Source organism: Cellulomonas chitinilytica (genome assembly GCF_016862675.1).
In the GTDB taxonomy this organism is placed as follows: domain Bacteria; phylum Actinomycetota; class Actinomycetes; order Actinomycetales; family Cellulomonadaceae; genus Cellulomonas; species Cellulomonas chitinilytica.
Genome location: NZ_BONK01000005.1, coordinates 227826 through 284129 on the forward strand (window position 1 = coordinate 227826; position 56304 = coordinate 284129).

Here is a 56304-nt window from a genome sequence, read left to right on the forward strand (position 1 = left end):
CAGATGGCCGGAGACCCGGAGCCGGTAGCGCGCGGGCGCCCGCCGGGCGGCGGAGCGGGTCATGACGACCGGACCTCCGCGGCGGCGCTGGTTGCCCGGCGGCTGTCAGTGTCGAGGAGAGGGCTCCTCGCCTCCGCCGGGGGCAGCGCGGCCGGGGTGCGCTGGTCGCGCCACAGGGAGCAGCCGAGGCCGACCAGGGCGACGCCGGTGGGGATGGCGAACAGCCGGAAGTTGACCTGCGGCAGCGCAGGGATGGCGAGCGTGGCGACGGCGCCGAGGGCGAGGAGCGCGGCGGCCCACCGGGCGAGGACGTGGGCGCGGAACAGGGCGATGCCGAAGAGGAGCCCGCCGGCCAGGTAGAGCACGCCGTCGAGGTTGATGAGCGCTCCCATCAGGCCGATGTCGCCGGCGGCGTGCCCGCCGGGAACCGCCACGGCGAGGACGTCGCTGACGAAGCCGGGTGAGCTGTGGGCAATGGCGGGCATGACGACCGCACCGGTGACCTCGACGCTCACCATGAAGATGAAGCCCAGCGCGAGCACGACGTACCCGATCAGGCCGAGCACCCCGGTGCGCCTCACCTGACGCAGGTACATGCCCGTGATGCCGGCGAGCGAGAGGGTGGCGAAGCCCACCTTCATCGACTGGCGCACCTTCCACTCGGTCGTGGAGACGAGGTCGAGGTCAAGGTGCGGGTGGTTGATCTGCACCCCGATGTACAGCAGCCCTCCGACGACGGCGGCGGCGCCCGCGGCGCGGCTGAGGGTGGTCGTGGTGATGGTCATGTCCGGCTCCTGGTTCGCTGTCCCGGGCGGGGCGCGGCGGGATGTCTCGAACGCTAGGGACGGGTGAGGTGGCCGGGCATCACCACCTCATGTGAACGACGATGTGAGACCCGCGGCCGACCCGGCTACGTCAGACCACGTTCGCGCGCGCGGCGCACCGCCGCCCGGCGAGTGGTGACGTCGAGCTTGGTGAAGATCCGCTTCGTGTGGCTGCGCAGGGTGTTGAGCGTGACGAACAGCTCGCGGGCGATCTGCGGACCGGTCAGGTCGCTGTCGAGCAGCCTCAGGACCTGGAGCTCCCGATCGCTCAGCTGCTCAGCCGGCGGAGGGCCGAGCGTCGCCCGCGTCCGGCCGGACCCGGGGTCGGCTGCGGTGTCGAGACCGAGCAGGCGACGTGCGTGCTCACGGGCGGGTCCGTCCGTGCCGGCTGCACGCAGCAGCTCACGCATGGGCTCGCCCTCGTCCAGGTAGAGCCGCGCGTAGGCCGCGGGCTCGGGCGCCCCGGCCCAGGAGTGCCGCAGGGCCTCGAGCGCCTGCACCCGATCCCCGCGCGCGTGGTGCGCGAGGGCGGACAGCATCCGGATCTCGACGAGGCTCCCCGCTCGTCCCGAGGCGTCGGCGGCCTCGTGCAGCCGGGACACCAGGTCCAGCACCTCGTCGAGCGCGTCGGAGTCCGGCTGCCCGCGGTGACGGGCGATGAGGAGTCTCGCCAGGGTGAGGAGGTCGAACTCATGCAGGTAGGTCGCCTCGTCCGTGGCGGACACGCCTCGTTCGCGGGCCCAGGCGGCGGCCTCCGCGAGCATGCCGTGGGCGATCCAGATCCGGGCTCGCGCCGCGGCGACAGGGCGCAGGTCCGGGACGAACCCGGGTCGGTACAGGCGCTCCGCGGTGTCCAGGAGCCTGAGGGCCTCGTGCGGGTCGCCCTCGGCGTCGGCGACGCGCGCCATCGCGGCGAACCACCGGTACCGGCCCTCGGTCATCGCCGCACCCTCGCCGAGTGCGGCGGCGCGCTCGAGGTGCGCTCTCGCGGCCGCGAGGTCGCCGACCTCGTGCTCGAGCTCGCTGAGACCGACGTGCACGTCGGGCGTCGCCCGCACGACCGACCCGCCGTGCGCCTCGCTGACCTGCAGCGCACGCAGGCAGAGCCGCCGAGCCGTGCTGGGGCGACCTGCCGCGCGCCACATGTCGGCCAGCACCACCGTGCTGCTCAGCTCGTCGACGAGGTTGCTGCTCGCGTGCAGGCTGGACACCGCCTGCGCGAACGTCGTCAGGGCGCTCGAGACGTCACCCTGCGCCCACGCCACGAGGCCGAGGAACCCGGCCGCGCCGCCTCGTGCGAGATGGTCGTCGGGGCCGGCGAGCGCGAGTGCCCGACGAGCGTGCTCCGCCGTCCCGGCCAGATCGCCGCGCGCCTGCGCGATCGACGCCCGGTAGACGGCGACGGTCGCCGGCAGCGTGCGGAGCTCCTCAGTCTGCGCCCATCGCGGATCCGACCCGGCCGGGGCGGCGGCAAGGGTGCGTTCCGCGTCGTCGAGCCGCAGCTCGAACCCGTCGAGGTCGCCGGAGACCATGAGCATGTAGCCGTAGAAGACGCCGAGGACCGGGCTGCGCCGGACGACGTCGTCGGGCAGCTCCTCCAGCCAGGAGAGCAACGTCGCCTCGCGGCGGTCGCGCCGGATCGCCGGCACGGCGAGCTCCATGAGGAACGCGGCGCGGACGACGTCACGCGCGGCCAGTGCGTGCCGGACCGCCTCGTCGGCCAGGTCGTGCGCCTCGTACCAGCGGCTGGCGCGCTGGTGCAGAAGGGGGACGAGGTCCGGCTGCTCGGCGAGCAGACGTGCTCGCAGCACGTCGGCGAACAGGTGGTGGTAGCGGAACCACTCCCGCTGGTCGTCGAGGGCGACGAGGAAGAGGTTGGCGCGCTCCAGCGTCGTGAGCATGTCGCGGCCGTCGTCACCGCCGACGACGGCGTCACACAGCGTCCCGGTGAGCCGGTCGAGGACGGCGGTGCGCAGCAGGAACTCGCGCACCGCTTGCTCCTGCTGCGCGAGGACCTCCTCGACGAGGTAGTCGACGAGGTAACGGTCGGTACCGGCGAACTGGGCGATGAACCCACCGACGTCCGCCCGCCCCCGGATCGAGAGCGCTGCGAGCTGCAGTGCCGCGATCCACCCCTCTGTGCGTTCCTCCAGGACCTCGACGTCGCGGGCCGTGAGGTGCAGCCCGGTGACCGTGTTGAGGTACTCGGCCGCCTCGTCCAGCGTGAACCGCAGGTCGGCGGCACGGATCTCGACCAGCTCGCCGTGCGCCCGCCACCGAGCCAGCGGCAGGTCGGGATCGGCACGGGTGCTGAGCACGACGTGCACGTGGGGCGGCAGGTGCGTGAGCAGTGAGGTCATCGCGTGGCTGATCTCCGGGCTGTCCACCAGGTGGAAGTCGTCGAGGACCAGCCACACGTCGCCCGGTGCCGCCGCGAGCTCGTTGAGGAGCGTGGTGAGCACGAGGTCGGTCGGCAGGGGAGACGAGCCGATCAGCTCCAGCGCACCGGAGCCCGCACCGCCCAGCGCACCCTGGAACGCCGTGACGACGTACCGCCAGAACGTCGCGGCGTCGTTGTCGGCGGCGTCGAGGGAGAGCCACGCGAGGGAGCGCCCGTCGGCGGGATCGCCGGCGAGCCACTCGGTCACGAGCGTCGACTTGCCGAACCCCGCCGGGGCGGACACCAGGGTCACCCTCGAGTCCGCGCCCCGGCGGACTCGCTCGAGGAGCCGAGGGCGTGCGACCAGGTCACGTCGCAACCTCGGGACGCGTAGTTTCGTCGAGATCAGCGGGCCCGCCACGCCATCCCCACTCCCGGGAGCACAGCGGGGGAGGTGCGCTCCGTCGCCCACGGTACCGGCCGCCACGCCGCCCGCTCGCGGAGCCGCAGGAGGCGTCGTCGATCGCTGGGTCGAGCGTTCCATCGACTCGAAGCACGAGGCGCGCACGCAGGCGAACGGCCCCGCCCCGCGATGGAGCCGGTCACCGTGCAACGGCGAGCTTCGGCCACCGGCGTGATCGTCGAGGCCGGGCAGAAGGTGGCCCTCGGGCGGATCAACGCCGGCACGACGGTGACCGTCCGCGCCTCCCAGACGACGCTCGCGATCGATCTGCCCGACCGAGACACCACGATCGTGAGACGGACCAACGACCACGCCGTGCGCAGCCTCAAGGGGCAACGCCCGCGTAGGGCGTAGGCAGGGTTCGGTCTGCGCTCATGGCGCGAGACACTCAGGCCATGCGGATCGCGTCCGGGCCGTCCTGGAGTCTTGAGCTTGGCGACGACCCATTTCTCAGCGCCGCCCTGTGGATCCGTGACGCCACCGGCATCGTGGTCGAGGCCGACGACGTTCCTCCTCCCCTGAACGTGCCGCCGCCGTCCTCACATGTGCTCGATGGCGAGGACCTCGACGGGGTCGGGGGCGACTGGCTGGACTGGTGGCGGGCACTCCTGGCCGCCCGGCTCGCCCAACGCCACAACCCGCCGCCCGGCGGTGACTTCGGCGAGGAATGGAAGCAATGGGCGGTGACGAATCAGGCCCGCTGGGCGGCCGTTGGTTCGATCGGCGACGAGTTCGCGGGGCTCGCTCACGCTCCCGCGCTCCAACGCGCATGCCGAGAGTTGGGGCGAGCGGCCCATGGCGCGCGGACCACGTCCAAGATCCAGCACGACCGGGCGATGGGCTACGGGCTCCTGGTCGACGAGGTCGCCGCAACCCACCACGTCGACCGGAATACGCTTTGCGGCACCGTCATCGTCACCCCGACGGGCGGCGGATGGTGGCGCCTGATCGAGCCCGGGTTCGTCCTGGCCTCGAACGACGCACCACACCAGGAGATCGTTCGAGCCGCGCTCACCCCCGCCCCATAGCATCGAGCAACGGCGGCCGCGCACCGCCGAAACCTCCGTCTTCCAGGCGATGTGTCAAGCAGGTCGTGAGACGGAAGCGTCAAGAGGGTCCTGAGTCAGGACACCACACCGGCCCGTACACCCCGCTCGACGAAGCCGCGTTCGCGCGATCGGGGTACACGGATCGCAACAGCCTGGGCACCCTCTACGCGATGTGCACCAGGGTGGACCCCGACCAGCCCTCCATCACCATGGCAACCTGAGCGACACGCAGGTCGGCGCGCTCGAGGCGATGCTCATGCTGTGCCGCAACCATCCGAACGCTGACCAGTTGCGGACCCATCGACAACGACTTCGTCGTCGCGGCCGACCAGGTCGTAGTAACCATCGCTCCGACCGACCACGCGCTCTACAGCGACGGTTGCGGGCAGTGGCTGCCCCAGTGAGCTGGACATGGCTAGGGCCGAAAACGATCGCTACCGGCCTGTCCCTCTGTGCCGATCCGAGCGGAGGCTACCGGAGCGGTACGCCCAGGCGGCGGTTGGTCGGACGGTCATCTCGTTGCCGTCCACACCGTCAGGGAGCCCACGGCGTCGTGGAGGAAGTCGCCGACGTCCTCTGCGGCGACGGTGAACGCCGACGAGAGTGAACCCCCGACGGGGAATGACGCGCCGGCGCTCGACTTGGCGCTCCAGCTGCCGTCCTCGTTCATTCCGGCCTTGAACTTCGCTTCCGCGCCGGCGCCCAGCCAGCCCTCGGCGCCCACGTTCGCGCCGAGGCCACCCATCTGGACCCCGCCGCCGACGTGGCCCTTCGCACCGAGGAAGGCCCCGGCTTCGGCGTCGACCCCTTCCTTGCCGATCCCAACGCCCGCCTCTGCCGCCCCGCCGACCATCGCGCTCGCGTTCGCGTTCACGGTGGCGTACTGGTTGCCGATGCTGGCCGAGGCGTCGCCGAACAGCCCACCGGTGGCGGACACCTTGGCGCGCAGCTGCCCGTCTTCGGCGCTGACCTCACCCTCGCTCTTGAAGCCGGCCTGTGCGGAGGCCTGTGCGGTGGCGAACTGATGGCCGTCCACCGCCGTCACGGAGGCCGTGGCCGACCCCGCGAGCGTCTCTCCCTCGAACTTGCCCGCCTTGAACGTAACCTTCCCGGTCTTGGGGTCGATCGAGACGATCGGCGCCATGGAGACCTGACCGGAGTCGGTGCGCCCTTGGGTCTCGGTGTGCGTGCGGACCACTGGTGTGTCGCTGACCTCGATGCCCGCGAGCGTGTCGGCGGCATCGTCACCGGCACGCTTCACCGAGGAGCGTGCATGGTCGAGCACGTCGAGCGCTTCTTGCCGTGCGTGCGCTCCGGTGTCGACGAATGCGGGAGGTCGTGTGGCGATGAAGCCCCTGGTGAGGGTGCGGTTGTAGGCGTCGACGGCGAGGGAGTGTCCGTGCTTGGCTGCGGCGGTCAGGTGCTCACCCTTGGTCCACAGCTCGATGGCGTGTGCGGCGTCGCCTTGAGCGGCGGTGAGGACGTCGGCGTACCTCGTCAGGGCCGTCGCGGCCTCGTCCAGCGCGTCGGCGGTCTTGCGCCATCCCTTGGGCCGGGTGGCGAGCGCATCGCAGAATCGGTCGGCCTGGGCGCCCTCCCAGCCGGGGGTACGCACGCGGGCCAGGTCGTCGGCGGCGTCCTCGAGCTGTCTGGCGCGGCGGCGCAGGTTGTCGGCGTCGGCGTACACGGCCGCCGGTCGGCCGGGGATCAGTTCGAGCGCGTCGGTGGTGCTGCCCAGCGCAGCCGCCATCAGCGGGACCCCGACCGAAACGGGAAGACGGGGGCCGTCGCCGGTGCCCTGGTCGGGACCAGCACGGAGGCCGTCCCGGCGACCCCGGGGGAAAGGCGGCCGGCCAGGCTCTGGAGCCGTGCGTCGGTCGCGGCGTCGGCGCTCTGGTAGTCCTCAAGCTGGTCGTCGAGGTCGGTAGCCAGCGTCGTGGTGCGTGCCGCGTGCGAGTCGACGGCCAGGTCGACGTCCGAGACGAACAGTTCGATCGCCTGCGACAGGCTCGCGTGCCCGTAGCCGTCGCCCCAGGCGAAGCACTGGGTCTGCGCCGTGCCGTTCTCGACGACACGCCGGATCGACGTGGCGGCCGAGCTCAGCACGTCATATTCGACGTCGAACCCCGCGGCCATTCCCGATCCCCTCGCTCGACGAACAGCTCGTCGCGCCGAACTCTAGGGGAACCGGCCGCCCGTTTTGGGCCAGTTCCACGGATGGCCTAGCCGACTGGCTCGTGGTCAGGCGACTGGGGCCCATCCGCGTGATCGAGACGGGGCTCGCGCTGGACATCTCGGTCCCGGCTGGGCCCGGCACATGTCACCATGTGCCGGTGCGCCCCGTCCTCACACCCGTCGTTCTCGCCGTGACCGCGCTCCTTGCCGGCTGCTCGGTGCACGCAAACATCGACACGAAGTTCGTGCCGAGCGACGAGGTCGAGAAGAAGACCGAGGAGGTGCTCGTCCAGGAAGTCGGACAAGCTCCCGACGCCACCGACTGCCCCGACGACCTGCCTGTCCGCGTGGGTGCCGACGTGCGCTGCACGATCACCGTCAACGACCAGCGGATCGGGGTCACGGTGAGCGTCGCGAAGGTTGGAAAGGGCACCGACTACACGCTGTCTGTCGAGGTCGACGACGAGCCACTTCCGGCCGGGTCGTGAACGACGCGGTCGAGGAGCTGCGCGCCGCGGTCGCCGCCGCTGCCGAGGACACCCCGTACCGCGTCCTGCCGACCGACGAAGGATTCGACCTGCGCATCGACGTCAGCGACGCACGCTGGCACGGGCCGCTCGAGCGCGCCGGGCAAAGGACCGTGGTGCAGAACCACGTTGTCCTGGACCCGGACACACTCACCATGCAGATCATCGACGACCACCTCACCGTGCAGTGGGCCGCCGGTGCCTCCGGCCGCACACCGCAGCTGGCCGCCGCGGTGCAGGTCACGCGCACGCTGGGACGCACCTGGTCGACGTCCCGCGAGTGGACCTGGGGTGCCAACGGGGAGCGGGTCGTCGAGCGACGCTTCACCAGCGCCGACGCCCACGAACTGATCCGGGGTGCTGCAACGGAACTTGGGTGGCAGGAGACGGCCGGGGTCTACCCGTGGATCGGCGTTGTCGCCGCCGTGGTCGGTGGACTCGTCGTGCTGACTACCGGGCTGCTCATCCTGCTCGAGGGACGGGTCTAGCTGAACCACGGACGCTCGAATGCTCTCCTCCCTCGAGGACGTCCTGGGATGGGTGCCTTACCTGCAGAGCGCAGTCCTCCCGCTGGGGATCACGCACATGCGCGCGTCCAGCCCGACCATGCGCCCTGGGTCGGCCAGGGCGGCGGCGATCGCGTCGGGCGGACCCTCGACGCGCACGGGACGTGCCCCGCTGCCCAGGAGCTCAGGGTTTCCGCCGGTTCCGGGTTACCCGCCGGTCCGGGCGGGTGCTCGCTCTCGCAGGCGGCAGGACTCTCTGTGACACGGATATGACACGCGACAGTCCATGGCCAGGTCAGACAGGTGCCCCGAGTGGGATTCGAACCCACATGCGCCGGGGTGAACGGATGGGAACCAAGATGAACCGAAGGTTGGGAAGTGCCGCTTGACCTGGGGGTAGATCCGGCATGGACGCGAACCGAGGTGCAAGGCGAGTACTCTACGCTATGACACGCCTATGACACGCGGACGGTCCACAACCCCATGGTGAGCAAGCGGAAAGGCTTCGGCTCGATCACGAAACTGCCGTCAGGCAGGTATCGAGCACGACACACCGTCCCAGGAACCATGCCGCAGGTCTGGGTCAACGCACCCAGCACCTTCTCGCGGAAGGCCGACGCCGAGATCTGGCTCGCCCGTCAGCGGACCAAGCTTGAGGACGGCGTGATCAGACCCAAAGTGCTCGTCTCGAGGATCACGATTCGCGAGTATGCCGAGCGGTGGATGCAGGAGCGGCGCAACTCGTCGGGGGAGCCGCTGCGGCCATCGACACGGCGCGTGTACGAGCACTACCTGAAGCAGCACGTGTACCCGGCCCTGGGCGGGACGTTGCTCTCCGAGCTGACGGCCGAGTCGATCACCTGCTGGTACCGCGATCTGCTGCCGCAACGGCCGACGCTCAGAGCGCGAACCTATGCCCTGCTCCGCGGGATCATGGCGACCGCCCTCGAAGACGACCTCGTCTCCGAGAATCCTTGTCGTGTTCGAGGGGCCAGTCGCTCGAAGCCCGCGACCAAGCAGTTCGTCGCCTCGCCGGCGCAGGTTGTCGAGCTTGCGGCGGCGATGCCACCGGAGCTCGCACTTTCGGTGCTGCTGGGTGCATGGTGCCAGCTGCGCAACGGGGAGGCCCTCGAGCTCCGGCGAGGCGACATCGACACCGAAGCCGTCCGCGTGAGCCGAGGCGTCACCTGGGTCGAAGGAGCGCCCGTCGTCGGGCCACCCAAGACCGAAGCGGGAGTGCGAGCCATCAGCGTGCCGCCCCACATCGCGCCTGCAGTCGAGGCTCACCTCGATTCGTATGCCGCGCCTGGTCCCGACGGGTTGCTGTTCCCGCGCGCGCACCAGCCCACGCTGCAGATCCATCCCTCGACGTACGCCTACCACTTCAAGCAGGCCGTGAAGAAGACGTCCCTTCCTGGGGGGTTCCGGTTCCACTGGCTCAGGCACACGGGCCTCACGCTGGCGGCGCAGTCCGGCGCGACCTTGGCTGAGCTCCAGGCGCGTGCCGGCCACTCCACGCCATCGACGGTGATGCTCTACCAGCACGCCACCACGGTGCGCGACCGGGCGCTGGCGGCCGCACTGTCCGACTTGGCGAAGCAGTAGCAGAGCGCCCAGTGCCATGGGGGCGGCACGCAGGGTGACTCACCGACCGCCGTGAACGGCTCGTAACTGTCATCCGGGGGTGGTGCCGGCCTCCCCGGCAGGTGTGGCCGTGCCTTCTCCTTCGGGCGCGAGCCGTGGGACAGGATGGGATCTCGTGCGAACGATGGAGAGCAGCAGACGATCCGAAGTCGGCTTGCCGAGGCGGATGTGGCGTGTCGGTGCGCTTCCTGCCACGGACGGACCGCAGTTGCCGGTACCAGGTGAGCGGCGCACTGTGCCGCTCTATCTGGTTGCGCCGGAGGCGCAGCGAGGCCTCCGGGCTCGAGTGCGCTTCTTCCGTTGGTTGCTCGCCTCGCTGGTGACGTTGACGACCGCCATCTGGGGGCCGGCGTTCTGGGGTGACTCGGTTTCGACTCTGCTGGCCAACCTCACGTCAGTCACCCTCCTCATCGCGATGGCGACTTGGGCCGTGGCCGACTCCATGCGCCCGAGCACGCGGCCGTATTCGTCCGACGTCGATCGGTGGTGAATCGATGTCTGTGAGACTGCTGGCCATCGCGCTGGCGAACCTCGGCGTACTGCTGGTGGCCGTCAGAGCGCTCTTGAACGCGACCAGGCAGCGACGCGATGCGCGTCGCTGCCTCGACGCCCGCCGCGCTCGCCACCCTGATGTCGGTGTCAACGAACTCGCGCTTCTCGAGCCAGAGGAGATCGATGTCCTGACCGTGGCGCCGAGCCGGGCAACAGTCCGGGGCACGCGCATTCTTGATCCCTGGTCAGCCGAGCTCCCGATCGCGGATCATCAACTTCCTGTGTACGCGAACAAGCTTCGGAACCGTGCGCGGACGGGCGATGTGGCGGCCGAAGTCGCCATCGTCGTGGCCAGCGCGTTCGCGGGCGTCGCGGCGTCCGACATCGTCAGAGACCTCGCCGACGGTGGGCAGGTGCACCAGGCGCCCCTGATCCTGCTCACGCTCGCTGTCGCCGGTGCGATTGCTGCAGTCCACGTCAGGACGGCCATCGTAGGGGACTGGAAGTCTGCCGCGAGCCGGTACCGGGAGTTAACCATTGCCACGAGAGCAGCGAAGCTGGAAGCGCTCCGCTCTGCTGCGGCTTCACAGGGGAGCGCCGCTCAACCGCAGTCCCAACGTGGCTCGACGAGGCGTTCCCGAGGTCTGCTCGCGCGACTCACCGGGAAGCGAACGCGCACGGACGCCGGTGGAGCCCCGTAGACGGACGGTCGACACGGAGCCGGACTTGGAGTCCAACGCTGCGGGTACGGACACCTAGAAGCTTGCGGGTGGCACCTTCTCGCCTCCGCACGCCCAGGGAAGCATCGACCGCAGGAGGTTGACCGAGTCGGTCTCGGCATCACGACCCTCGACGTCCACGTCTTGCAGGCGCACGCGCAGCGCGAACTCGTCGCAGATCCATAGCGCGCCGGCGACAGTGTCGATCTCGTTCGAGTCGTACGAGCTGAAACCGCGTCCTGGAGCGTCGGCGGTGATCGTGGAGGTGACGTCTGCGCCACCCATGTAGGCCAGGATCGCCTCGTCGCTCTCGCCGACGTTCTGTGCTGGCAGTCCGATCACTCTGATCTGCCCGCCGCTGCCGTCGGAGCGCGTGATGTCGCATTCGAAGTACGGGAACGACGGGTTGCTCGTCGCGGGGCCGACGGCCTTCACCTCGCCACCGAGGATCAGGTTGGCGGAGTCGGCAGACACACCGGCGCAGATGAACGGCGAGGGTGCGACGGTCGGCACCGGGGTGAGGTCCGGGGGCGTCGTGCACCCCGAGACGACACACAGCAGAAGGGCGGCCACGACAGCCGCGCGGCGACGTCGGTTCCTCACTTGTCGCCCTCCTGAGACCAGCCGGACTGGTCGTGCTCGTCGCGTCCTGAGCCGAACGCGTCGTCGATCAGCTGCACATACTCCACCATCGGATCGCCGTCCGGACCGCGCATCCACACGATCATCCGGTCCCGCGCCGCGGAGTCGGTCAGCACCGACGGGTCGAGCCGGCCGCCCCGCATCCACGGGAACGCCGCCTGGTCGGACATCGAGCCATCCGCTCTGAGGCTGGAGTCGTCGGTGAGCATGTGTCCGTGCTGCATCAGCGCGACTGCGGTCGTGATCTGCAGGTCGGTCGATGCGCTGTCCAGGGCGCTGGTCTGTTCGTCCTGTACGCGTGCCACAGCGCTGGCCCACTTGCTCTCGGCGCTCGCCTGCATGGCGTCCAGGGCCTTGCCGAAGCCGTAGCTGGTGAGCTTGCCGGCGATCGGGATCATGCCCGCGGCATCTCGTCCGAACCCGATCAAGGCACGGGTGCTCTCACCCTGCTCCGCCAGTGCAGTGTCTTGGCTCAACTGCGTCGCGTTGAGGATGAACCCGGTCAGCCCCGCGTTGTTGAGCAGGGCCGAGCTCAGGTCGCTGCTGTCTTCGCGTGTCCAGTGCGCGGCGCCGTAGTTGATGTCCTCGGCGGTCAGCGCGTTCATCGCTGCTGCGATCGAGGCGAGCGCAACGCGGTCGTCCAGGACTCCGTGCAGCAGTGTGAGAAGTCTGCCCTGCGGGAACCCGGCGATCGGTGGTGAGACGACCTCACCGTGTCGCGTCTCCGCAGGGAGTGTCCCGAGTCCGGCTGGCGTCCCGGCGGCCACCTGTCGGACGCCGCGCAGGTGCACGGCGAGAAGGTGCCCCAGTGCCGGCGCTGCCTGTTAGCCAACGCGTTCTTGACGGAGTCGTCGCTCAGGGCACGGGTTCCCTTCGCGTGAACGCACCCGGGCCGGTTGCAGAGCGGGTGAGGTTCCGCGCGCAGCGGGCGGGCTGACGCGCCAACTCGAAAGAGAGATCGAACATATGTTCGGTACGATCAGCGCTGTGAGTGGTGGGCGTGATCCTCGGTCCGTGGCGAATCGGGAGGTTCCCGAGAAGGTGCCGTTGCGGCCGCAGGGGAACGAGCCGGTGATCGTCCGGGTCGTGTGGTCAGACGGCTCCGAGGAGTGGCGGCCGGCTCGGGCGGTGCGTTGGACGACGACCCACGTGATGGTCGCGTGGCGTGACTCGCACTCCGACCCTTACTCGGAGCGGCACGAGTGGATGCGCGCCGGCGATGTCGCGCGGTCCGTGAGTTGGCTCGTAGCGCCACCGGCTCGGCCGCGACCAGGGAGTTCGCTGGCCGACCCCAGGTAGCGCAGCGCGCGTCACTCCACGGGCAGTTCGTGGTGAACATGAGGCACAAGTCATGGCCTTTTGGAGGGCAGTGGCGCGGGTGCCCGCGCCACACGTCGAACGGGGTCTGCGATGAGTGCTGGCAACGACGAACTTGGAAGCGTGCGCCGCCATCTCGGTCAGGCACAGGCCGAGATCGTCTCGGTGAAGAGGGTGCGCGAGGTCGCGCGCCTCCTTGAGGGAGTGGGGAACGCCGGGCTCCCGGAGCAGGTTGCGCTCGAGCACGCGGCGGCCGTGAGTCAGGCAGTGTCTGCTCGTACGGTCGTGGAGCACGTCGCCGTGTGGGCGTCTGCAGCTGATCGTGCAGTGGACGATGTCGTCGCGGACACGTCCGCGACGCGGTCGGTGCTCCGTTCGCCGGTCCGAGTCGACGACGACCTCGGGCTTCTGGAGCGCCTGTGCGCACTGGGTAGCGAGGTCGCTGCCGAGGGTGAGCGTCGTCTCGTGGCTGCCGGCACCATGGTGAGTGCGGCGCGGGCTGAGCTCGACTCGTACGCGCGGCGCGAGCTGGGGCCAGCGGAGGTACAGGCTGCCTCATCGGCGCGCAGCCAGGTCGACGCGGTCGGGGCGGCGATCGATCTGATGTGGGCGTCGGCCAGTGCGATGCGCACGCACATGCACGATGCGGCCCAGGTGGCCGCCGGGATCGCCCAGCGTCGCGCCGCGCCGCAGCGGGACGGTCCGGCCGCGGACGTCGGGCTTGAGGTCACGTCCTACGAGTCGGCCGCGAAGGTGGCGGCTTGCCCGGAGGCGTCTACCCGTCTGCAAACGGCGCAACGGTCGGCGTGGCTGCAAGGAGTCGGCTCACGTCCGGGGCTGCGGCGATGAGCACGGAGGATCGCGATCGGATCGACGCGCTCACTCGCGGCCTGATCGGCGATGGAGCCGCGAGCCGGCACGTTCGGCTGGAACTTGCCCGTTCCGCCCTGAGCGCGCACCGCGAGCGAGCATGGGCGCTTGACGACGCGACGGACACGGCTTTCGAGCCGTTTGCGGCCCAGCTTCTCGTCGACCACCGTGGTGACGTGCGCGCAGTCCTCGAGGATCCGGCGTTCGTCGACGAGCTGGCCCAGCACATCGCCGGCGGCGACCGCCAGCTGCAGTTGCGACTCGCTCAGGCCGTCCCCACTGGTCCGGTCGCAGACGAGTACCGCCGGCTCGTGGAAGCCACGACCGGACGCAAAGACTGGCGCAGGTGGGGTGGGTCGGCGAACCGGCTTGACGCGCCAGCGCCCGGCACATGGCCTGACCAACCACGCGAACTCTCTCCACAGTCGCGACGGTAACTGCGGCGCGCCATCGGAGCTGCGGCATCACTGGATCGCGCTCCCTCGTGTCTTCGGCCCCGCGACTCGACGACAGATCTCTGGTGTGGAGGCCATTGCGCTGCGCTCAGGCGACCAGGCCGAGTGGTCGGCGCGGACCGGAGCTGTCGTGTCGGCGTAGGCGGCGCCGCCGGGTTCGAGTCTCATGGCTCGGAGGGCAGCGGCGCAGAAGCGCCAGCATCGGACCGGCGAGGCCCGCCGACGCGACACCGTCGTCGCCCGCGACGAGCAGAGTGGTTCGCCATCGAGACGTCCAGACGGGCATCGCATAGCTCACAAAGCCCAGTGCGGCGAGCGCGCCCGCAACGAGGAGGTGGCCGACCGCTGCGGCTTGATAGATCGCTACAGCGACAAGCAGCGCGCGAAGCTGCCAGGCGCGCCTTGCGCCGGGTACGTGCCGCGCGGCGGCGGCAACGCGCTGCACAAGCGCCCCGAGGATCAGCCAGGGCGCGGAGGACAACGTCAGCAGCGGATCGAAACGAACGAGGCCGGTCCGGACGAGCGTGCTCGCATGGACGATCACGGCGGCGGCTTCGTCGGCTGTCATGTCGCCGTCCTCGAGCGCGTCGATCAGTCCCGAGGTGACAACCACCGTTCTGCGACCAAACGCGCATGCAGCGGGGCCCGCCGAACGTCGAATGCGCACCTCGACGAGTGGGGGTCCAAGTCCGGCGCGGCAGACGAGGGTCAGCGTGCTCGCCAACGTCTCTTGCTGTTCGGGCGCCAGGGAGTGAGCACGCAGGACCAAGGCTGCGGTGGCCCGTTCGCCCGCGCCTGTGATGGACAGCGATCCGACGACGACGCCGCCGTAGAACAAGGCCGCGGCCACGACGTCCGGGAGGGCGGGCAATACGACAGATGCCACGGCGACGCTGAAGAGCACGCCAGGGCTGACGGCGAGGACCTTCCTGAGCGGACGACGCATCTGACCTCCGTGGCATTCGCACTAGCGCGTATAGCTCAATCTTCCTCACGCAGATCGATCCCGACCGCGTCGTGGGCATTCGGTACGCGACGAGTCTCCCGCGAGCCGCCCACACGACCATTCGGCGTTGTCCACAGAAGCCGGTGAGGTGCTCCGGCGGACCGACGGTCTGTGGCTCGATTGACGGAGGGCATCGAGCAATCGAAAAGGGATGGCGATGAACGCAATCGAGCTGGTCGATGACGAAGCCATCGCGCCTCTTCTCCACGTCGTTGCGCTGGTCACCGAAGCGGCCGATCAAGGGATGTACCCGTCGCGACCAGACCCGAACGCCTACTCCGTGGCCGTCGGGGCACAGGTCGTCGCTGCGCGAGTCCTTGCATTGGTGCCCGAGCATGCGCGAGGGCGCCTGGACGACGTCGAGCTTCCCGCCGCGACGGCGGTAGTCGGCGTCTGTGCGTTGCTGCGCGCCGCGGCAGACGAACTATGCGACCAGCCGGGCGGGTCGTCGTCGATTGACCTGTCGTGGGTCGTGCGGGAACTTGGCAGCCTGCTGCGTGAAGCCGAGGCGTCGTCGTGACCGACGAACGAACGGTGGGGGAGCTGCTCCTGGACGTCGGAGCCACGGCCCGCGATCTGATGTGGGATCCGAACCCGGACCGTGCGCCGGCCCAGGCGCGCTCCTGGGGTGAGGTGGTCGAGGCGGCGGCGGAGCTCTGGGCGGCGATCCCTGGGGATGGCGACGACCCGAGCATCGGGCACGTCGTCGCGGTGACGGAGTGGCTCCACCGGCGCCAGCAGCGCACTGGATGGCCTGGCGTCGGGGAGGGAGACGCGCAGCTGGAGGGCATGGCCCGCAACCTCGAGCGAGCGGCCGCGCTCCTGACCGCCGTCGATCCCGCGCGGGACCTGAGCGAGGCCGAGGAGCACGATGCGCAGCTCGCGCGTATGCGGACCATGCACGCCGTGTACGTGACCGCGCACGCGGTCGGCGTTTCGGTGAACCAGCACGAACGGACGCTTCGCCGCGTCCAGGCGACGCGCGAATCCACCCGGATCGGTCAGTCGGTGGAGCCGGTCCGTGAGCTATCTCGGCGTCTGTGCTCTATCGAGAACACTGCGCGGGAGTATCTGCGGATGCGTGGGCCAGCGAATACGCACGGCGAACGTTCGGGCGTGCGCGAACGGCTCGAGCGAGCTATTGCGAGGTGGGACGTCCAGGCGCACCGGAGCCTGGCGACTCGGGCCCCTGAGGTCACATCTGCGATGTTCGTGGCCATGTTCGAACGGGAGATGACGCTCGTCTCCGAGGTGGTCTCGGCCGCGGCTGCTCGCCATGGGCTGATCGATCCCGTCGACTTTGCGCGACGGCAGCGGCCGGCGATGTCGGCAGCGCAGGAGGCGTGGGGGCATCTGCGCAATGACCTGGCGCGCCTCGCCGGGCGAGTGCGCGTGTGCGATGACGATCTCCTCGTCGCCGGCACCGAACTGAGGTCCGCTCTGAGGGGCATCAGCGCACAACTGATCGTCGGCCATGGGGGCGACCTCGCTGACCTGCGGGCAGTCAGCCAGGTGCTGATGAGCGGGCTGGAGGGCGCCGCGCATCGTGCCAGCGTCGTCCAGGACGTCGTGACGGATCCGAGCTTGCAGGTCTCTGCTCGAGCTGCGAACTCACTCGTGCGTGAGAGCGCTGTGTCCCCGGAGGCTCCGGTCCACCCGAACGACGTGGCTCGGGACACGCGGGTCCCGCTTCCGCCTGAGGCGGCGGCCGCCGTCGCCGTTCTGGTGCGCCGGGTCGTGTCCGCGACGGCGCTCGTCGAGTCGGCGACCTCGACGCTCTCCCATGGGAACTGGGCCACCGCCGATCCGCCGATCACGGGTCGGTCGGCTTGGTCACTCAGTGTCGAGGTACGAGGTGAAGACCGGCGATCGGGGTTCCACCGCTAGGAGGAGCGGAGTAGAGGAGGACGATCGACGCCGCCCGACACCCTCGCCGGATTCTGCGCGGCAGCGGGCAGCGCAGCGGAGGCCGTGACCAGAACGGGGACTCGAGTCCGCCTCACCGGCTCGTCACTCGGCGGCTCGTGCTGCTGCGACACGGCACCGGGTCAGCACTCCGCGGCGCGTCGCGCAGCGCGGCGAAGTGGACAGGGAGTCGAACGACGGGCGCACTCAGGTCGCCTCAGCCATAGGGTGATCTCGCCATGGAGACTGCACCAGCGATCGCCGGAGACGTGCTGCGAGCTGCGAGGGAAGCGGCCGGCTTGACCCAGCACGAACTCGCGCACCGAATCGGTGTCGTCGGGGGTGAGCGGGTCTCGATGTGGGAGCGTGGTGTGGCCCGGCCGCGGTCGCCGCAGATCTTGCGTGCCGTCGCCGACGCCGTGGACCTCCCGCCTGTAGCGCTCCTGATGCCGCCAGCGCAGGGCCCGACGATCCGTTGGTACCGGTTCGCCGCGGGGCTGAGTGTTGACCAGCTCGCGCGAATCGCCCACGTGTCTGCTCCAACTCTTCGGCGGTGGGAGTCGCAAGGGCCGCGTCGGTCGATGTCCGAGGCGACTGCCCGTCTGATCGGTGATGCGCTCGGGGTCTCAGCCGCAGAGGTCGTCGCGGCCTTTCAGCGCTGAGCTTCGCCCGTTCCGGTGAGGACGCACAACCGCCGCCGTACGATCCGTGGCATGGCGGAGCTGATTCTGGGCGAGTGCCCATACTGCGAGAGCTACGGGACGTTCAGCCTCGCGGCGGACGGCTCGTGTGGATGCCCCATCTGCAACATAACGATCGCCAAGGGACAGCTACGCCCCTAGCGCCCCCTGTCGTGCGGAGCCGTCGCTGTCCTCGTCGTCGCGCCGGACGTGCGACCGGCGGGTCGGGGAGCTGCTTACGGACCGATGGCCATGTTCATGAAGTCGACGCCGACGAGGTCGAGCGCGAGCAGGGCGTCGGCGACGGTTGCCGAGATGACGGTGGTCAGGGACCTGTTGGGTAGTGCGGTGACTGCGTGCCCGTCCAGCTTGGCGTGGGAGAACACCGTGAGGATGGGCAGGCCGCTGGGCCCGAAGGTGGAGAACTCATGGTTGAGCAGGTCATGGTGCACCGGGAAGTGCGGGACCCAGTACCGCAGCGCGGTTCCGTCGGTCCTCGTGATGGTGCCGGGTAGCCATTGGATCTGGTCGTCGGGTCCGAGGTGGGCGTCGAATACGTCCCGTACACGAGGGCTGACGAGCCGGATGCCGTCAGCGGTCGGCACCAGGTCGTCGACCGGTTCAGCGCTGGCCCAGGTCCAACCCAGCTGTGGGGCGTCGTCCAGGTGCCCTTCGTCATCGAGCCGGTATGAGGTCCTGCGGGGGTGCACACCTATCGCGACACGATCGGCGTCGGCCCAGTCCTTCGCGGTGATCTCAACGTAGTCGGGGCGCTCGATGGCCACGGTGCTTACCTCCACTTGTAGTCCGGCTGACACTTCCAGTAACCGGCCTTGACGATGGTGGGGTCCTTCTCCACGACCTTCGTCACCCACTTCTCGAACAGATCTAGGAACAGAGCCGTACGTTGCGGCTCGTCGACTTCAGCAGGGAACTGCGCCGTGGCGACGCGGTCCGCTTCTCGCATGTTCTGCCAGGCATCGCACCGTCGGCGGGCCGTCGAACGGTGCGTGGCTCCGTCGGGTCGTGCGGGCTCGTACCAGGCGAGGGCGATGTGCCTCGCGGGCGGCGAGAGCGAGGGCAGTCGGCGCCAGATTCGATGACGGCCGACGCATCAGGCGAAAACGGCTGCGGCCAGGGCGCCTATTGCGATTCCCCCGAGCCCACCCCAGAGGGCCTGTGGCGCCGTGTGCTGGCGTAGCGCCACTCGGGCCGCGGCGAGTGCCATGAGGAGTGCCAGCGCGCACATCCCTGCGATGGGGATCCATCCGAGCAACAGACCCGTGAGGGTGCCGAAGAAGAGGCAATGAGCAGAGATGTTGGCGCGTGCGCCGACGCGCGTCACGAGGCCGACGACGAAGAACGCGATGAACGCCCGGATCACCTCGGAGGGGAGGCCCATCAACCAGCCGGCAACAAGGGCGAGCACCTCCGCTGCGAGCACGACGGGTACCGCGCGGTGGCGGGTAAGTGAGCCAGGGCCCCCGAGCCACCGCAGGATGCCGATCGCGGCGAGGAGCGTCCCTCCGAAGAGACCGACGACCATCGCAAGCGTGGCCCATGGGGGCGACGCTGCGACGAGCGACGCGAGCACGGTCGCAGCGAGCGTGGCGGGTACAGGCCCCAGGATCTTCGAGATCACAAGAGCCCACCGCGGGCCCTTGTGCGGCGCGGATGTGTCTGCCACCGTTAACTGTGGTTGATGAGGTTCCACTCGCAGACCAACTGTCGTTCAGGAGACTGGGCGGATGACGGAGATCAGCGGCCTATCTTCAGGGCTTCCAGCGAAGCTCAATCGCCTCTTCGAGACTATGCGACCACCGGGCGCGCCGGACCGCGAGTACACCCATGAGGAAGTCGCCCGCGGCGTCGCGGAGGCGGGTGGCCCGACCATCTCTGCCACGTACGTCTGGATGCTCCGCACCGGGAAGCGTGACAACCCGACGAAGCGTCACCTCGAAGCGCTCGCCAGGTTCTTCGGCGTCAGCCCGGCCTACTTCTTCGACGAGGACCAAGGCCCACACATCGACGAGCAGCTCGCCGCAGCGGCCGCTCTTCGCGACGCAGGCGTCCGTGCAGTCGCTCTCCGTGCATCTGGGCTCTCCCCGGCGAGCCTCGAAGCGCTCATGTTGATGCTCGAGCGCGTCCGCGAGCTCGAGCATCAACACGGCACCAACAAGGGGGCAGTGAACGGTGGCAGCGAACCTGCGGCGACGGGCTGAGGCCGCGCTCAGTGCGCTCGGGCTGACCGGCCCGATCACGAACGAGCAGATCAAGGGCATCCTCGAGCATGATCGAGGGCGACCCATCGTGGTCCGGACGGCGCCGGCCAAGGTCTTCACGAACGCGGCCTGCGGCGCGTGGCTCGAGGCCGAGACGATCGATGTGATCCTCGTCCCGGACGATGCCGACCCGATGCTGCAGGCGCACACCGTCCGTCACGAGTACGGCCACATGATCCTGAGGCATCAGGGAGGCGCCAGCTCGATCGTCGGCGCGGAGACGCTCCGCGAGCTGGTGCGACTGACGATGCCCGATCTGGATCCTGAACGGGTCGTGGCGATGCTGGGTCGCGCGAGCTTCACTGGTCCCTCGGAGCGGGACGCAGAGATGATCGCGTCTCTGCTCACGCTCCGGTCGGTCCGCGCAGCCGATGTTCTGGAGAACGCTGAGACTGAGTCCCTGCGGCGCGCGCTCGGTGGCAGCGGTGTCTGACGGGCTGGTGGTGGCGCTCGCGCTCTGGGTGGTCGCTGGCATCCAGGTGGTGCGCACTCTTCGCGGTGCGGGGTCGTGGTCGCTGACGGTTGCGGTGGTGGCGCTGGCCACCGGCCTGACGATCGACGCGGATGTCGTCAGTGCCGCGCTCGGCCGGTCGGTCGTTCTTGCCGTCGTCGAGCACACCTCCATCCTTGTAGCCGCAGTCGCCACTCTCGCCTTCATTCGCTGCGCAGCCGACGAGAACGGCCATCTCGCGAACCCGGTACGGCGTGCGGCGTGGATCGTCGCTGCGGTCGCACTCACGGCCCCGCTGCTGCGCGCGACCCAGGAACTTCCCGCGGCGGCCGAGGCGCGCGCTGACGTGTACGCCGATTCGCCGTTCTGGGGGATCCACTGGGCGACGTTCCTAGGACTTCTCATGGTCGTCATGTGCCGCTGCGCGGTGCTGGGCTTCAGTAACGCCCCGCGCGCGCGAGGGCTGCTCCGGGTGCGGCTCGTCGGTATCGGCGTCGCATGCGTGGTGGGTGCTGGCTACGCGGTGCTGAAGTCCGTCCTTCTCGTCACGCTCGCACTTTCGCTCGGCTCCGCTGAACTGGCGGATGTGCTGAGTGCGGCAGAGCAGGCGGCGCTGATGCTGTCGATCACGATCACCGCAGCCGCACTTCTCGCTGGGGCGGTCGAGTCGATCCGGCAGGAGATCGTGGTGCGCTCTCGCGTGTGGGCGCTGTGGCCGCTGTGGGTCGGGCTCTGGGAGCACGCCCCGCACATGCCCTCCGCGACGCCGCCTCGCCGGCTGGCCGCGACGTTGGCGCGCGAGAGCCGAATGATCCTGGTCCGCCAGGTCGTCGAGCTCGGTGATGCGACAAGGACGCTCGGGCCGTTCCTGAGAGAGCGCGACGCGTCCAGTCCCGCCGACGAGGCCCGTGCGCTCGCGGACGCCGCTGCACGCCGTTCGGCCGGCGCCATTCCAGAGGGGCCAGGGCAGCCGGCTCCGGGAAGCACTGTGGACGAGCGGGTGGCGTACCTTCGGCCCATCGCTCGGGGATGGGGCCGGACGGGCGCGGCCGCCTCGAAGACCGGAGCGCCTCGCGGCGCGCCGGTCCGAACTGTGTACGACAGCGACCGCGAGGCGTAACCTGCACGATAAGCGCTAGTGCATATTGATCAGAATCGCGAGGGCCCGACTGCCGGAGGCTGGCCCGGCGCTTGCGGAAGGTGCCAGTCGCAGGGCGCGGTGAGCAGGGGGAGAGCGATGGTCGTGAAGTGCCGTCTCGCGGGGGCGCTAGGCGCGCCGCTCGTGCTCCTGCTCGCCGCATGCACGAGCAGCGGCAACGCACCTGAGGCGTCGACGAGCGCGCCGACGCAGGCCGCCCCGACGACCGCGGCGCCCTCGCTCTCGGCGGAGGACGAGGCCGCAAGTGCCGCGGCACAGGTCGTGAGTGCCTACTTCCGAACGGTGGTCAGCTGCCTCGCCGACCCGCCGAACTCTCCGTCGACGTGCTTCGACGGCGTGACGATCGCGACCGAGCGCACCAACATGAACAACGCGCTGATCAGCGCACAGCAGGCGAAGACGAAGGCCGTCGGCTCGATCGAGGTGGTCTCAACGGAACGTCGGAGCGTTGACCTGAGCGGCGATCCCTCCGCTACGCCGCCAGTCGCGCCGACGGTCGTGCTGCGGGTGTGCAGCGATGGAGCGACGTTCGATGTGCTGAACTCCGCCGGCCAGTCGGTCATCCCCGCGACCCAGCCCGATCGCGAAGTCGCCGACGTCACGGTCGTCGACTACGGGTACCCGGATGCCACGCAGTGGCGCGTGGGGCTGGTGACGCCGGTCCAGGGGGCGACATGCTGAGCCGGCGGCTCGCACTGGTGGGGGCCGCTTTTGCTCTTGCCGTCCCCGTGACGTCGGCGGTCGCGTGGGCGGAGGACCCGGTGACGTGCGCGTCGTACGGGCCGCACGGCGTGTGCCTGATCTGGTCGGAGAGCCCCGGGGGAGAAGGAACCGGAGGCGGTGGTGGTGCCGGAGGCGGGGCGGGGGACGGTGGGCTCAACATCATCGTCGTCGACGGTCGCCAGTGCGTTCCGGCAGGGCTGACGCAGCCTCAGCCGCCTATGACCTTCCCGATCTGGGGCGGGCACACCGACGGCGCGATCTACGACTGCGTCGCTGGGACCGTCGCCGGCCGAGCGGGGTTCGTGACGACAGGGGTGACGTTGCAGTACTGGTCGGCAACGGCGCCGGTTCCGCCGCCAGACCCTGCCGTTCTCGCTCGTGAGGCGGTCTCGGAGATGGCGCTCCAAGCGATCCGGGTGGGCATCGCGCCGAGCGCCGAGGACGGGGCAGTGGGACTCGTCGGGATGCCGAACTGGATGTGGATCGACCGGCCAGATCAGCAGACGTTCGGGCCGATCACACGAACCGCCTCGACGGGTGGCTGGAGCGTCACGGCGACGGCCCGGGTCGCGTCAGTGTCGTGGGACATGGGTGACGGACAGATCGTCACCTGCCGGGGTGCCGGGACGCCGTACTCGCCGGACGCCGGGCGATCGTCGTCGCCGGACTGCGGGCACACCTACACGGCCCAGGGCCAGTACGCCGTACAGGCCACGTCGCACTGGGTCGTGACCTGGGCGGGGATCGGTCGCACCGGCACGATCCGCCTGGATCTGCGGGAGTCGGTGCCGGTGACCATCGGCGAAGTCCAGGTCCTGAGGCAGTAGATCCCGTTCGGTGAGGGGGAACCGGTGAATGGGCGAACGATGACGGTGGCGGACGCGACCGGCGGGCCTCGCACGACGAGCGACCGGGGCGTCCCCGGCTCGCTCGTCAGTGAAGTGGAGGCGACGCCACTGGTTCCTAGCCCACCGAAGGGCCGCAGGCGGTGGGGCCTGTTCAGCGCCATGGTGCTCGTGGTCTGCCTGGGTGCCTTGGGGAACGTCTGGCTGCACGCGTCGACATCGACCGCCCAGCCCGTCGTCGCCGCGCGCTCGACGATCGAGCGGGGGACACTCATCGGCCGCGATCAGCTCATGACGGTCCGGATCGACAAGGACCTCGCGCTGCGTACTGTGCCTGGTGCCGGCCTCGACAGCCTCGTCGGTCAGCGAGCCTCGCTGGACGTCGCGGCAGGATCGCTGATCACGGCGGAGTCAGTCACGGCCGAGAACATCCCGTCCGAGGGCCACTCGCTCGTCGGCGTTGCGGTCTCCACCGGGATGCTGCCTGGCGTCGAGCTCGTGAGCGGAGACGAGGTCCAGGTCGTGACGACCCAGGACCCGCTCACCGCGACGGACGGGGCAGCGGCGACACCGGTGACGACGCGCGCCGTCGTGGTGTCCGAGCAGACCGGGGTACAGGGAAGCAACGGCACCCAGACGGTGGTGACGGTGCAGGTGCCGACCGTGGACGCGCCGCAGCTGGCAGCGGCCTCCGCCACGGGCACGGTCGCGATCGTCCTGGACTCACGGGACAGGTGAAGTCATGAGCCTCATCGTGCTGACCTCTGCCTCGGGATCCCCCGGGGTGACCACGACCGCTCTCGGACTGGCCCTGACGTGGCCGCGGCCGGCGATCCTCGTGGACGCGGATCCGACAGGTGCCTCGGCGGTGGCAGCGGGCTACCTCCGGGGCGAGGTGCTGCTGCCGGAAGCGATGATCGAGCTCGCGCTGGCGCAACGCGAGGGTCAGCTGCTGGAGGCCGTGGCACGGCTGGCTCTGCCACTTCCGGGGTGCGGGGTGCGGTTCGTCCCCGGCATCCGCTCGCACGAGCAGGCGCCATCGCTGGTCGGGCTCTGGGAGCCGTTGTCCGACGTGCTGCGATCGTTCGACACGACCGGGCAGGATGTGATCGTCGACGCCGGGCGTCTCGGCCTCGTCGGCAGCCCGGATCCGGTCCTGGACGCCGCGGACATGGCCATCGTCGTGGTGCGCTCCGACATGGTCGCCCTCTCCGGGGCCAGGTCGTGGATCGAGACCCTCTGTACGCGGTTCGAGCGAGGAGGAGCGGCACGGGCGCTGGCCGTGCTGCTCGTGGGGGAGCGCGCACCGTTCGGGGCGCGGGACATCGCACGAGCCCTCGCGCTGCCGGTGGTGGCCACCGTGGCCTGGGATCCGGCCAACGCGGCGGTCCTCTCACGCGGTGAGCTCCCGCCGCGGGCTGGGATCTGGCAGCGCCTCGCGGGTCGCAGCGGATGGGAAGACAGCGTCCTGCTCGGAACCCTGCGGGCGGCGGGCAGCGCGATCCGGGGGACCGTCCTGGCGGACATCGAGATGCTGCAAGGCGCGGAAGGGCGGAGCCCGGCGTGAGCGACCCGGCGGCGTGGGAGACGACAACACTGGAGCTCGAGGCGCTGCCGCTCTGGGCGGGGATATCTCGGCACGGTCGTGTACGCGGCGACTTCTCGATGAGTGGAGTGCCGGATGCCGTGCGGCACTCGGGAGCGGGGGATACGTCCTCAGTGACGGCGACATCGCCCACCGCAGGTCGGGAGAGCGGCATCGACTGGGGCCTGGTCACCGCCTTCCGAACGCAGGTCGCCACAGAGCTGACGAAGACGCAGGAGTGGTCGGGCGAGGACGGCGAGGGCGGTGGTGGCGGTGTCGACCGCCCGACGCGGGAGCGCCTCGGCCGACGGATCATCGATGACCTGCTGCGGGCGCACCGGGGGAGCGAGCTCGCCGCAGGTGCCGGTGAAGCGTGGTCCCGCGAGCGAGAGGCCGCGATCGGTCAGGCCGTGTTCGACGCAGCGTTCCGGCTCGGCAGGCTGCAACCACTCGTCGACCGCGACGACGTGGAGAACATCTTCATCCTGGGGCGACGGGTCCTGCTGCAGCTGGTGGACGGGTCGCGGGTCGAGGGACCGGCCGTTGCGGACACCGCCGAGGAGCTGATCGACTTCCTCAAGTTCGTGGCCAACCGTTCGGAGTCGAACCCGCGTCCGTTCTCGGAGGGCACGCCGAAGCTGCACATGAAGCTTGACGGCGGCGCTCGCCTGGCGGCGACCGCCTGGGTCGTGAGCGAGCCGACCGTCGTCATCCGTCGGCACCGGTTCGCGCTCGACTCCCTGTCCGCGTGGGTCGAGCGGGACGGCCTGAGTCCGTCAGCCGCGAACTTCCTGGGCGCGATGGTCGCCGCCGGATGGAGCGCGGTTGTGGCTGGTCCGCAGTCCGCCGGCAAGACGACGCTCACGCGGGCCATGTGCGCGCACGTCCCCGAGTGGGAGGTGATCGGCACGTTCGAGACCGAGTACGAGCTGTTCCTCAAGGCGGCGGGCCGGCACGACGTCGTTGTGGAGTGGGAGGCGCGTCCAGGGATCGGCGAGCTTGGTGCGAGCGGTCGGGCCGCGGGGGCGTACGGGCTCGACGAGGCCCTGGACGACAGCTTCCGCTTCGCGCTGGACCGCCAGATCGTCGGTGAGGTCCGTGGCCGCGAGGTCTGGACGATGATCAAGGCGATGGAGAGCGGGACGGGGTCGCTGTCCACGACGCACGCCGCCAGCGCTGAGGCGTGCATCCGCAAGCTGGTCACCTGCGCGATGGAGGCGGGCCCGCACGTGACCCGGGACCTGGCGTTGGAGAAGCTCGTCGGTGCCCTGCAGGTCGTCGTACAGCTCCGGCGTCGGGTGCTCACCCTGCCTGACGGCAGCCGTGAGTTGCGCAGGTGGGTCAGCGAGATCGTGCTGGTGGAGCCTGGGGAGCGTGAGACCGGGTTCGCGCTCACCCACCTGTACGGTCCCAGCGGATCCGGCCCGGCGCGCGCGACCGGGATGCTGCCGAATCGATGCCACGAGCTCGTCGACTTCGGGCTCGACATCGACCTGTTCCAGCGTGAGGCTCGCGCAGCTGGGTGGTCCTCATGACCGTGTCGGTGACCTCGGGCGTGTTCGGAGCACTGGTCGTCGGTGGTGCGGCCGGGATGGTCGTCGCGCTGCGACGGCAGCCGCCGAGGGCATCGGCCGCCCGGGCGCGATCCGGTCTCGCCCGGCGATGGTCGCGGACACCCCGACGGACGAAGAACCTCCTCGCGGTCGCGACCCTGACCGGTGTGCTGCTCGCTCTGCTCACCGGCTGGCTCGTGTCGCTGATGATCGTGCCGCTCGCCGCGCTGATGTTGCCGTACCTTCTGGCAGACCCGCCGTCGGCGCGACAGATTCGGCGGGTCGAGGCGATGGAGGAGTGGACGCGCGGTCTCGCGGGTGTGCTCGCCGCGGGCGTCGGCCTGGAGCAGGCAGTCACCGCCACCCTGCGCTCCACGCCGGACGCCATCAGGCCGGAAGTCACGCGCCTCGTCGGCCGGCTGCGGGCCCGTTGGGACACGCGGAAGGCGTTGCTGACGTTCGCCGACGAGCTCGACGACGTCACCGGGGACCTCATCGCCGCGAACCTGATCCTGGCGGCGCAGCGTCGCAACCGATCACTCGCGGCTGCGCTGCAAGGTGTCGCCGAGTCCGTGTCCGAAGACGTCGCCTCCCGCCGACGCGTTGAGGCGGGGCGGGCCAAGCCGCGCGGGTCGGCGCGGATCGTCACGCTGTTCTCGCTGGGCGTCCTTGGCGTGCTCGCTCTCACTGGCGACTATGTCGCCCCGTATGGAACGCCACTGGGCCAGTTGGTGCTCGCGGTCCTGCTTGCTGCCTACGTCGGGGCCCTCGTGTGGATGCGCAAGATGAGCGAGGGGAAGCCGATGAAGCGGTTCCTTGGCCCGGCTGCTCGGGCAGGTGCGCGATGAACGGTTTTCAGCTGGCGCTCGCGCTGGGCGGCGTCACGACCGCCGGCGTCGCGGGTGCGGCGTACGCGCTCGTGCCGATGCAGCCCGACCTCAAGGATGTGCTCGAGCGGCTGTCACCGGGATCAGGTCGGCCCAGTGCCCCTGCGGCGGCTTCGATCGCGACCCGTGAGGAGCGATGGGGTATCTGGGCTCAGCGCGCGCTGCCCGCTCGCCTTCTCGGGCTGCCGCCTGCTCGTGACCTGGCGGTGCTCGGGGTCACGCCGGCGCAGTTCTACGGGCGCAAGGTCACCGGCGCCGCGGCTGGGTTCTGCCTGCCGCTCGTCCTGACGCTGGCCGCGCCGCTGCTCGGCATCCATCTGCCGTTCGTGATCCCGCTCGCGGCAACTCTGGCGCTCGCGGTGCTGCTGTTCGTGGCGCCGTCGCGGGACCTCGGTGCCCAGGCCAAGGCCGCCCGCCAGGAGTGTGCTCGGGCGCTCAGCGCCTACATCGAGCTGTGCGCGCTGGAACGCAACAGAGGAGCGGGCGCGTGGCCGGCTCTGGAGAGCGCAGCGCAGGTCGGGGACTCCTGGCTGTTCCGTCAGATCCGCGAGACGCTCGCGCGCTGTCGGTACAACGGGCAGCAGCCGTGGGATGCCCTGACAGAGCTCGCCGACGAACTGGGCCTTCCCGAGCTCGAGGATGTCGCCGACATCATGCGTCTCGCGGGCACCGAGGACTCCGAGGTCTACCGGCAACTACGAGCACGCAGCGCCGCGATCCGCTCCGCGCTGCTGAGCGCCGAGCTCGGCGACGCGAACGTAGTCGAGGAGCGGATGTACCTGCCGGCGTCGTTCCTGGGCTTCGTGTTCCTTGCGCTGCTGACTGCGCCGCCCCTGCTTCGGCTGTTCGGCATGAGCTAGTCCCACCCACCGAGAGGAGCATTCCCATGTATCGCATCGCCGCGGTTCTCCATGTCTTCGGCCTCTTTCTGCATGAGCGCACTCGCGCGGTCCGCGAGCGAGACGCGGAGGCCGGGATGACGACGCTCGAGATCGTCTTCTGGGCTGGAGGGCTGCTGCTGGTCGCCGGGCTCGTGTTCGCCGCGGTCCAGGCGTACGTGGCGGCGCACATCCCTGGGATCTCGTAGGTAGCGAGGACCGGACATGAGCACGAGGTGGCGGACGGTGGACCGGCTGAGCTCGCGCGTGCGCCGCGGGCCAGTGGACAGCGGCGTCGTCTCGCTGGAGATGGTCGTCCTGGTCCCCGCCTTGATGGTGATGATGTTCCTCGGCATGCAGGCGGCACTCGTCTACCACGCGCGCACCGTCGCGATCGCGGCCGCCGAGGAGGGCGCGAGGGCGGCTGCGAGCCAGGGCGCATCGACGGCCGACGGCCGGGCCGCGGCCGTAGCGTTCGCGGGCGACGCCGGTGTCGGGATGTTCACCGCCACAGCCATCGACGTCGAAAGGACCGCCGAGATTGCTCGCGTCGAGGTCACGGGAACATCGGTGAGCGTCGTCCCGGGGTGGACGGTGCTGATCGCGCAAAGCGCGTCGGCGCCCGTAGAGCGGATCACCACAGGATGACGGCCGCCATGCACAGCCGGGGGAGCAGCGTCCCGCTCGGCGACTCCGAACGAGGGTCGACCGTGGTCGAGGTCGTGACCCTCGCTCCAGCTGTGGGCTTGCTGGTGATGCTGATCTTCGCCGGCGGCCGAACGGCGGTCGCTCATCAGGCGACGGAGGCGGCAGCAGCCGAGGCGGCGAGGGCAGCGTCGATCGCGCGGACTCAGGCCACCGCAGAAGGGCGGGCTCGAGATGCCGCCGTCCAGTCACTGACTGACCAGGGCCTGAACTGTGTGACGAGCGCCGTGGACGTGGACGTCGCTGCCTTCGCAGCGGCTGTGGGCACCGCAGCTTCGGTCGGCGCCACGGTGGCCTGCGCCGTGCCGATGGGGGACCTGGTCCTGCCGGGCATGCCTGGGTCGATCACGGTCAGCGCGACCATGCGATCGCCGCTGGACACCTACCGGGAGCGGTGATCGTCGTGTCGCTGGCGAACATCGGGAGGCTCAGGGCCGAGGACGAGAAGGACCGTGGTTCGGTCTCCGTCTGGATGATCTCGACCGCGCTCACCCTCATGGTTCTCGTCGGGCTGGCCGTTGACCTCGGGGGACAAGTTCTCGCGAAGCAGCGGGCACAGGACATCGCCGTGGAGGCGGCGCGCACAGCCGGGCAGCAGCTGCAGGCTCCGATGGCTGTCCTGGGGCAGGGTGCGATCGTCGACGCCAGCGCGGCAGTCGCAGCGGGCTCGGCCTACATCGCCGGCGCACCCGACATGACAGGCGGGGTCAGTGTCGCGGATGGAGTCGTCGTGATCGTCGACACCACCACGACCTACAACACGAAATTTCTCGATCTGATCGGCGTGAGGTCACTGACTGTGACAGGACACGCCGAGGTGCGGATCGTCCGGTCCGTCGGAGGTGTTGCGTCGTGAGCGCCCGCGCGCGCCTGGTGGGTCTGGCAGCGGCGCTCCTCCTGATCGGCCTCGTCGTGGCGACGCCGCTCGCCTTGCTGACCTTTGCGGGCAGTCCGATCCCGCGCGCGTTCCCCACGGTCGGGCAGGTACGGAGCGCAATGAGCGCACCTGACGACGGCTCGTTGCTCCTCACGGCATTCAAGGCCGTCGCCTGGATCGCGTGGGCAGCCCTGAGTGTCAGCATCCTCGTCGAGGTCGCCGCACGCCTACGAGGAGCACATGCACCGCGCCTGCCCGCGCTGCACGTACCCCAGGTTGCCGCGCGCAAGCTGGTCAGTGCGGCAGCCCTCTTGTTTGCCGTCGCTCCCACCGTGACGGTCGCGCTTGGCGGCCCGGCACACGCGGCACCGGAACGGCTGCTCGGGGCGCCGTTGGCCGTGACCGCCCCATCGGCGGAAGAAGCGCCGGGAGACTCGAGCAACGCCACGCTCGTCGCGGGTCAGAACGGCGCCTACACGGTGCGTCGTGGCGACAGCCTGTCGAGAATCGCCGCCGCGATGCTCGGAGACGCCAGCCGCTGGACCGAGCTCGTCGATCTGAACCCTCAGCTCGCGGCGGATCCGGACCTCATTTTCGCGGGCACCGTCTTGCAGATGCCCCTCGGCCCCGACACAGCGCCACTGGATGGTGCCGCGACTCGCACCTACGTCGTCCAGCGAGGGGACACGCTGTCGAGCATCGCCGCTGAGCAGCTGGGTGACGCCTCCAGGTACGGCGAGATCTTCGAGGCCAGCTCGGACATCGTTCAGCCAGACGGGCGAAGGCTGAGCGACCCCGACGTGATCGACGTCGGCCAGACGCTCGCGATTCCCGTCATCATTCCTGGGCGCTCCGAGACCGTCGGGACGGGCGTACCCCCTGCGCCCGTCCCGACTCCCAGCCCACTCGCGCCCTCCGCCGCGCCCTCCGCCGCGCCCTCCGCCGCGCCCGCGCGCCCAGTGGATGCTCCGACGGCAGAAGGGAGCCAGCCGGCGCGTGCCAGTGGTGAGCAAGTACTGGCGCCACCTGCGAGCGTGCCGGGTGGCGCGGCGCACGCTCGCGGCGCGCCCGTGGAACACGACGATCACGTCGATGGGCAAGTCGCGTTCCCGTGGATTGTGGCGGGGCTGACCGGTGGGGGATCGCTTCTGGCCGGGGCACTCCTGATGCTGCTTCGCCGGCGTCGCCGTGCCCAGTTTCGGGCTCGCAGACCCGGGCGGACTCTCGCGGGACCGCCTCCAACGGTGGGTCCTGTGGAGCGCACGCTGGCCGCTGTCGGGACAGTGACCGCGCCCACCGTCGAGAGAATGGACGCGGTGCTGCGCCGTCTGGCCGCATCGGTGGCCCGCGCCGGCGGCTCGATGCCCGTGGTGATCGCCGTTGAGCTGACCACGACGGACCTCGCCCTGCACCTGGCGGCGCCGACCGACTTGGCGGCACCGTGGAGCGGCTCGGAAGACCGCTTCCACTGGTACCTCGCGACGCAGGTCGCGTTGGACGACGTCGGCCCACTCGAGCCCGACCAGCCCGCGCCCTACCCGCTGCTGGTCACGATCGGTACGGGTGACGACGGGGCAGTGTGGCTGCTGAACGTCGAAGACCTGCACGTCGCGATCCGCGGCGACGCGCTGTTCGCGACCGACTTCGCCCGATACATCGCCGCGGAGGTTGCCTGCAACCCGTGGTCGGCGGGAGTACGGGTGGATTGCGTGGGGGTGGCGGAGGAACTGGATGCTCTCAACCCCGAGCGAGTACACGTGCACGCCGGCCGTCCCGACGCCGGACACGACGTGGTGGGTGATCTGCTGGCCGAAGCGGTCCGCACGATCGATCGGACCGTGGATGCTGAGACCGACGTCGTGTCTGCTCGGTCGCGCGAGCTCGGTGCCGACTCCTGGGCGCCGCGACTGCTCCTGGTCGACGCTGCTGCGACCTCTCCCATGCTCGACGAGCTCATCGGGATCGTCCAGGCTCACCCGGGCCATACCGCTGCGAGTGTCGTGGTCAACGGAGTGCGCGACGGCGAGCCCGGTGTGGTGCTCGACATGTCCTCGTCGGGGCGTGTCCGCCTGCCGAGCGCAGGGCTTGATCTAGTCGCGGTCGGGCTGACCAGCGATGAGGCCCTGGGCTGTGCAGCGCTGCTCGCCGCGGCCGAAGAGGTGCAGGACGTAGCCATGCCGGTCGACGTCGAGGCGGCGGATGGTTGGCGGTCGTGGTCGGACCACGCTGGAGCTCTGCGCGCTGAGCACGTGCTTCCGCGGCTGGGAACGGAGGACGGTGTCACCGGCGCCACCGACGCGGGCGGCGTGGTGGAGGCAGCATCCAGCCTGCTCGACCGGCATGACGCGGAGTACCTGGAGGTCGCCGCAACGACGGCTGACGATCTCCAGGCTCTGGCTCCACGAGTCACCCCGTCGGTCCGTGACCAGGTCGAGGGCGCAGATCCGCACCTGGACAGTGACGTGCGCGAGTGGTTCTCCAGCTCCCGATCCCTGCCACGACTGCAGCTCCTCGGGCCGGTGAAGGCGAAGACTCGCGGCACCGCGCTGACGAAGCGGAAGCCGTTCATGACGGAGCTGCTCAGCTACATCGCGTTGCACCCGCACGGCGTGACCCCAGCGCAGGTCGCCGACGCGTTCGGCATCACTGCGGCGAAGGCGCGCGAGTACGTGAGGGTCGTGCGTGAGTGGCTCGGCACGAACCCCCGCACCGGAGAGCCGCACCTGCCGGATGCTCGGTACGGCCCGGCCGCGATGCGCCGGGGCGAGCCCGTGTATGAGGTGCAGGACCTGCTCGTCGACATCGACCTGTTCCGACGCCTTCGCGTCCGAGCGCAAGCACGCGGCGGTGCGGCGGGGATCTCGGACCTGCTGACGGCACTACGGCTCGTCGAGGGGCGGCCGTTCGACTACGAGATGCAGCGCAGGGCGGCCGGCGGATGGTCGTGGCTGGTCGAGGGCGATCGACTCGACCAGCACATGCTGGTCGCAGTCGTCGATGTCGCGCACACGGTCACGTCGCACGCGCTGGCGTCTGGCGACGTGCGGACGGCGAGGTTCGCTGCGGAGACCGCTGCCGTCGCGGCGCCCTTCGAGGAGATCCCGCGTCTGGACCTGGCCGCGGTGGCGACGGCCGAGGGTGACGCCGTTGAAGCGCGGCGCATCATCCGCGCGGAGGTCTGCGATCGCACGGACGACGAGGGAGCGCCCCAGGAGCTGGGTGAGCGGACCGAGCAGGTCCTTCGCCGGCATCTGGGGCTGCTCGACAGCCAAGCGTCCTAGCGAGTGACCCGGCCGCGCAGGCTCATGCCACAGCCTGCACACCCCCTGGCTGTGGGCGGCGCCTGCCGGCGCGGGGACCTTCGACCCAAGCCTGAACCGGGCGCGGGTGGATGAATGGTTGAACCGATTCAGAAGGCCCGGGCCCGAGGCGCCGGGGATACCGAAAGGGTGCACCGTGGCACAGCGCATGATCTGGAACCAGACCGCGTACTTCGGCCCAGGCTCGATCGACGTCATTCCCGGCGAGCTCGCGAGGCGTGGCTTCGGCAAGGCGTTCGTCGTCTCGGACGCGGTCCTGGTCGAGGCGGGCGTCACCCGCAAGGTCACCGACCTGCTGGACGCTGCGGGGTTTACGTACGAGGTGTACAGCGACGTCCAGCCGAACCCGTCCATCGAGAACGTCCAGTCCGGGGTCGCCGCGTTCGCGGCCGCGGGCGCCGACGTGCTGGTGGCGATCGGCGGCGGCTCACCGCAGGACACCTGCAAGGCCATCGGCATCATCACAGCGAACCCCGAGTTCGCCGACGTGCGGTCGCTCGAGGGTGTCGCGGCGACGAAGAACCCGTCGGTGCCGATCGTCGCGGTCCCCACAACGGCTGGCACCGCGTCCGAGACGACGATCAACTACGTCATCACCGACGTCGAACGGCAGCGGAAGTTCGTGTGCGTCGACCCCCACGACATTCCCATCCTCGCGATCGTCGACCCCGAGATGATGTCGACGGCGCCACGCGCCCTCAAGGTCGCCACCGGGCTCGATGCTCTGACGCACGCGATCGAGGGCTACACCACCAAGGGGGCCTGGGAGCTCTCGGACCTGTTCCACCTCAAGGCGATCCAGGTGATCGCGGCGTCGCTGAAGGCTGCTGCTGATGGCGACGCCGACGCGGCCGACCGGATGGCGCTGGCGCAGTACGTCGCCGGCATGGGCTACTCGAACGTGGGGCTCGGTCTCGTGCACGCCATGGCGCACCCGCTGGGGGCCTTCTACTCAGCCCCGCACGGAGTTGCGAACGGGATTCTTCTCGCCCCCGTGATGGCCTTCAACGCCCCGGCCTCGGGCGAGAAGTACCGCGACATTGCCGCAGCCTTCGGTGTGGCGGATGCCCACACGATGCCGTTGGAGGAGGCGCGTGCCGCGGCAGTCGGTGCAGTTGCGGAGCTGACCCGCGAACTAGGGAACCCCACAACGATCACCGCAGTCGGCGCCGGCGACCGCGATGTCGCGGCCCTCGCAAAGGCGGCTTTCGAGGATGTCTGCGCGGGCGGCAACCCGCGCGAGGCCTCGATCACGGAGATCGAGGAGCTCTACCGCGCCCTGCTGTAGGACCACACTGTCGGCTCCATCGCGTACGGCGGTCGAGTGGGCGGCCTCGGGCTCCACGAAGCCGACTGGGCCCCGGCGGATGAATGCCGGGGCCCAGTCAGTCAGTCAGTCGTCAGGACGTCGTGAGTGACAGGTCGTCGAGCTTGAAGTCCGTGGCAAGGCCGGCGTTCTCCGTGCCGACGAATTGCAAGATGACGGTCTTGCCGGCGTACGCCGTCAGGTTCAACGTGCGCACGTCGTAGGCGGTGTTCTTGTTGGCGTTGCTGTAGGTGGCCAACGTCGTGGTGGTGCTGCCGTCGACGACCTGCACTCGCAGGGTGTCTCGGGCGGAAGTGCTGGTTTCGGCTGAGGTGATCCGCAGATAGAACGAGAGGCTGGCACTGGTCGCGGTGGGAATGGTGAGCTTCTGCGACAGCGTCTGGCTGTTGGAGGTCCCCCGTCCGTTCAACCGAGCGAAGTAGGCGCCGGTACGGGCGCCGCCGGTGTCACTGCGGACGACGCCCGTCGGTGCCGTCCACGAGGCGGTTCCGGATTCGAAGCTCGGGTTGGCGACGAGGTTGGCCGGCGCGGGCGGCGGGGTCGTGCCGCCACCCCCACCGCCGGTGCCGGTCGCATCAGCGCAGGTGATGCCCGGCACCGTGACGGCGTCCCAAGCAGCCTGCGCCGTCGCGCACTGGGTGCTGTTCTTGCCGTACAGGTCGGCCGCTGCATTGATCACGGCGGAGCGGGCGCTCGAGTAGCGAGTCCCACTGGTGAAGTAGGTGCTCAGGGCGCGGTACCAGATCTTGGTCGCCACGTCGCGACCGATGCCGTTCACCGTGGTGGTGATGCAGGTGTAGCCGTCGTACACGGTGCCGTTGATGGTCTTCGGCTCGCTGCCTTCAGCCATCAGGAACCAGGCCAGCCGAGCCGGTCCGCCGGCGGAGTGCGCGCTGGCAAAGCGGTCGATCACGCTGTCGAAGTTGCCGGGGTAGCAGTCGAAGGACTTGACGTCCCTGGAGGGCTTGTCGAAGTACCGTGTCGGCGTGCCATTGCCGTTGTAATCGATCTTCTCGCCCAGGAAGTAGTCAGGTACGTCGTTCGGGTTGTTCGCGTAGAACTCGACATCGACCGAGAAGATGTCACTGAGCGCCTCATGCAACGCCGCGCCTTCGTAGGCGTAGCTGAGCCCAGACACGTTCTCCGTAATGCCGTGCATGTATTCGTGAGCGGCCACATCGATCGACGTGAACGGCTTCGCGCCGGTGGAACCATCACCGTAGGTGATCTGAGTGCCGTCCCAGAAGGCGTTGGCGTAGTTCGTTCCGTAGTGGACGCGGGAGCGAACACCGCGGCCGTCGCCCCAGATGCCGTCACGGCCGTGGACGTTCTTGAAATATGAGTGCGAGAGGTTTGCGCCATAGATGGCGTCGACCGCGGCGGACGCACGGTCGCTGTTGGTCCCGTTGCCCCAGATGTCGTCGGTGTCGACGAAGAGCGTGCCGGGTACCTCCTTCGCGGCAGACACGTTGCTCACGTCGGTCGCGCTGTTGCCATACGTGGGGTCGACCGAGGAGCGGCCACCTGTCGCGAGGGTGGAGACGAAGTTCACCGTGCCGGAGTAGATGCTCTCCCCGCTCGCGTCCATGATCTCGTCGGCAGAGCGGACGATCTGGCCGCTCGCCGCGTCGACGATCACGTGCAGGCGACTCGGCGTCTCATCGGTCTTCTTGCCAGTGATGAGGACGTCGTAGGCAAGCACCGGCTGGCCGCCGAGGGCGTCGACGACGAGGGCGCTGGAGACTGACTCGATGCGCCCGGTCGACTGCGCGCGCCCAACAGACTCCGCGGCGGCCTTCGTGATCGCTGCCGAGGTGGAGACGCTGATTGGCTCGTCCAACGTCTGCGTCACGGAAAGGAGCGTGCCGTCCGCCTGAACATGCACGACGCTGTCGCCGCCAAGAACCGGCAGCCCGCTGTAGGTGCGGTCGTAGCGCACGTGCGCAGTGCCATCGCGGTCGACGAGCGGGCCGGGGCGCGCCTTGAACACGTCGGCCCCGCTGGCGCGCAGCTCGCGGCGGTGCTCCTTCACGGCGTTGTTGGCCCGGGCGAGCGCTGAGGTGCGCGCCTCGTCCGACGGGCCAGCAGGCTTGCCGACCGCCGGTGAAGGTCGTTGCGGGTTTACGCCGACGGCGGTGCCGGCGGTGGTGATCGCGAGACACGCTGTGAGCAGCAGGATGCTGCCCGCAGCTACCAATGGCTTGGTGCCCTTCATGGAACTCCTTGGGTGTCGGGTGCCGGTGCTACCAGCCTTGGTCTGTCGCCGGTGAGACCGCCGGTGATGCCGGGCGTTGCCCGTCGATGAGGTCAAGTCGCGCTTCAGCGTTTCGGGTGCCGCGGAGAGGGGCAAACAGTCAGAACGCGAATTAAAGTGGCGAGACAGGAACAATGCCCGCATGCTACGACTCGGTAACACGCCTAACGAAGGGCATGCTCGCCCGAAGTCGGCCGCAGGGCGCGCGAGGCGGAGCGAAGAAATTGTGGTCGCACTTGTCTCGCTGGTTGATCACTGGAAGCGGACAACGGTCGCATCCGTGACGAGAATGCTTGTTCTAAGCAACGAATTTCGTCTCGTTGCGGGATTGGGTCGTCAGTAAGCCTCGATCTTTCATCGGGCTGCGATGTGAGGTTCGGGGGCGGCGCGATGGTCGTGTTCTTCGCAGTGCACGCGGCGGCGGCGCAGTTCGAGGTCCGTGACCTGCCCGCGGATCGAGTTAGTGACGAACGCGGTGATCCGCATCCCGGCGACGCCCTCGAAGCGCAGCCGCACGCCGGTGGGGTCGTTCTTTGCGCACGATCACCCGCATCCTGGTGGGCCACGTGGACGGGTCCATCAGGTCGGTGAGTTCGGCGGCCCGTGCGCCGTCGCGGACCTGGTCGACGGCGGCGTAGGCCGGGGCCCGAATCTTCTCGGGGATGGGTTTGAGCAGGTTAGGAGCGCTTGCGCCGAGTGTGAACCGTCCGGCACACCGCCACGACTAGGGCGTGTCTGTGGGTTCGCGTTCGACTTGTCGTGTCTCGCCCTGGCCTCAGTGGAGGCCCCGGAGCGCGGTCGTCGTCCTCCGACGGCGCGCCGCCGACCCCAGAGCCACAGCTCGAGCGCCCACGTGGTCAGGCGATCCAGCCCCGGTCCCGCGCGATGCGGACCGCGTCGTGCCGGTTGGCGGCGCCGAGCTTGGTGACCGCGGCTGACAGGTAGTTGCGGGCTGTGCCCGCCGACAACGAGGCCGTTCGGGCGATCGCGTCGACGGGTGCACCGTCTGCGGCGAGCTCGAGGACGTCGGCCTCGCGGGCGGTGAGCGGGTTGTCGCCGCCGCTGATGGCATCGGCAGCGAGCTGTGGGTCGACGTACCGGCCGCCCGCGTGCACCGACCGGACGACGTCCGCGAGCACGTGCGCGGAGACGGTCTTGGGCAGGAACCCGCGCACCCCGGCCGCGAGCGCGCGTTTGAGGTGCCCGGGTCGCCCGTGGCTGGTCACGATCACGCACGCGCAGCCCGGGAGCTCCTGGGCCAGGGCCTCGGCGACCGCGATGCCGTCGAGGTCCGGCATCTGAAGATCCAACACAGCGACGTCCGGGCGGTGCATGCGGGCCGTGGCGACCGCCTCGCTCCCGGTGCGGGCCTGTGCCACGACCTCGAGGTCGTCTTCGAGGTCGAGCAGTGCAGCCAGGCCTGAGCGGATGAGGTTCTCGTCGTCGGCGAGCAGGAGGCGGATCATGTGCCGACCGGAAGTCGTGCGACCAGCACGAACGTGCCGTGCGCCGACGGGCCGCCCTCGGCTGAGACCACCACGTCACCGCCGCGGGCGGCCAGGCGCTCGCGCAGCCCCACCAGTCCGGTGCCGCCCTTCCCGGCGGCGTGCGCACCGTCGTTGCCGATCGTCAGGACGGTGTCCTCCTGGTCCACAGCCAGGTCGAACGTCACGGCCGTCGCGTCGCTGTGCCTCAGGATGTTCGTCGTCGCCTCCCGGACCACCCAGCCGAGCGTCGTCTGCGCGTCCTGCGGCAGGTCGCCGCCGTCGCCGACGACGCGGGTCTCGATCCCCGCCGCCTGCAGCACCGACCGCGCACCTGCAATCTCCGTGGTCAGGTCGGTCGAACGGTAGGCGCCGACGACGTCGTGCAGCTCCCGCATCGAGTCCCGCGCGGTCTGCCGGATGCGCGCCAGGAGCTCGTCGGACCCGTCCTGTCCGCGAAGGACCAGCTTCTCGGCGAGCTCGCTGTCGATCGCGATGAGGGCCAGGTTGCGGCCGAGCACGTCGTGCAGGTCCCGCGAGAACCGGAGGCGTTCCTCCGCGACGGCGAGCCGCGCCTCCACGCCCCGCGCGGCATGCATCTGCCACAGCACGTCGAGCATCCACAAGGTCGCTCCGCAGATCGCCGCGGCGGCGCCGACGGCGAGCGCGTAGTTCATGGCCCAGGCGACCGTGTCCTGCGTCACGGACTGGACCACGTAGAGCAGTGCAGCGGGCACCGCGACGCAGACCGCGAGCCGGATCGGCCGCAGGAGCGGGCTCACCGCGGCGGTCAGCGCAGTGCAGAACAGGATCGCCGAACCGCCCGCGGCCGGCCCGAAGGTGAGGGGCGAGGTGTCGTCGGCGAACGCGACCGAGACCAGCACCCCGAGCAGGGTGAGGCTGCATGCTGCGACCAGCGGCGGGCGCACCGGACGCTCGCCACCGACCCGACGGTCGACGCCTGCGCGCAGCACCATGAGGCACGCGCCGGTCTGCGCGATGACGAGGGCCAGCAGGGCCGCCGTCTGCCGGCCGCTCAACCTGTTCGTGCCACCGCTGCCGACGACGACCAGCACCATCACCAGGGGGGCGCTCGCGGACAGGGCGTACAGCTGCCAACGCGTCAGCAGGTCGATCCTGCGCCGCCCTTGCTCGTCCGTCGTCACCGGGTCATTACCCCGTGCCGCGCCGACGAGCGCAAGTCTCACCTGCGCACGTCCCACCGGAACCACCGCCGGGCCGCGAAGCCGGAGAGCACCAGCCACCCGACCAGGATCGCGAGCGGCGCCAGGACGGGTCCGCGCGACCCGGCCAGAGCGATGGTCAGCAGGTCGACCACCGGGTTCAGCGGCGAGTACGGCGCGACGGCCTGCACCCAGTCAGGAAAGGCGTCGAGCGGGAACATCACCCCGCTGAGGAAGAGCGGGATCAGGTAGCCCGGCAGCGTCGTCACCTGCGCGAGCTCCGGCGTCCGCGTGAAGGCCGTGCTGACGATCGCGAGCAGGACGAACACCGCCGTCCCGAGCAGGACCGCAACCGCGGCAAGCGGAATGTCGGAGCCACCCAAGGCACCGATCAGCGCCACGACGAGCACGCCACCGACCAGCGACTGGCCCCAGGTGAGCGCGATCGCGGGGGCCGCGGTGCCCAGCAGGATCTCGGAGTCCCGCAGCTCCCCGGTCTGCAGCCTCTTGAGCACGTGGCTCTCGCGGCGTGCGACGAGGGCGGTGACCAGGTTGATGTAGGCGCTGCACAGGATCGTGACGGCGATCAGCGCGGCGACCAGGCCTCCCGAGTTGTCGTCGTAGATGCCCGACCACGCGAGCAAGGGAACGAAGATCACGGGCACCCCGATCGCCGTGATCAGGGCCATCGGGTCGCGACGTAGCAACGTCCCCTCGGCCCGCGCGAGCGCGCCGACGCGGCTCATGCCGCCACCCCCGCCGCGATCTCGAGAAACGCTTCCTCCAGTGTCGCCGGCCGACTGCTGACCTCGAGGCCTGGCTCCCACGCATCCAGCACCGCGAGTGTGGCGGGCACGTCGGTCGTCGTGACCGTGACCGTGTCCCCGACGACGTCAACGGTTCCGATCAGCGACGGGAGCGCGCGCCGGGTCCGGAAGACGACCCGGTGGGCGTGCGCCGCGGCCACCTGCGTGGGTGTGCCCTCCCGGACCACGACCCCGTGATGCAGGATGGCCAGCCGGTCAGCGAGCCTCTCAGCCTCGTGCAGGTGATGGGTCGTCATCAGTACGGTGACGCCCGAGGCGAGGAGCTCACGCACCAGCAGCCACGTGCGTGCCCGGCTCTCCGGGTCGAGTCCCGCGGTAGGTTCGTCGAGGAAGAGGATCTCCGGCTTCCCGACGATGGCGAGCGCCAGGTCGAGCCGGCGCCGCTCACCCCCGGACAGCTGCCGGACGATCACTCGTGCGCGGTCCCGCAGGTCCACCAGGTCCATGACCTCGTCGATCGGCCGTGACCTCGTCAGCGTCCCCGCCCACATCCGGAGGGTCTCGGTCACGGTGAGCCCAGCCTGCAGGCCTCCCTCCTGCAGCATCACCGCGGTGTGCGGCCGGACCTTGGACCGCTCGCGCATCGGGTCATGCCCCAGCACCCTCACCGTGCCCTTCGTCGGCGGCGCGAGCCCCTCGATCACCTCCAGTGCCGAGGTCTTGCCCGCACCGTTGGTGCCGAGCAGGGCGAAGAGCTCCCCGCGGCGGACGGTCAGGCTCACGCCCCGTACCGCGTCGAACCCCTTGTACGAGCGCCACAGGTCGCTCACCTCGACTGCTGCTGTCTCTGTCATACCGCCAGCGTCCGGCCCGAGCTGCGCGGGCGGCAGTGCCCGGCCGCACACGATCAGCGTGCGGTCCGCACCGCCGACCCGTGACAGATGTCTTAAGCGAGCCTGAGGTAGCCCGAGCCGGGTGTGGCGCCGGGAGAACGCGTCGACGACGACCGCGGGAGAGACGAAGCCCCTGTCGCTAGCGTGTGCCGCATGCTGCTCATCGAGGACGTCCTGCTGCTGCTCACCGACGACACGACCGGCCGCCCGGCGCTGGACGGCACCCGGTTCGACCTGGTGCTCGCGGGAGCGGTGCTCCTCGACCTCGCGATGCACCACCGCGTCGACGTGACCGCGCCGGGCCACCCGGTCGGCAAGGGCCGGGTGGTGGTCGTCGACGGGTCCCCGACCGGCGACGCCCTGCTCGACGTGGCTCTCGCTCGGGTCGCCGGTACGAAGCCCCGCCGAGCCAAGGACCTGCTCGGCCCGCTCAAGAAGGGCCTGCGGCCGGTAGTCGTCGATCGCCTCGCGCACGCCGGGTTCCTGCGCCGCCGGGACGAGAAGGCGCTGGGCCTCTTCCCGGTGACCCGGTGGTCCGTGGTCGACGCCACGCACGAGACCGAGGTCCGCGCCGGGCTGCGGGACGTCCTCGTCGTGGGCCGCACCCCGACAGACCGCGAGGCCGCGCTCGTCTCGCTGCTGCACTCGGTCGACAAGGTGCCGGCCGTCGTCGGACCGGTCGACCTCTCTCGCGGAGAGCTTCGCCGACGGGCCCGCACGATCGCGCAGGGCGAGTTCGCCGGGGAAGCCGTGCGGCGGGCGATCACCGCGATGAACGCGGCCGTCACCGCCGCGGTGACGGCTGCCACCGTCGCAGCGTCGTCCGGCACCTGATCGCTGCACGGGGGCTCAGGACGTCCGACGTCGAGGACGACGACGTCGCCCACGACGGTCAGGACGTGGCCGTCGTGGGCTCTGTGGCATCGATCGACACCGGTTCAACCCCAAGCGCTCGAAGACGCCTCGACTTGGGAGACACGCCCTAGAGGCCGAGGCTAGAACGCAGGTTCCAGCGAGCCGTCCACCTCGGCTGTGCTCGACGTCGAGCGACGGACGATCAGCTCCGGGGCGAGGATGACCGAGCGGTGCTCGTGACCTCCGTTCCGCGCAGCCGCCTCCTCCTGTACGAGCTCGGCCCCGATGCTCCCCACCGCCTCGCCTGGCTGGCTGATCGTGGTGATCGGCGTGGGGCTATCCCAGGCTGCCTGGTTGTTGTCGTAGCCGACGATCGCGACATCGTCCGGCACCGAGATTCCCGGGCTGCTCGCGAAGGCCTGCATGATGCCGGCGGCGAGAAGGTCTGACGACGCGAAGATGCCGTCAACCTCTCCTGCCGCGACTGCGGCGGCCAGGTCGGAACCGATCTGCCAGCCGTCAGCTCGGTTAATGCGCTCGGGCATGAGCTCTCGGACGCTCGACAGCCCTCGCTCCCGCAATGCCCGCCGGAACCCGCGCCCGCGCTCCTGAACCGGCTTGAGCTCGTCGGGGCCGCCGACGAATACGAGGCGGCGGCGGCCGAGGTCGATCAGGTGCTGGGCGGCGAGGTAGCCGCCGAGCTCGTTGTCGACGGACACGCTGCAGAACCGGGTCGAGGGAGCGTCGAAGTTGAGCATGACGAGCGGCGTGGTGCCCGTCGACATGGCGGCGATCGCCGCGAAGTGGTGCTCGTCGTTCAGCGTCATCAGGATCCCGGCGAACTGCGACTGTGCGAAGAGCGTGAGGTAGCTCGACTCGCGGTCGAGACGGCCGTCGCTGTTCGCCAGCATCAGGTTCACGCCGGTGAGCTCGGCTGCCCGCTCGGCTCCTCGGGCGATGTCGATGAACAGCGAGTTGCTGAGGTCGGTGACGACGAGGCCGATCGCGGTGCTGGTGCCTGCGGCCAGCGAGCGGGCGAGGCCGTTGGGGACGTAGTTGAGCATCTGCATGGCGCGCACGACACGGGCGCGCGTCTCGGCCGTCACGCGGTCCGGATGGTTGAGCACGTTCGACACAGTGCCCTGCGAGACGCCGGCCAGCGACGCGACGTCGCTGATGCCCGCGCGTGATCCACCGGATCGGTTGTTCTGCGCCACGTGTCCTCATCTCGGTTCCGAGGGTTCGCGGTGCCTAGTGCAGCACGGTGAACCCGCCCAAACCGTAAGGGGTGAATTGAAGCGCTGCAACCACCCCTCCATCAGCGGCGTGGATGTCCACTATTTGACTTTGCTCTTCCGCGTCTTCATGGCTTGAACCTAGACCCGCGTCCAATTACTGTCCCGCTCTGAAGCGCTTCAAAGCGCCCAACCAAGCATTTCAAGGAGGAAGTGTGATGTTGACGCGTGGACGGAGGCGGACCCAGGTCGCAGCGATCCTGGGTGTCGCCACGACGGGAGCGCTGCTGCTCTCGGCCTGTTCTGGCTCTGCCAACGGCTCCGACTCGACGAGCGGGGCAAGCGAGGACTTCACGTACCTGTCGTTCGCCGAGAACACCTCGATCAAGGACACGCTGACGGCGCTGTCCACGGGCGAGTGCAGCGACGCCAACAGCCAGGCGAAGCTGAAGATCGACAACCTCGCGCAGGCGTCGTACGACCAGTCGATCCAGCTCAAGGCGGGCCAGGGCGACCTGCCGTCGCTCCTCGCGAGCGGCAACTCGCCGCAGATCGCGAAGGACCTCAACAAGTCCGGCGCCCTGGTCAACATCGGTGCCGAGCTTGGCGAGATGGGCCTGGACGACGCGATCATCCCGGCGGCGAAGTCGACCATCGAGGCGCTCTACGACGGCCAGGTGTACGTCCTGCCCACCGAGTTCAACGTCGAGGGCATCTGGTACAACAAGAAGCTCTTCGCGGACAACGGCATCGAGGTTCCCACGACCTGGGACGACCTCGTCGCTGCTGCCGACAAGCTCAACGCGGCCGGCATCCAGCCGTTCTCGGCCGACGGTAAGGACGGGTGGCCCCTCACCCGTCTCGTGGGCAACTACATCTACCGGAGCGTCGGCCCCGACGCTCTGGCCAAGGTCGCCGACGGGTCTGCACGCCTGACCGACTCTGACTACGTCGAGGGTGCTGCGAAGGTCGCCGACCTCGGCGCGAAGGGCTACTTCGGCCCCTCGGTCGGGTCGATCGACTACACGACCGCCGTGAACCAGTTCCTCTCCGGCAACGCCGCGATGTTCTACATGGGCAGCTGGATCCTCGGAAACTTCAACGACCCCGAGGCCAACAAGATCGGCAACGACAACATCGGTTTCATGCCGTTCCCGGCGGTCGAGGGTGGCAAGGGCTCGGCTGACCAGCTCGCTGCCAATGTCGGTGTCCCGCTCGCCATCTCGCAGGACCGCTACGACGAGGGCTCCAAGCACTGGCTCGGCTGCATCGCGCGGAACTTCGGTGCGCAGTCCCTGAAGGACCAGGGCGTCATCACCGGCTTCAAGGTGAACGGCGACGTCGGCGACGTCCCGCCGCTGACGCAGGCCGTCCAGGACCAGATCGGGAAGACCACGGACACGGTTCTGTGGTTCGAGGCGCTCTTCCCCCCGCGCGCCTCGACCGAGAGCCAGACCAACGCTTCGCTCCTCGTCACCGGTGGACTCAGCCCCGAGGAGTTCATGAGCAAGATCCAGGCGGAGCTCCCCGAGAGCTGATCGGTAGCCGGGCGCCCCACACCCCGGGGCGCCCGGCCGCTGACCGCAGAGCAGAGTCGCTCGCCGCAGAGCAGAACTGAGAGAGACCCCCATGACGCAAGTTCTTGGCGACCGCCGCACGATCCTGCTGCTGCTGGCCCCCGCCCTCACCATCTACACCCTGGTCATCCTCGTCCCGGTGCTGTGGTCGTTCGGTTACACCCTCTTCGAGGGCAACACGATCACCGGCTTCGAGTACGTGGGACTGCAGAACTTCCAGCACCTCTTCAGCGACGCCGACACACGCGAGGCACTGTCCTTCACGGTGCGGTTCGCGGTCGTCCTCACGATCGTCCAGGTGGCGCTCGGTTACGCGCTCGCCCTGCTGTACGTCTTCGTCCTGAAGCGAGCGTCCAACCTCGTTCGGACGCTCGCGTTCTTCCCGGTCGTCCTGCCGACGGTGGCTGTCTCGCTGCTCTTCCAGCAGTTGTTCGAGTCGGCCCCTCGCACCGGGCCCGTCAACTCCCTTCTGAACCTGTTCGGCATCCAGAGTGTCGACTGGTTCGGATCGAGCACGACAGCGTTCTGGGTGCTGATCCTGATGGAGTCCTGGCGCTCGATGGGCTTCTACGCGGTCCTGCTGTACGCCGGCCTGATCGACATCCCCGAGGAGATGCTCGAGGCGGCACGCCTCGACGGCGCCACCGGGTTCCGCCTCGTGCGGTCCGTGGTCATCCCGCTCTGCCTCCCGGTGCTGCTGTCGTCCGTGATCTTCAGCATCAACGGCACGCTCAAGATCTTCGACTCGGTGCTCGCCTTGACCAACGGAGGCCCTGGCAGCTCGACGACCCCGCTGACGCTCTACATGTTCCAGACGTCGTTCGCGTACGGGAAGTACGGCTATGGCAGCTCGATCGCCGTGCTGCTGACGGCGCTGTGCCTGGTCGTCACGCTGTTCATCTTCCGCTCCGCCCGCCGCGACCTCACGAGAGGCTGAGACGATGTCGATCGCCACCGCACCCTCCGTCACCACCCGTTCGTCCCAGCGGATCGACACGCAGCGCACCACGCGCAAGAAGCGAGGCCGCTCGATCGGTGTCGCCGTCCTGACCACCGCGCTCCTTGTGGTCGTCGCGTTCCCTCTCGTCTGGCTCTTCCTCGGGTCGCTCAAGACCCAGCAGGAGTTCCTCGACAACCCCGCCTTCGCGTTGCCCGAGAACTTCTTCAACTTCGAGAACTACACGCGGGCGCTCACCGAGGGGAACCTCGCGACCTACGCGCGCAACAGCGTCATCGCCGTCGTCCCGTCGCTGTTCCTGACGATCTTCCTCGGCGTCTGCGCCGGCTTCGCTCTCGAGGTCATGGTGTGGAAGGGCCGAGGAACGGTCCTGCTGATGTTCCTCGCGGGGATCATGGTGCCCGGGCAGCTGATCCTGCTGCCGCTGTTCACGATCTACTTCCGTGCGGGCCTGACCGGGTCGCTGTGGCCCCTGATCATCACGTACACGGCCGTGGGCCTGCCGTTGACGACCTTCATGATGGCCACGTTCTTCCGCAGCGTCCCTCGCGAGCTCCTCGAGGCTGCGACGCTCGACGGCGCGAGCACGCTGCGGGCGTTCTTCTCCATTGCACTGCCGCTCGTCCGCAACGCCGTCTTCACGATCGCGCTCGTGCAGTTCTTCTTCATGTGGAACGACCTGCTCGTCGCACTGACATTCACGAACAGCGACGCCCTCCGCACGATCCAGGTGGGCCTGCTCGGATTCCAGGGACAGTTCGGCCAGGTCGAGTACGGGCCGACCATGGCGGCCATCAGCCTCAACGTCGCCGGCACTCTCCTCATCTACCTGTTCCTCAACAAGCGGATGATGGCGGGCCTGACCGCGGGCTCGGTGAAGGGATGACCGCCGGCGTCGTCGATCTTCGCGTCGAGCACCTGGATCGGGCGGTCGGGATCTCCGAGGCGACGCCGCGTCTGAGCTGGCGAGTGATCGGGGCGCCGCAAGGGGCGGTAGTCGCCGCCTACGAGATCGAGGTTGCACGGGACCAGGGCGCGGCCCTGCGCACACGGGTCGAGAGCCGGGAGTCGGTGCTGGTTCGCTGGCCCGTGGCCGCGCTGCGGCCACGAGAGCGGGCTGCCGTCCGTGTCCGAGTCTGGTTCGCCGACGGGCAGTCAAGCTCGTGGTCGCAGGTCACGAACGTCGAGCGGGGTCTCGCCGCAGCGGACTGGGCGGTCGACTTCGTCTCTCCGTCGCCGGCTGCACCTACCGACGGGCCGCGTCCGGCGCACCTGCTCCGGACCGAGTTCGACATGCCGGCGGGTGTCCGCCGCGTGCGGGCACACGTGGCGGCGCACGGCGTCTACGACCTCGAGGTCAACGGCTCGCCCGCGGACGACTCCGTGCTCGCACCCGGATGGTCGAGCTTCCAGCACCGCTTGCGTTCCCAGACCTTCGAGCTCGATGGGCTCGTTCAGGCTGGTCGCAACGTCCTCGGTGTGTGGCTCGCGGACGGCTGGTACCGCGGTCGTCTGGGCTTCAACGGTGGGCTCTGGGATGTCTACGGCGCGGACGTCGCCGTCATGGTGCAGCTCGAGGTGCAGCACGCGGACGGGCGGCTCGAGCTCGTCCCGCTGCGTTGGCGGACGACCCCGTCGCCGATCACGGCGACGGGCCTGTACGAGGGCGAGAGTCATGACGCTCGCCGACACCCGCACGGCTGGGCTGAGGCGGGCTTCGACGACGGCCGGTGGAGCCCGGTCGCTGTGCTGCCGCGCGGGGACTTCACTGCCGCGATCGAGGGCCCGACCGGGCCGCCGGTCAGGATCGTCGACGAGCTGATGCCGACCCGGATCGAGCGTCGTCCGAACGGTGCCCTCCGCCTGGACTTCGGGCAGAACATCTCCGGGCGAGTCCGGATCACCGCGACGGCGCCGCGTGGCCACGAGGTGACGATCCGACACGCGGAGGTGCTCGAGGACGATGAGCTCTGCCTCCGGCCGCTGCGCACCGCCAGCTCGGTCGACAGCTACACGTTCGCCGGCGACGGGCAGGAGATCTGGGCGCCACGGTTCACCCTGCACGGGTTCCGGTACGCGGAGATCGAAGGTTGGCCGGCGGACCAGGCGCCGGAAGTCATCGCTCAGGTCGTCCACTCCGACATGCGTCGGGTCGGCTGGTTCTCCAGCTCCAACCCGCTCCTCGACCGGTTCCACGAGAACGTGGTGTGGAGCATGCGGGACAACTTCGTCGACCTCCCTACGGACTGCCCGCAGCGTGACGAGCGACTCGGGTGGACGGGTGACATCCAGGCGTTCGCGCCGGCCGCCGCCTACCTCCACGAGAGCACGGGTGTGCTCCGTAGCTGGCTGCGTGACCTGGCCGCGGAGCAGCGGGAGTTCGGCTCCGTGCGGAACTTCCACCCGTGGCTCGAGTGCGGGTTCCCCGCTGACCCGGCCGCAGGCTGGGGCGACGCTGCGGTGATCGTGCCGTGGACGATCTACGAACGCACCGGAGACAGAGAGCTCCTGTCCGAGCAGCTGCCCAGCATGATGGCCTGGGTCGACCAGGTGGACGTCCTCGCGCGAGGCACCGGTCTCTGGAACGACAGCTTCCAGCTGGGGGACTGGCTCGACCCGCAGGCGCCACCGGACCGCCCGGGTGACTCGGCAACCGATGCACACCTCGTCGCCACCGCGTATCACGCACACACCGCGGCACTCACGGCGCGGGCGTGCGACGTCCTCGGGTATGACGCGGCCGCCCACCGATACACGGTCATCGCGAAGCGCGCCCGCAAGGCATTCAACGACGAGTTCGTCTCGCCGTCAGGCCGGGTCGTGAGCGACACGGTGACAGCGCTCTCGCTCGCGATCTGCTTCGACCTGTTGGCGACCGCCGATCAGCGCGCAGTGGCCGGGACCCGGCTCGCTGAGCTGGTCCGGGAGGGCGACCACCTCATCGCCACGGGCTTCATCGGTACCCCGTTGGTGTGCGACGCACTCGTGGCGACCGGATCCATCGACACCGCCTATCACCTGCTTCTGCAGACACACTGCCCGAGCTGGCTGTTCCCGGTGACGATGGGGGCGACGACCGTCTGGGAGCGCTGGGACAGCATGCTTCCCGACGGGAGCATCAACCCGGGCGAGATGACGTCGTTCAACCACTACGCGCTCGGCGCCGTGGCGGACTTCCTGCACCGAATGGTCGCCGGGCTGAGCCCCGCGACACCCGGTTACCGACGCGTCCGTGTCGCGCCGGTGCTGGGTGGCGGTCTGACGCACGCATCGACGTCGCACCTCTCGCCCTACGGCCTGATCAAGACTGCATGGACACGAACGGGGTCCCGGTTGCGGCTCGAGGTCGCGCTCCCCATCGGTGTCGAGGCTGACGTCCAGGTGCCTGGCGCCGACCGCGCGGTGCGGGTCGGTTGGGGGACTCACACGTTCGACGCGGTCTGCCGGCCCGCCGAGGACGATCCAGCAAGGCCGCGCCTGTGGAACGTCCACAGCCCGGAGGATCGCAGCGAGATGGCAGAGCAGGGAGTCGTGGCATGACCGAGGACGCATCGCCCAGCGCCGACCTGGCCCGGCACGCTGCCTTGCTCAGCGGTGCGGACATGTCGCACACCCGCTCCGAGGACGAGGGCACCCCCGCGCTCACGCTCAGCGACGGCCCGAACGGGCTGGCGATGAACCTTCCTGACTGGTCCGGAAAGGTGCCCGCCACCTGCTTCCCTTCGGGCACTGCGCTGGCGGCCACCTGGGACGAGTCGCTCGTCACCGCCGTGGCCGCAGCGATCGGTCGTGAGGCGCGTGCAGCCGGCGCCGACGTCCTGCTCGGCCCGAGCATCAACATCAAGCGCTCACCGCTGGGCGGCCGTGGGTTCGAGTACTACTCCGAGGACCCCTTCGTCGCGGGTCGGATCGGCGCCGCGTTCGTCAACGGCGTGCAGTCGGCCGGGGTCGGCGCTTGCGTCAAGCACTTCGCGCTGAACAGCCAGGAGACCGACCGGATGCGCGTCAGCGCGGAGGTCAGCGACAGGGCGTTGCGTGAGATCTACCTCGCGGCGTTCGAGCACGTCGTCACGACCGCGTCGCCCGCGATGGTGATGGCGTCGTACAACAAGGTCAACGGCACGTACGCGACCCAGAGCCGCCACCTGCTGACCGAGGTGCTTCGCGACGAGTGGGGCTTCGACGGCGCGGTGGTGTCGGACTGGGGCGCGGTCGACGACCGCGTCGAGGCGCTCCGTGCCGGCCTCGACCTGGAGATGCCCGGGCCCGGGATCGGCTCTCTGCGCCGAATCCTCGCCGCCGTGGATGACGGTGACCTCGACCCGGCGACCGTTGTCCAGTCTGCCGAGCGGCTCAGGCTCGTGGCCGACTCGTGGGGCGGCCGACCTGCCGTTGCGGCCGACCTAGACCGCCACCATGAGCTCGCCGTCAACGCGGCGGCAGCGTCGATCGTCCTGCTGACGAACGACGGAGTGCTGCCACTGAGCACCACGGGCGGGACGGTCGCTGTGATCGGCGAGCTGGCCCGCGTACCGCACTACCAAGGCGGCGGCAGCGCGAACGCCTCCGCCACGCGGCTCGACACACCGCTCGAAGCGCTCGTCGAGGCGCTCGACCGCTCGGTGATCTTCTCCGCCGGCTACTCCAGCGACGCGGGGGAGCGGCAAAGGCTCGCCGACGACGCGGTTCGTGCTGCACGTGAGGCCGACATCGCCATCGTCTTCCTCGGACCGGGCGAAGGGTCTGAGTCCGAAGGCTATGACCGCGGCTCGCTGGAGCTGCCGCCAGAGCAGCGAGCGCTCCTCACGAGAGTCACCGCGGCGAACCCGCGGACCGTCGTCGTCCTCGACAACGGCGGGATCGTCCTGACATCGCCGTGGTCGCAGCACGTTGCCGCGCTGGTCGAAGCGTGGCTTCCGGGCCAGGGGGGTGGCACGGCGATCGCTCGCGTGCTCACCGGTGCGGTGAACCCGTCCGGACGTCTCACTGAGACGATCCCGTTGCGGCTCGCTGACACGCCTGCGTTCCCGTCCTTCCCCGGTCACGGCGGCCGAGTGATGCACGGCGAAGGCGTGTTCGTGGGATACCGCGGGTACGACCACTCCGAGCGCGAAGTGGCCTTCCCGTTTGGGCATGGTCTGAGCTACACGCAGTTTGCGTACGACGGCCCCGCAGTGATCGACGACGGGGACCAGACGGGCGACGTGCTCGTCGAGTTCACGCTGTCCAACGTCGGAGACGTCGCAGGCGCCGAGGTCTGGCAGGTCTACATCAGGCCTGAGCATCGAGGCGACGACCGCCCGGTTCGAACGCTCGCTGCGTTCGGCAAGTCCCAGCTCGCGGCTGGCGCGACCACCCGCATCATCGCGACGATCCCCGCCCGTGCCTTCGCGCACTGGGACGAGCGTCGTGAGGGCTGGGCGACCGACGCGGGCTCGTACCTCGTCGAACTAGCGGCCTCGTCGCGTGACATCCGGACCGTCACGACAGTTCGACGAGTCGCGTCGCGGCCGCCCACCACATTGACGAGTCGATCGACGCTGAGGGAGTGGCTCACCGAGCCCGAAGTGGGCCAGTCGCTCCTGCACGTTGCTTCGGAGGTCGACCCGAGCGGGGCGACAGGTGGGTTCCTGTCCAACCCAACGATCCTGACGATGCTCGGCGACATCCCCATTGAGCGGTTGTTCGACGACCCGACCACGAGGCTCGACGCTGACCTCCTGACCCGAGCTGTCGTGGCGTCCGGGCGTCAGGCCGGAGCGGTTGTCCCTGGCTGACGTCGACTCGAGGATCGGGACTACCCACAGGCGGTCGGCGACTACCAGGGTGCGGTTGAACCGGTCGACCTTCCCGTTCTGCCAGGCGCAGTGCGGGTTGATGAACCAGTGCTCGATGACGCGCACCGCCAGCAGTTGCCGCAGGTCACGGCGGTGGGCGTCGGAGTGAAACGCGACGTTGCGGACACTCGAAGAGATGCCGCGATGCGGCGTCGACCGAACGTGCACCACGGACTCCAGGGGGCTCGCCCGTGATCTTCGTCGTTATCGTCGTCAGCGCGATCCTCGGCTTCTGGCGCCTGATCTCGCCCGCGCTGGTGACCGTCGCCGCGATCCTCAGCATCGTCGCGTTCGTCACGAGCAACCCCGGCCCCATGACGACGGTCTGGTGGCTGTGGAGCATCGGCATGGTCGGACTCGTCCTGCGTTGGCTGAACAACCGCGGCAAGTACCGGAACCTCGAGGACCTCCAGGCCGCGTCCGACGCGGGTGTCCCCCGGGCGATGCGGGCACGAGCGTCTCTGCACAAGCTCAACGGCGAGATCGACGCAGCGGAACGGCTGCTGCGTGCGGCAGCCGCTGCTGGTGACCGCGAGTCGATGTGGGACATGGGCCGACTCGTCGAGGAGCGCGACGGTCTCGCGGCCTCCGAGCCGTGGTTCCGGATGGCCGCCGAGCGGGGTCACCTCGCCGCGAAGCGGTTCTTCGCCCAGGGCCACGCCCTCAACCTGGACGGGTCCAACCCGCTCTAGCTGTACTCGGCATCGCGTTGTCGACGGTCGAGTGATCGGGTCGGCGCCAACGGCGCGGTCGCGGCGTTCAGCGCTGTAGTGCTCGAGCCGGGTTGTGGAGGCTGCGGTGCGCTCGTCGTTGGTCAGGTAGATCTTCCGGTAGGACCATTCGGTGGCCGGCGTGCGGTTCAACCGCTCCTAGTTGACGACCACGAGGCTGCCCTCTCGCCCCCGGGCGAGGTCAGCCTCGATGTCGCTGCGCGTCGAGCGGGCGAACGTGACCAGTTCGTCACGGCGGGCAGCGCTGAACCGGCTCTGCGGCATCGAGATGCTGAATGCAGCGATCCCCACCCCCATCGGATCGTGCAGTGCCACCCCGATCGCTGACACGTTCGGCTCCGTATACGCCAAGTTCAACGCGTATCCGTGCCGCCGCGCTCTTGTGAGCTCCCGCTCAACAGTGGGCCACCAGGACGGAGGTGCCGTGGCTCCGAGCGCCTCGACCTCGGAAGCCGGCGCCTCGGCCAGCAACGCCAGTCCACCGGACGCTTCGAGCGTCGACATGACGGCCCCCTGCCGATCCCCGGTGCGCAACGTGGCGCTGCCCTCCACGGTCTGGATGAAGCGCACGTGCGCTCCGGTGCGAACCATCAGGTTGACGGACTCGCCGCAGCGTCGAGCGAGCAGCTCGAGGTGCGGCCGGCAGGTGGACCGCAGTTGAGCAACCATCTCCGCGGGGCCGCTGCCGGTCAGGATCCCCGGCCCAGGCGCGTAGGCCTTGTCTGCCTGCTGCACCGCGAAGCCGCGGTACACGAGCATCGCGAGCAGGCGGTGCGTGGTCGAGCGCGAGACGCCGATCCGCACGGATGCGTCGGTGAGTCGGAGGGGACCTTCGTCGCGGAGCATCTGCAGCAGCCGGAGCGCGTTGTCGACCGACTCGATCACGTAGGCGGGCTGTTCCTGGAGCGGTGAGTTCTGCACAACAGAAACCTATTGCATCAGGCAGACATCGTCCGCAGGGTGTGGGCACCGGTTCAACGAAGAACGGACACCCCATGGACATCACGCGACGCGTTCTCGTCGTCGGTGGCGGCATCGCCGGCCTCGCCGCAGCACTGCGACTGACCCATGCCGGCGCTCAGGTCACCGTCGTCGAGCAGGCGCCCGAGTTCGCCGAGATCGGCGCAGGCCTGCAGCTCGGACCCAACGCGACCCGCCTGCTGGACGCCTGGGGACTGCTCGACGGCGTCAAGGCGACTGCGGTGGTTCCGCGCGCGCTCGTCCTGCGTGACGTGCACACCGACACCCTTCTCGCGCGTCAAGACCTCGGCGACCGATTCGTCGAGAGGTACGGCGGTCGCTACCTCGTCACGCACCGGACCGACTTGCACACGGTGCTCTTGGACGCGGCGCGAGTTGCGGGCGTCGAGCTCGTGCCTGGGACCTCGATCGATGAGGTGATCCACGCCGACGACCGCGTCGTCGGGCTGGCAACCGACGGGCGCAAGTTCGCCGCGGCCGCGCTCGTCGCCGCCGACGGATTGCACTCGCGGCAGCGCGCACGGCTCATCGGCGACGAACCGCAGCCGTCGGGCTACGTGGCATACCGGGGGACCGTTCCGATCGACGAGGTTCCTGGGGCGCACGGTCTCGACGAGGTCGTCTGCTGGGTCGGCCCTGGCTGCCACATCGTGCGCTACCCACTGCGGGGCGGTCGGCTGCTCAACCAGGTCGCGGTGTTCTACGCCCCTCGGGCAGCGGCTGAGCGGGCCGTGGACGGCGACCCGGCGGAGATTGCGAAGGCGTTCGCGATGGCGCACCCCGATGTGCTCGCCGGCCTCGAGTACGTGGGCACCGAGAAGTGCTGGCCGCTCGCGGACAGGCTCCCTACCGAACGTTGGGTGGACCGGCGGACGCTTCTGATCGGCGACGCCGCGCACCCGATGTTCCAGTACCTCGCACAAGGCGCGTGCCAGGCACTCGAGGACGCCGACGCGCTGGGCGACGTCGTCGCAGCCACTCAGCCCTGGGACGGCGACGGATGGCACGACGCGCTCGTCGAGGTCGCCCGCCGCCGGGCACCGCGCGCCGCCCGAGTGCAGACGACCGCCCGCACATTCGGCGAGATCTGCCACGTCGAAGGGATCGGCGCGGCGCTGCGCGACGCGCACCTGCGTGCGCGCGAGGGCGACTGGTTCGACCAGCTCGACTGGCTCTACCTCGCTCGCGACGAGCAGGAGAACCCCGTGACGAACCGTGAGCTTGCGTCGGCCGACGCTGCTCTGAGCGAGAGGTGAGAGATGCGCATCGCCCGTTTGGCTGGAGACAGGGTCGCCGTCCGCGGGGACGGCGGCTGGTGGGACGTGACCGACGCACTGGGGCTCGCGCGACACGGTGACCCGGTCCGCGCGCTGATCGAGTCCGGCACAGATCTTGCCGCCCACGTGCTCAGCGACGTCCCGTTCGTCGGCGACGCCGACGCCGTCCTTCTCGCACCCATCGCGCGGCCGTCGAAGGTCGTCGGTGCGCCGGTGAACTACCGGGACCACCAGGTGGAGATGCAGGAGCAGAAGACGATCGCCGACTACGGCGTGTTCCTCAAGGCGCCGTCGTCGATCATCGGGCCTGGCCAGGAGATCTCGCTGCCGTACACCGACAAGCGAACGGATCAGGAGGGTGAGCTCGGGGTCGTCATCGGACGACGGACGAGGAACGTGTCGCGTGCCGAGGCGCTCGACCACGTGTTCGGGTACGTACCGATCCTCGACATCACCGTGCGCTCCGGCGAGGACCGCTCGACACGCAAGTCCTTCGACACCTTCACGCCAGTCGGGCCGTACATCACCACGCGCGACGAGGTGCCCGACCCCGGAGCGCTGACGTTGCAGTGCTGGGTGGACGGCGACCTGCGTCAGTCGGTCGGGACGCGCGAGCTCATCTTCGACGTGCCGACCCTCGTCAGCTACGCGAGCCACGTCATGACCCTCGAGCCTGGCGACATCATCGCCAGCGGTACGCCTGCCGGCGTGGGCGTGCTGAGGGACGGGGGAACGGTCGTCGTCGAGATCTCGGGTCTCGGTCGCCTGCAGGTGGGGGTGACCGCGCGCGACGCCATCCCGTACGACCACCGGCCTGGCCCGCCGACCACCGAAGAGCAGAACGCGGCCGCCGAGAAGCAGGCCGCAGATGCCCCTTTGGCGGCCGAGGTCCGTGGCCACTGGGCGCATCATCTGGCCGGCCTCTGGTATCAGGGAGGCGACGCGTGATCGTGGCGGACGGGACCCTGGAGTCGCGCGCTCGGGGCGACGGCTCGCTCGTCGAACCCGGAACGACCAGCGCGTCGGCGCAACCCCTCTTCCACATGCGGTGGCCCCGATGGACAAGGTGATCGGAGACGCCACCGTCGCCGTTCGCGCGATCTCGGACGGCGCGACGATCGCGGTCGGCGGGTTCGGCTTGTGCGGGATCCCGAGCGTCCTGATCCGGGCCCTGCTCAAGCACGGGTCGACCGATCTGCGCATCGTCTCGAACAACTGTGGCGTCGACGGCGCCGGCCTCGGCCTCCTGCTCGAGGCCGGCCGCATCGCGCGGATCACCGCGTCGTACGTCGGCGAGAACAAGGAGTTCGCGCGTCAGTACCTGGCGGGTGAGCTGGAGGTCGAGCTCACCCCGCAGGGCACTCTCGCCGAGCGTCTTCGGGCCGGTGGAGCCGGGATCGGCGCCTTCTACACACCGACCGGTGTCGGCACACAGATCGCCGAGGGGGGCCTGCCGTGGCGGTACGCCCTCGACGGGACGGTCGCCACGGCATCGCCGGCGAAGGAGGTCCGCACCTTCGCAGGGCGGGAGATGGTGCTGGAAGAGGCCATCACGTGTGACGTCGCCCTGGTCCGCGCGGCGCGGGCTGATCGGCACGGGAACGCCGTGTTTCACGCCGCGGCTCGGAACTTCAACCCCATGGCTGCACAGGCCGGGCGAGTCACGATCCTCGAGACCGAGGAGCTCGTCGAGGTGGGGGAGATCGCGCCGGACGACATCCATCTACCTGGCATCTACGTCCAGCACGTGGTTCCGCTGAGCGCGGCTCAGGCCGCCGACAAGGGCGTCGAACGAATCACCGTACGAACGGGGGTGGACCGTGGCTCTGACGCGTGACGAGCTCGCTGCCCGCGCAGCCGCAGAGCTGCGCGACGGCCAGTACGTGAACCTGGGGATCGGTCTGCCGACCCTGATACCCGACCATCTCCCTCCGCGGGCGAGCATCGTCCTGCAGTCCGAGAACGGCATCCTCGGCGTCGGGCCATACCCCGAACGTGAGGACGTGGACCCCGACCTCATCAACG

At 69.6% G+C, this 56304-nt stretch carries 54 protein-coding genes and 2 pseudogenes (2 of these 56 running past the window's edge); 37 read left to right on the forward strand and 19 right to left on the reverse strand.

The features are described 5' to 3' along the window. The 3 genes from Cch01nite_RS09310 to Cch01nite_RS09320 all read right to left on the reverse strand — a co-directional run. On the reverse strand, positions 1 to 63 hold the 5' end (the start) of the coding sequence (locus Cch01nite_RS09310; protein WP_203751779.1) for a DUF8691 family protein. Its footprint begins 180 nt before the window's first position; only the first 63 of its 243 coding nucleotides appear in the window; it begins with the start codon at positions 61 to 63; its stop codon lies beyond the left edge, outside the window. After that, positions 60 to 785: a hypothetical protein gene (locus tag Cch01nite_RS09315; RefSeq protein ID WP_203751781.1), complete on the reverse strand. Its 726-nt coding sequence runs from the start codon at positions 783 to 785 to the stop codon at positions 60 to 62. Before Cch01nite_RS09315 ends, Cch01nite_RS09310 begins: the two co-directional genes overlap by 4 nt. Before the next feature lie 125 nt (positions 786 to 910). Further along, on the reverse strand, positions 911 to 3508 hold the full coding sequence (locus Cch01nite_RS09320; RefSeq protein ID WP_239070161.1) for a winged helix-turn-helix domain-containing protein: 2598 nt from the start codon (positions 3506 to 3508) through the stop codon (positions 911 to 913). Between the two features lie 288 nt (positions 3509 to 3796). On the opposite strand from Cch01nite_RS09320, the gene Cch01nite_RS09325 reads away from it, so the two are divergent. After that, the gene (locus Cch01nite_RS09325) at positions 3797 to 4021 is read left to right on the forward strand and encodes a hypothetical protein (RefSeq protein ID WP_203751785.1); all 225 of its coding nucleotides are present in this window, start codon (positions 3797 to 3799) and stop codon (positions 4019 to 4021) included. A 41-nt stretch (positions 4022 to 4062) separates the two neighbouring features. Then, positions 4063 to 4695 (forward strand): hypothetical protein, encoded by a 633-nt coding sequence (locus Cch01nite_RS09330; RefSeq protein ID WP_203751787.1) that lies wholly within the window; start codon positions 4063 to 4065, stop codon positions 4693 to 4695. Positions 4696 to 5227: 532 nt separating this feature from the next. Here the strand turns inward: Cch01nite_RS09330 and Cch01nite_RS09335 are convergent. Together Cch01nite_RS09335 and Cch01nite_RS09340 are read right to left on the reverse strand one after the other, a co-directional pair. Then, entirely contained in the window at positions 5228 to 6466 is a 1239-nt protein-coding gene (locus Cch01nite_RS09335) for a putative T7SS-secreted protein (protein WP_203751789.1), read from the reverse strand. Continuing rightward, a complete protein-coding gene (locus Cch01nite_RS09340) occupies positions 6466 to 6852 on the reverse strand; it encodes a hypothetical protein (protein ID WP_203751791.1) in 387 nt (128 codons plus the stop codon). The genes Cch01nite_RS09335 and Cch01nite_RS09340 overlap by 1 nt, the downstream gene beginning before the upstream one ends. A 197-nt stretch (positions 6853 to 7049) precedes the next feature. Between Cch01nite_RS09340 and Cch01nite_RS09345 the strand changes: the two genes are divergently transcribed. From Cch01nite_RS09345 to Cch01nite_RS09360, 4 genes are all read left to right on the forward strand, one after another. After that, a complete protein-coding gene (locus Cch01nite_RS09345) occupies positions 7050 to 7379 on the forward strand; it encodes a DUF4333 domain-containing protein (protein WP_203751794.1) in 330 nt (109 codons plus the stop codon). After that, positions 7376 to 7906 carry a hypothetical protein gene (locus Cch01nite_RS09350; RefSeq protein WP_203751796.1) on the forward strand — a complete coding sequence of 177 codons (531 nt, stop codon included), beginning with the start codon at positions 7376 to 7378 and terminating at the stop codon, positions 7904 to 7906. The genes Cch01nite_RS09345 and Cch01nite_RS09350 overlap by 4 nt, the downstream gene beginning before the upstream one ends. 501 nt (positions 7907 to 8407) lie before the next feature. Beyond that, positions 8408 to 9529 carry a tyrosine-type recombinase/integrase gene (locus Cch01nite_RS09355; protein ID WP_464204569.1) on the forward strand — a complete coding sequence of 374 codons (1122 nt, stop codon included), beginning with the start codon at positions 8408 to 8410 and terminating at the stop codon, positions 9527 to 9529. Positions 9530 to 10062: 533 nt separating this feature from the next. Continuing rightward, positions 10063 to 10761, forward strand: coding sequence for a hypothetical protein (locus tag Cch01nite_RS09360; protein ID WP_203751802.1), 699 nt, complete (start codon positions 10063 to 10065; stop codon positions 10759 to 10761). A gap of 54 nt (positions 10762 to 10815) precedes the next feature. On the opposite strand, the gene Cch01nite_RS09365 is transcribed toward Cch01nite_RS09360, so the two are convergent. Together Cch01nite_RS09365 and Cch01nite_RS09370 are read right to left on the reverse strand one after the other, a co-directional pair. Next, positions 10816 to 11382: a hypothetical protein gene (locus Cch01nite_RS09365; RefSeq protein ID WP_203751805.1), complete on the reverse strand. Its 567-nt coding sequence runs from the start codon at positions 11380 to 11382 to the stop codon at positions 10816 to 10818. Next, positions 11379 to 12026, reverse strand: coding sequence for a hypothetical protein (locus Cch01nite_RS09370; protein ID WP_203751808.1), 648 nt, complete (start codon positions 12024 to 12026; stop codon positions 11379 to 11381). Before Cch01nite_RS09370 ends, Cch01nite_RS09365 begins: the two co-directional genes overlap by 4 nt. 805 nt (positions 12027 to 12831) lie before the next feature. On the opposite strand from Cch01nite_RS09370, the gene Cch01nite_RS09375 reads away from it, so the two are divergent. Further along, positions 12832 to 13587 carry a hypothetical protein gene (locus tag Cch01nite_RS09375; protein WP_203751810.1) on the forward strand — a complete coding sequence of 252 codons (756 nt, stop codon included), beginning with the start codon at positions 12832 to 12834 and terminating at the stop codon, positions 13585 to 13587. Beyond that, on the forward strand, positions 13584 to 14045 hold the full coding sequence (locus Cch01nite_RS09380; RefSeq protein WP_203751812.1) for a hypothetical protein: 462 nt from the start codon (positions 13584 to 13586) through the stop codon (positions 14043 to 14045). The genes Cch01nite_RS09375 and Cch01nite_RS09380 overlap by 4 nt, the downstream gene beginning before the upstream one ends. Before the next feature lie 106 nt (positions 14046 to 14151). On the opposite strand, the gene Cch01nite_RS09385 is transcribed toward Cch01nite_RS09380, so the two are convergent. Continuing rightward, a complete protein-coding gene (locus tag Cch01nite_RS09385) occupies positions 14152 to 15009 on the reverse strand; it encodes a hypothetical protein (RefSeq protein ID WP_203751814.1) in 858 nt (285 codons plus the stop codon). 217 nt (positions 15010 to 15226) lie between these two features. Between Cch01nite_RS09385 and Cch01nite_RS09390 the strand changes: the two genes are divergently transcribed. From Cch01nite_RS09390 to Cch01nite_RS23040, 3 genes are all read left to right on the forward strand, one after another. Next, positions 15227 to 15589 (forward strand): hypothetical protein, encoded by a 363-nt coding sequence (locus Cch01nite_RS09390; RefSeq protein WP_203751816.1) that lies wholly within the window; start codon positions 15227 to 15229, stop codon positions 15587 to 15589. Beyond that, complete coding sequence (locus Cch01nite_RS09395; protein WP_203751818.1) at positions 15586 to 16956, forward strand: hypothetical protein; 1371 nt, start codon at positions 15586 to 15588, stop codon at positions 16954 to 16956. The genes Cch01nite_RS09390 and Cch01nite_RS09395 overlap by 4 nt, the downstream gene beginning before the upstream one ends. A gap of 257 nt (positions 16957 to 17213) precedes the next feature. Next, positions 17214 to 17636 (forward strand): helix-turn-helix domain-containing protein, encoded by a 423-nt coding sequence (locus Cch01nite_RS23040; RefSeq protein WP_203751820.1) that lies wholly within the window; start codon positions 17214 to 17216, stop codon positions 17634 to 17636. Positions 17637 to 17890: 254 nt separating this feature from the next. Here the strand turns inward: Cch01nite_RS23040 and Cch01nite_RS09405 are convergent, their stop codons facing one another. Further along, entirely contained in the window at positions 17891 to 18439 is a 549-nt protein-coding gene (locus Cch01nite_RS09405; RefSeq protein WP_203751822.1) for a hypothetical protein, read from the reverse strand. A 329-nt stretch (positions 18440 to 18768) separates the two neighbouring features. After that, entirely contained in the window at positions 18769 to 19296 is a 528-nt protein-coding gene (locus tag Cch01nite_RS09410) for a hypothetical protein (RefSeq protein ID WP_203751825.1), read from the reverse strand. 106 nt (positions 19297 to 19402) lie between these two features. Between Cch01nite_RS09410 and Cch01nite_RS09415 the strand changes: the two genes are divergently transcribed. From Cch01nite_RS09415 to fucO, 15 genes are all read left to right on the forward strand, one after another. Further along, on the forward strand, positions 19403 to 19876 hold the full coding sequence (locus Cch01nite_RS09415) for a helix-turn-helix domain-containing protein (protein WP_203751828.1): 474 nt from the start codon (positions 19403 to 19405) through the stop codon (positions 19874 to 19876). Further along, complete coding sequence (locus Cch01nite_RS09420; RefSeq protein WP_203751831.1) at positions 19848 to 20369, forward strand: hypothetical protein; 522 nt, start codon at positions 19848 to 19850, stop codon at positions 20367 to 20369. The genes Cch01nite_RS09415 and Cch01nite_RS09420 overlap by 29 nt, the downstream gene beginning before the upstream one ends. Continuing rightward, entirely contained in the window at positions 20362 to 21507 is a 1146-nt protein-coding gene (locus tag Cch01nite_RS09425; RefSeq protein ID WP_203751834.1) for a DUF6545 domain-containing protein, read from the forward strand. The genes Cch01nite_RS09420 and Cch01nite_RS09425 overlap by 8 nt, the downstream gene beginning before the upstream one ends. 162 nt (positions 21508 to 21669) lie before the next feature. Continuing rightward, entirely contained in the window at positions 21670 to 22227 is a 558-nt protein-coding gene (locus tag Cch01nite_RS09430; protein WP_203751837.1) for a hypothetical protein, read from the forward strand. A 356-nt stretch (positions 22228 to 22583) separates the two neighbouring features. Beyond that, entirely contained in the window at positions 22584 to 23096 is a 513-nt protein-coding gene (locus Cch01nite_RS09435) for a PKD domain-containing protein (RefSeq protein WP_203751856.1), read from the forward strand. Between the two features lie 39 nt (positions 23097 to 23135). Beyond that, positions 23136 to 23852 (forward strand): SAF domain-containing protein, encoded by a 717-nt coding sequence (locus Cch01nite_RS09440; protein ID WP_203751859.1) that lies wholly within the window; start codon positions 23136 to 23138, stop codon positions 23850 to 23852. Positions 23853 to 23952: 100 nt separating this feature from the next. After that, positions 23953 to 24681 carry a hypothetical protein gene (locus tag Cch01nite_RS09445; protein ID WP_239070163.1) on the forward strand — a complete coding sequence of 243 codons (729 nt, stop codon included), beginning with the start codon at positions 23953 to 23955 and terminating at the stop codon, positions 24679 to 24681. Between the two features lie 152 nt (positions 24682 to 24833). Continuing rightward, positions 24834 to 26234 carry a TadA family conjugal transfer-associated ATPase gene (locus Cch01nite_RS09450; RefSeq protein ID WP_203751878.1) on the forward strand — a complete coding sequence of 467 codons (1401 nt, stop codon included), beginning with the start codon at positions 24834 to 24836 and terminating at the stop codon, positions 26232 to 26234. Continuing rightward, on the forward strand, positions 26231 to 27100 hold the full coding sequence (locus Cch01nite_RS09455) for a type II secretion system F family protein (protein ID WP_203751893.1): 870 nt from the start codon (positions 26231 to 26233) through the stop codon (positions 27098 to 27100). Before Cch01nite_RS09450 ends, Cch01nite_RS09455 begins: the two co-directional genes overlap by 4 nt. Further along, positions 27097 to 27999: a hypothetical protein gene (locus tag Cch01nite_RS09460; protein WP_203751903.1), complete on the forward strand. Its 903-nt coding sequence runs from the start codon at positions 27097 to 27099 to the stop codon at positions 27997 to 27999. The genes Cch01nite_RS09455 and Cch01nite_RS09460 overlap by 4 nt, the downstream gene beginning before the upstream one ends. Positions 28000 to 28263: 264 nt before the next feature. Then, entirely contained in the window at positions 28264 to 28665 is a 402-nt protein-coding gene (locus Cch01nite_RS09465) for a TadE/TadG family type IV pilus assembly protein (protein ID WP_239070169.1), read from the forward strand. Positions 28666 to 28727: 62 nt separating this feature from the next. Next, positions 28728 to 29120 (forward strand): TadE/TadG family type IV pilus assembly protein, encoded by a 393-nt coding sequence (locus Cch01nite_RS09470; protein ID WP_239070172.1) that lies wholly within the window; start codon positions 28728 to 28730, stop codon positions 29118 to 29120. Further along, entirely contained in the window at positions 29117 to 29578 is a 462-nt protein-coding gene (locus Cch01nite_RS09475) for a pilus assembly protein TadG-related protein (RefSeq protein ID WP_239070175.1), read from the forward strand. Before Cch01nite_RS09470 ends, Cch01nite_RS09475 begins: the two co-directional genes overlap by 4 nt. Then, positions 29575 to 32880, forward strand: a complete 3306-nt coding sequence (locus Cch01nite_RS09480; RefSeq protein ID WP_203751940.1) for a LysM peptidoglycan-binding domain-containing protein — start codon at positions 29575 to 29577, stop codon at positions 32878 to 32880. Before Cch01nite_RS09475 ends, Cch01nite_RS09480 begins: the two co-directional genes overlap by 4 nt. 106 nt (positions 32881 to 32986) lie before the next feature. Next, on the forward strand, positions 32987 to 34207 hold the full coding sequence (gene fucO, locus Cch01nite_RS09485) for a lactaldehyde reductase (protein WP_239070178.1): 1221 nt from the start codon (positions 32987 to 32989) through the stop codon (positions 34205 to 34207). 112 nt (positions 34208 to 34319) lie between these two features. Here the strand turns inward: fucO and Cch01nite_RS09490 are convergent, their stop codons facing one another. The 6 genes and pseudogenes from Cch01nite_RS09490 to Cch01nite_RS09515 all read right to left on the reverse strand — a co-directional run bounded on the left by Cch01nite_RS09490 (position 34320) and on the right by Cch01nite_RS09515 (position 40789). Further along, positions 34320 to 36461 carry a M4 family metallopeptidase gene (locus Cch01nite_RS09490; protein WP_203751956.1) on the reverse strand — a complete coding sequence of 714 codons (2142 nt, stop codon included), beginning with the start codon at positions 36459 to 36461 and terminating at the stop codon, positions 34320 to 34322. Positions 36462 to 36899: 438 nt separating this feature from the next. Continuing rightward, a pseudogene (locus Cch01nite_RS23045) lies at positions 36900 to 37146 on the reverse strand (IS1380 family transposase); the annotation flags it as partial. Positions 37147 to 37357: 211 nt separating this feature from the next. Beyond that, positions 37358 to 37966, reverse strand: coding sequence for a response regulator transcription factor (locus tag Cch01nite_RS09500; RefSeq protein ID WP_203751961.1), 609 nt, complete (start codon positions 37964 to 37966; stop codon positions 37358 to 37360). After that, the gene (locus Cch01nite_RS09505; protein WP_203751963.1) at positions 37963 to 39150 is read right to left on the reverse strand and encodes a sensor histidine kinase; all 1188 of its coding nucleotides are present in this window, start codon (positions 39148 to 39150) and stop codon (positions 37963 to 37965) included. Before Cch01nite_RS09505 ends, Cch01nite_RS09500 begins: the two co-directional genes overlap by 4 nt. Before the next feature lie 38 nt (positions 39151 to 39188). Beyond that, positions 39189 to 39914, reverse strand: a complete 726-nt coding sequence (locus Cch01nite_RS09510; protein ID WP_203751966.1) for an ABC transporter permease — start codon at positions 39912 to 39914, stop codon at positions 39189 to 39191. Then, entirely contained in the window at positions 39911 to 40789 is an 879-nt protein-coding gene (locus Cch01nite_RS09515) for an ABC transporter ATP-binding protein (protein WP_203751968.1), read from the reverse strand. Before Cch01nite_RS09515 ends, Cch01nite_RS09510 begins: the two co-directional genes overlap by 4 nt. A 192-nt stretch (positions 40790 to 40981) precedes the next feature. Between Cch01nite_RS09515 and Cch01nite_RS09520 the strand changes: the two genes are divergently transcribed. Next, the gene (locus tag Cch01nite_RS09520) at positions 40982 to 41662 is read left to right on the forward strand and encodes a GOLPH3/VPS74 family protein (RefSeq protein ID WP_203751970.1); all 681 of its coding nucleotides are present in this window, start codon (positions 40982 to 40984) and stop codon (positions 41660 to 41662) included. A 161-nt stretch (positions 41663 to 41823) separates the two neighbouring features. Here Cch01nite_RS09520 and Cch01nite_RS09525 read toward each other — a convergent pair whose 3' ends face one another. Continuing rightward, complete coding sequence (locus tag Cch01nite_RS09525) at positions 41824 to 42900, reverse strand: LacI family DNA-binding transcriptional regulator (protein ID WP_203751972.1); 1077 nt, start codon at positions 42898 to 42900, stop codon at positions 41824 to 41826. 236 nt (positions 42901 to 43136) lie between these two features. On the opposite strand from Cch01nite_RS09525, the gene Cch01nite_RS09530 reads away from it, so the two are divergent. From Cch01nite_RS09530 to Cch01nite_RS09550, 5 genes are all read left to right on the forward strand, one after another. Further along, positions 43137 to 44456 carry an ABC transporter substrate-binding protein gene (locus tag Cch01nite_RS09530; RefSeq protein WP_203751986.1) on the forward strand — a complete coding sequence of 440 codons (1320 nt, stop codon included), beginning with the start codon at positions 43137 to 43139 and terminating at the stop codon, positions 44454 to 44456. A 91-nt stretch (positions 44457 to 44547) separates the two neighbouring features. After that, complete coding sequence (locus Cch01nite_RS09535; RefSeq protein ID WP_203751988.1) at positions 44548 to 45432, forward strand: carbohydrate ABC transporter permease; 885 nt, start codon at positions 44548 to 44550, stop codon at positions 45430 to 45432. Positions 45433 to 45436: 4 nt separating this feature from the next. Next, positions 45437 to 46339 (forward strand): carbohydrate ABC transporter permease, encoded by a 903-nt coding sequence (locus tag Cch01nite_RS09540; protein ID WP_203751991.1) that lies wholly within the window; start codon positions 45437 to 45439, stop codon positions 46337 to 46339. Continuing rightward, a complete protein-coding gene (locus Cch01nite_RS09545) occupies positions 46336 to 48993 on the forward strand; it encodes a family 78 glycoside hydrolase catalytic domain (protein WP_203752219.1) in 2658 nt (885 codons plus the stop codon). Before Cch01nite_RS09540 ends, Cch01nite_RS09545 begins: the two co-directional genes overlap by 4 nt. Next, positions 48990 to 51230, forward strand: coding sequence for a glycoside hydrolase family 3 C-terminal domain-containing protein (locus Cch01nite_RS09550; protein WP_203751994.1), 2241 nt, complete (start codon positions 48990 to 48992; stop codon positions 51228 to 51230). The genes Cch01nite_RS09545 and Cch01nite_RS09550 overlap by 4 nt, the downstream gene beginning before the upstream one ends. A gap of 45 nt (positions 51231 to 51275) precedes the next feature. Here the strand turns inward: Cch01nite_RS09550 and Cch01nite_RS22710 are convergent. After that, positions 51276 to 51398: pseudogene (locus Cch01nite_RS22710) on the reverse strand (IS481 family transposase); the annotation flags it as partial. Between the two features lie 83 nt (positions 51399 to 51481). Between Cch01nite_RS22710 and Cch01nite_RS09555 the strand changes: the two are divergent. Further along, the gene (locus tag Cch01nite_RS09555) at positions 51482 to 51982 is read left to right on the forward strand and encodes a hypothetical protein (RefSeq protein WP_203751997.1); all 501 of its coding nucleotides are present in this window, start codon (positions 51482 to 51484) and stop codon (positions 51980 to 51982) included. A gap of 177 nt (positions 51983 to 52159) precedes the next feature. Here the strand turns inward: Cch01nite_RS09555 and Cch01nite_RS09560 are convergent, their stop codons facing one another. After that, the gene (locus Cch01nite_RS09560) at positions 52160 to 52942 is read right to left on the reverse strand and encodes an IclR family transcriptional regulator (protein ID WP_203752001.1); all 783 of its coding nucleotides are present in this window, start codon (positions 52940 to 52942) and stop codon (positions 52160 to 52162) included. A 74-nt stretch (positions 52943 to 53016) separates the two neighbouring features. Between Cch01nite_RS09560 and Cch01nite_RS09565 the strand changes: the two genes are divergently transcribed. The 4 genes from Cch01nite_RS09565 to Cch01nite_RS09580 all read left to right on the forward strand — a co-directional run. Next, a complete protein-coding gene (locus Cch01nite_RS09565) occupies positions 53017 to 54258 on the forward strand; it encodes an FAD-dependent oxidoreductase (RefSeq protein ID WP_203752004.1) in 1242 nt (413 codons plus the stop codon). A 3-nt stretch (positions 54259 to 54261) separates the two neighbouring features. Then, positions 54262 to 55227, forward strand: a complete 966-nt coding sequence (locus Cch01nite_RS09570) for a fumarylacetoacetate hydrolase family protein (protein ID WP_203752007.1) — start codon at positions 54262 to 54264, stop codon at positions 55225 to 55227. 109 nt (positions 55228 to 55336) lie between these two features. Next, a complete protein-coding gene (locus tag Cch01nite_RS09575) occupies positions 55337 to 56116 on the forward strand; it encodes a CoA transferase subunit A (protein ID WP_203752010.1) in 780 nt (259 codons plus the stop codon). Continuing rightward, positions 56100 to 56304: the start of a 3-oxoacid CoA-transferase subunit B gene (locus tag Cch01nite_RS09580; protein WP_203752025.1), read on the forward strand. Its footprint extends 470 nt past the window's final position; the window shows 205 of its 675 coding nt (coding positions 1-205); the start codon lies at positions 56100 to 56102; its stop codon lies off the right edge, out of view. Before Cch01nite_RS09575 ends, Cch01nite_RS09580 begins: the two co-directional genes overlap by 17 nt.

Bases quoted from the DNA above. Each gene is read 5' to 3' on its own strand.
- Cch01nite_RS09460 (WP_203751903.1), top strand. From the start codon at position 27,097: ATGAACGGTTTTCAGCTGGCGCTCGCGCTGGGCGGCGTCACGACCGCC.
- Cch01nite_RS09440 (WP_203751859.1), top strand. From the start codon at position 23,136: ATGACGGTGGCGGACGCGACCGGCGGGCCTCGCACGACGAGCGACCGG.
- Cch01nite_RS09325 (WP_203751785.1), top strand. From the start codon at position 3,797: ATGGAGCCGGTCACCGTGCAACGGCGAGCTTCGGCCACCGGCGTGATC.
- Cch01nite_RS09550 (WP_203751994.1), top strand. From the start codon at position 48,990: ATGACCGAGGACGCATCGCCCAGCGCCGACCTGGCCCGGCACGCTGCC.
- Cch01nite_RS09545 (WP_203752219.1), top strand. From the start codon at position 46,336: ATGACCGCCGGCGTCGTCGATCTTCGCGTCGAGCACCTGGATCGGGCG.
- Cch01nite_RS09490 (WP_203751956.1), bottom strand. From the start codon at position 36,461: ATGAAGGGCACCAAGCCATTGGTAGCTGCGGGCAGCATCCTGCTGCTC.
- Cch01nite_RS09515 (WP_203751968.1), bottom strand. From the start codon at position 40,789: ATGACAGAGACAGCAGCAGTCGAGGTGAGCGACCTGTGGCGCTCGTAC.
- Cch01nite_RS09565 (WP_203752004.1), top strand. From the start codon at position 53,017: ATGGACATCACGCGACGCGTTCTCGTCGTCGGTGGCGGCATCGCCGGC.
- Cch01nite_RS09390 (WP_203751816.1), top strand. From the start codon at position 15,227: ATGAACGCAATCGAGCTGGTCGATGACGAAGCCATCGCGCCTCTTCTC.
- Cch01nite_RS09510 (WP_203751966.1), bottom strand. From the start codon at position 39,914: ATGAGCCGCGTCGGCGCGCTCGCGCGGGCCGAGGGGACGTTGCTACGT.
- Cch01nite_RS09335 (WP_203751789.1), bottom strand. From the start codon at position 6,466: ATGGCGGCTGCGCTGGGCAGCACCACCGACGCGCTCGAACTGATCCCC.
- Cch01nite_RS09535 (WP_203751988.1), top strand. From the start codon at position 44,548: ATGACGCAAGTTCTTGGCGACCGCCGCACGATCCTGCTGCTGCTGGCC.
- Cch01nite_RS09500 (WP_203751961.1), bottom strand. From the start codon at position 37,966: ATGATCCGCCTCCTGCTCGCCGACGACGAGAACCTCATCCGCTCAGGC.
- Cch01nite_RS09570 (WP_203752007.1), top strand. From the start codon at position 54,262: ATGCGCATCGCCCGTTTGGCTGGAGACAGGGTCGCCGTCCGCGGGGAC.
- Cch01nite_RS09315 (WP_203751781.1), bottom strand. From the start codon at position 785: ATGACCATCACCACGACCACCCTCAGCCGCGCCGCGGGCGCCGCCGCC.
- Cch01nite_RS09340 (WP_203751791.1), bottom strand. From the start codon at position 6,852: ATGGCCGCGGGGTTCGACGTCGAATATGACGTGCTGAGCTCGGCCGCC.
- Cch01nite_RS09530 (WP_203751986.1), top strand. From the start codon at position 43,137: ATGTTGACGCGTGGACGGAGGCGGACCCAGGTCGCAGCGATCCTGGGT.
- Cch01nite_RS09540 (WP_203751991.1), top strand. From the start codon at position 45,437: ATGTCGATCGCCACCGCACCCTCCGTCACCACCCGTTCGTCCCAGCGG.
- Cch01nite_RS09575 (WP_203752010.1), top strand. From the start codon at position 55,337: ATGGACAAGGTGATCGGAGACGCCACCGTCGCCGTTCGCGCGATCTCG.
- Cch01nite_RS09330 (WP_203751787.1), top strand. From the start codon at position 4,063: ATGCGGATCGCGTCCGGGCCGTCCTGGAGTCTTGAGCTTGGCGACGAC.
- Cch01nite_RS09355 (WP_464204569.1), top strand. From the start codon at position 8,408: ATGGTGAGCAAGCGGAAAGGCTTCGGCTCGATCACGAAACTGCCGTCA.
- Cch01nite_RS09360 (WP_203751802.1), top strand. From the start codon at position 10,063: ATGTCTGTGAGACTGCTGGCCATCGCGCTGGCGAACCTCGGCGTACTG.
- Cch01nite_RS09415 (WP_203751828.1), top strand. From the start codon at position 19,403: ATGACGGAGATCAGCGGCCTATCTTCAGGGCTTCCAGCGAAGCTCAAT.
- Cch01nite_RS09375 (WP_203751810.1), top strand. From the start codon at position 12,832: ATGAGTGCTGGCAACGACGAACTTGGAAGCGTGCGCCGCCATCTCGGT.
- Cch01nite_RS09380 (WP_203751812.1), top strand. From the start codon at position 13,584: ATGAGCACGGAGGATCGCGATCGGATCGACGCGCTCACTCGCGGCCTG.
- Cch01nite_RS09455 (WP_203751893.1), top strand. From the start codon at position 26,231: ATGACCGTGTCGGTGACCTCGGGCGTGTTCGGAGCACTGGTCGTCGGT.
- Cch01nite_RS09385 (WP_203751814.1), bottom strand. From the start codon at position 15,009: ATGCGTCGTCCGCTCAGGAAGGTCCTCGCCGTCAGCCCTGGCGTGCTC.
- Cch01nite_RS09370 (WP_203751808.1), bottom strand. From the start codon at position 12,026: ATGAACGCGCTGACCGCCGAGGACATCAACTACGGCGCCGCGCACTGG.
- Cch01nite_RS23040 (WP_203751820.1), top strand. From the start codon at position 17,214: ATGGAGACTGCACCAGCGATCGCCGGAGACGTGCTGCGAGCTGCGAGG.
- Cch01nite_RS09520 (WP_203751970.1), top strand. From the start codon at position 40,982: ATGCTGCTCATCGAGGACGTCCTGCTGCTGCTCACCGACGACACGACC.